Genomic DNA, 57,671 nt, shown 5'->3' with positions numbered 1-57,671 from the left:
TGACCGTAGTCGCGGGGCCACTCCGCTATGAGCTTGACCAAGGTCCGATGATGTACTATTTACTGAGTAGTAGCTATTAGATATAGATGGGGGCGGAGATGGACATTATTATCATGGTCCTCATCGCCGTGTTGGTGCTGACAATGATACTACGTGGTGTCAGGAAGTCGGTATTCATTGTTTCCGTCATGGTCATCGCAGCGCTTTGCGTGATTCTGTTGTCGCTGCATGCGACGAGTGATCTGGGGCTGTCATGGTAAGGAACGACGACATCGAAGTCGAAAGTCAAACGGTGTCAGATTCGGAACGAATCCCGACTGGAGCAGGGCGGGTGTTTCCTACCGTGGGCTTCTGGGGAGCGAACCTCTTCCTGCTGGCCTACATTGGGGTTCTAGCGGGTGGATTCATCGTGCAATTCGGGTTGCATGAATACCCATGTCCACTGTGCATGCTTCAGAGGTATTCGATGATGCTTGCTTCTTTGGGGCCTCTTTACATCATTGTACGCACTCGGCGCGGGTCCGTGATGATGGCTGATTTTTGCCTGGGCTATGGCGTATCGATCCTCTCGGCGGTCCTTGGCGCAGCGGAATCGGCACGTCACATCCTGTTGCATATTCAGCCTGGGGATCCCGGGTATGGTTCCAAAGCTTTCGGGTTGAGCACCTACACTTGGGCCTTCATCACCTTTGCCATCGTCATAACATTCTGTGGCGTCATGATGATCTTCGCTCCGTGGCTTACCCCTCGTGGTGTCAAGGCCCACGCCATATCCGCTGTCATCATATGGCTATTTGCCCTCATCGTCGTGGCGAACCTCGCCATGATCGTCTTTCTTGAGGGATTCCACTTCCTCCTGCCCGGTGATCCGGCCTGCTACGAGCTGGTGCAGAACTGTTCGCCGAGATGACGTCGCGGAACCGTACTTAGCAGACGTCGACTCGTGTGGTCGGATGGTGGGAGCTGGGGATAATGGGGGCATGATGTCATCGACCGGAAGTCCCGTCAGCACGTCAGGTCTTGTTCTCCCCTCCACGCCGCTCGCCGAGCCGGGCAAGGAAGTGCCACTCGTGGTGAATACCCCGAGTCGTGCGAAACCTCCTCTTCACTGGATCGATCTGAGCGTCGAGGAGAGGGTGCAGGCAGTCAAGGGTCTCGGTCTGCCGGCCTTCCGCGCGCGCCAGATTTCCACCCACGTCTTCGACCGTTGGGAGGTTGACCCCACCGAGTGGACCGACCTGCCCAAGTCAGCCCGTCAGGAAGTCGCCGACGCCTGGTTCCCGACCCTGTTGACCCAGGTCTCCCGGCAGTCCTGCGACCGTGGCATGACCGTGAAGACTCTGTGGCGGCTACATGGCGGGGCGCTGGTGGAGTCGGTTCTCATGCATTACCCAGCCACCCGTCATTCTGCGGCTCGCACCACCTTGTGCATCTCCTCCCAGGCCGGCTGCGGCATGGCCTGCCCGTTCTGTGCGACCGGGCAGGGCGGTATCCAGCGCAACATGTCCACCGCTGAGATCGTGAGCCAGGTGCTGGCGGCCAACCGTCTCATCGAGGCTGGAGAGGTTCCCGGGGCCAGCGGCCGGGTTCACAACATCGTCTTCATGGGTATGGGCGAGCCGATGGCCAATTACCGTTCGGTGCTCACTGCGATTCGCACCTTGACCGCTGAGGGGCCCGACGGGGTTGGCATGAGTGCCCGGGCCCTGACGATCTCTACCGTTGGTCTCGTGCCGCGTGTCAAGGCGCTGACTGAGGAGGGGATACCCGTCACCCTGGCCGTCTCCCTGCATGCCCCCGACGATGAGTTGCGTGATGAACTCATCCCGGTCAACCGTCGTTGGAAGGTCGACGAGCTCCTCGATGCAGCCTGGCAGTACGCCGAGAAGACCAAGCGTCGGGTCTCGATCGAGTACGCCCTCATGAAGGACATCAACGACCAGGCTGACCGGGCCGCCGTGCTGGCTCGCCAGATCCGTCGTCGTGGCGACTGGACCTGGGCTCACGTCAACCTCATCCCGCTCAACCCGACCCCGGGTTCGCGCTGGACGGCGTCACGCCCGGAGGATCAGGACGCCTTTGTCGAGACCCTGGAGCGCTGGAAGATTCCGGTCACGGTGCGCGACACCCGAGGTTCCGAAATTGATGGCGCATGTGGTCAGTTGGCTGCTGTGGGACGCTCGGAAGGTTTGGGCAACTAGTCCATTGGGCGAGCCAGGGGGATGGCTCGGGGCGATGTGGTGCGAAAATCATCCGAAGGACGTCTGCACATGAAGGAGGTCGCTGGATGGATAGCCAGCTTGAGGACGCCTACGAGGCGGTGCTGAAGCGCAATTCGGGAGAGGCCGAGTTCCACCAGGCCGTGCGGGAGATCTTCGAGTCCCTCGGCCCGGTGCTCGAGAAGAACCCGCAGTACGTCGAGGCAGCAGTCCTGTCGCGTATCTGCGAACCGGAGCGTCAGATCATCTTCCGGGTCCCGTGGGTCGATGACAAGGGCAAGGTGCGCATCAATCGTGGCTTCCGTGTCGAGTACTCGTCGGTACTGGGGCCGTACAAGGGCGGACTGCGATTCCACCCCTCGGTGTACCTGGGAACCATCAAGTTCCTCGGTTTCGAGCAGGTCTTCAAGAATGCGCTGACCGGTATGCCGATTGGTGGTGCCAAGGGCGGCTCGGACTTCGATCCGCACGACGCCTCCGAAGATGAGGTCATGAGGTTCTGCCAGTCGTTCATGACCGAGCTCTACCGCCATCTCGGTGAGCACACCGACGTCCCTGCCGGTGACATCGGCGTCGGTGGCCGTGAGATTGGTTTCCTCTTCGGCCAGTACAAGCGGATCACCAACCGTCACGAGTCCGGGGTTCTCACCGGAAAGGGACTCACCTGGGGTGGTTCCTTGGTGCGCACCGAGGCCACCGGCTACGGTGCGGTCTTCTTCGTCCAGCGCATGCTGGCGACCAATGGGAGGTCCTTGGACGGCCTGCGAGTCACCGTCTCCGGGTCGGGCAACGTCGCCATATACGCCATCGAGAAGGCCCAGGACCTCGGTGCGACCGTCGTCGCGTGCTCGGACTCCAACGGGTACGTCGTGGATGAGAAGGGGATTGACGTCGCCCTGCTCAAGCAGGTCAAGGAGGTCGAGCGGGCACGCATCAGCGAGTACGCCGCTCGCCGCGACTCGGCCACCTTCCGCACCGACGGCTCGATCTGGGACACCACGGTTGACGTAGCCCTGCCCTGCGCGACCCAGAACGAGCTCAACGGTCAGGCGGCCGCCACGCTCATCCGGAATGGTGTGGTTGCCGTGGCCGAAGGTGCCAACATGCCATGTACCCCCGAGGCTGTGCACGCCTTCCATGATGCCGGTGTCCTCTTCGCTCCCGGCAAGGCCTCCAACGCTGGTGGTGTGGCCACCTCGGCCCTGGAGATGCAGCAAAATGCCGCGCGCGACTCCTGGGACTTCGACGCCACCGAGGCCCGCCTGCAGCAGATCATGGCTGACATCCATGATCGCTGCATCGAGACCGCTGACGCCTATGGACACCCAGGCGACTACGTCATGGGTGCCAACATCGCCGGATTCACCAAAGTGGCGGACGCCGTCATCGCGATGGGTGTCGTCTGAGCTCCTCCATCCCACCTGGTCCGCCGCCGGTGGCAGCGAGATGATGGACGTCAGCAAGGGTGGCACACTCGGTCAGATCGGCCCCTTCACGAGTCCGGACGGATCCGGTGCTGTCTGCTCCGGCTGCTCGACCATCTCGATCTCGATGTGGGACGGGCTCATCGATGCGGCTCTGGGTGGACCAAACCAAACAGACCGCGGGGATCGAGGGGGACACAATCCCACTGGATCGTCGTGGAACCCGGCGACATCCGCACAGTCAGGCCGTGGGGACTGGAGATGACGTCAAGTTTCGCGATGAAGGTCTCGCCCTGCCAACCACCGCTTGCCGCGATGTCTATGGAACCCTCACCGACACGGCAGTGACACGTCAGCCACTCGTCATGGCCGACGACGAGGTCGAGAGCGGCGTCGAAGATGCCGAACTGGGGTTGGGCGCAGTGCCATGACATCGCCCAGCCGTCACCGTCACCGCGAGGGGACACGACAATGTGAGAACCATCGACGATTCCCTGCACCGAGCGCGCCGGGTCGAACTTCCCGGAGACCGTGGGCAGGGTGCGGACAATTTCCTCGGGCTTGGGATCGATCCCCTCCACCAGCGCCGGAACGAGATGATCCCAGACGATCTGCAGAATCGCCTGTTTGTCCCCGGGGCCCTCGCCGACCTCATTGGTCATGACGACGACAGCGTCGACCTCGGGGATGACGAGGGCGAACTGGCCGAAGGCGCCGTCAAGACGGTAGCCGTGGCTCGAGATCCAGGTCTGCCAGCCATAACCCAGTCCCCACTCGGGGCCGGTGAGGCCATCGGATCCGACATGCTTGACGCGGTGCTGCTCGATCCATTCCCGGGGGAGCAGACGCTTGCCGTCATGGATGCCGTCGTCGAGGAGGAGCTGGGCGAACCGACCCATGTCCTCGGCGTCGATGTGCAGGCCACTGAACCCCAACGGAATGCCATCCATGTCGCCGGCCCAGCTGTGTGGCCCACAACCCAGCGGTTCCAGTACCTCTCGGGTGATGATGGCGTCGACATCCACCCCGGTGTGTCGACGCACGATCCGAGAGAGCAGCCAGGTGCCGAGATTGTTGTAGGCGAAGTCGGCCCCGGGACGTCCGGCAGGTTCGGTCGCCAACCACAGCTGAGCGGTCTCGGTGCTGGGAATTCGCAGTACGCCCAGGGGAGGCTCGGTGAGTTGTTCGGGGGAGTGGCCACTCGCCATCGCCAGGACGTCACGGACCCTGATGGATCTGGCTATCGGGCCGGTCTCACCGGTGCAGGAGGTGGGCAACAGGTTGGCCAGGGTGTCGTCGTACCCGAAGGCGCCACGGTCCACTGCGATGCCGACGGCAGCAGAGGTGAAGGTCTTCGAGCAGGAATAGACGAGGCCGGGGACGTCGGGGCTCCAGGGTGCCCAGCGACGCCGCCCGACGACCTGTCCGTGCTGACGGACGATGAGTCGATGGGGGTGGGCCCCGGCTTCTTCGAGGGCATCCGCGGTGATGTCGAGGACACTGTCGATCATGAATCCACTGTAGGGCCGCTGACCAGGGCATTGAGACGACGATTGAACGGATTCTCCCTCGAATCGGCCCTTCGGAATGGTCGTGACAGACTGGCAGGGTGAAGAAGGTCATCATTCTCGGCTCCACTGGATCGATCGGAACGCAGACCCTGGAGGTCATTGCGTCACGCCGTGACCAATTCGAGGTCGCCGGCATATCGGCAGGTGGTTCAGACGTTGGCCTGCTGGCCCAGCAGGTACTCGACTTCTCCATTCCCGTGGTGGCGATCGCACGGGAGGACGCAGCCGAGGAACTCATGAGAGCACTGGCTGTCCAGGCCGGGTCCCGCGATGTCCCGGTGCCCGATCCTCAGATCCTGGCTGGTCCGGAGGCTTCGACTCAGCTGGCCGGGATGCCCGCTGACGTCGTCTGCAATGCCATCACCGGAGCTGCCGGTCTGCGCCCGACCCTGGCAACCCTTGCTGCCGGGACGACCCTGGCCCTGGCCAACAAGGAGTCCCTGGTCATCGGTGGCAGGCTCGTCACTCAGGCGGCCGCTCCCGGACAGATCGTCGCGGTCGACTCGGAGCACTCCGCCTTTGCCCAGTGTCTGCGCGGAGGTGGACGCAATGAGGTGCGCCGTCTCGTCCTGACGGCCTCCGGTGGTCCGTTCCGCGGCCGTGACAGGGAGTCCCTGGCTGACGTCACCGCCTCCGACGCCATGAAGCACCCCACCTGGAACATGGGCCGCGTCATCACGATCAACTCCTCGACCTTGGTCAACAAGGGCTTGGAACTGCTCGAGGCCGCCCTGCTCTATGACGTCGACCTCGACGACATCACCGTCGTCGTCCATCCCCAGTCCGTCGTCCACTCCATGGTGGAGTTCTGGGACGGCGCCACCATCGCCCAGGCATCTCCACCCGACATGAGGCTGCCGATCGCCCTGGGTCTGTCGTGGCCCGATCGCATCCCTGACACCGCGGCTGGTTGTGACTGGTCGACGGCCACCCAGTGGACCTTTGAGCCGCTGGACAACGAGACCTTCGGGGCTGTCGAACTGGCGCGTTGCTCGGGTAAGGCGTCCGGCACCGCTCCGGCCGTCTTCAATGCCGCCAACGAGTCCTGTGTCGACGCCTTCTGCGAGGGCCGCATCGGATTCCTCGACATCACTGACACCATCGCCACCGTCCTCGACGAGCATCTGTCCGGTGACGGCAATGGCGCGCCTGGCGCTCGTCACATCGGTGACGAAGCCCTCAGCCTCGACGCCGTGCTGGCGGCCGACTCGTGGGGCCGCCGCCGCGCCGCCGAGCTGTGCGCACGGGGACGCGGCCAGTGACCGTACTGGTCGAGGTGCTGGCGGGGATCCTCTTCTTCGCCCTCATCATCCTTTCGGTTCTGCTGCACGAGTGTGGCCACTTCATCCCGGCCAAGATCTTCGGGGTCAAGGTCACCGAGTTCTTCGCCGGATTCGGGCCCAAGATGTGGTCGGTCGAACGCGGCGAGACCGAGTACGGGTTCAAGTGGATACCGCTCGGCGGCTACGTGCGCCTGGTCGGGATGTATCCCGCCGAGGTGCATCACCGTCATGCCAACAAGCTGACGAAGCTGGCCGACGAGGCCAGGGCGGCCGAGGCCGAGGAGATCACTGACGCGGACCGCGGACGTCTCTTCAGCGACAAGCCCGTCTGGCAGCGTCTCATCATCATGAGTGGCGGAATCCTCACCAACCTGCTGCTGGCCTTCCTGTTGTTCTGGGGAGTGTTCGGCATCTACGGCCGGCCCGCCGAGACGACCACGGTGGCCGCGGTGACTCCGTGTGTCCAGATGGCCAGGACACAGGAGTGCTCGTCGGACGACCCGCCGGCCCCGGCAGCGAGAGCCGGGCTGCAGCCGGGGGACCGCATTGTCTCCTTCAACGGCGAACAGGTCGAGTCCTGGTCCCAGTTGCAAGAACTCATCCGTGACAACGGGGACGGGGGAGTCCGTCTGGAGGTGGAGCGGGACGGTCACCTGGTGGCTCTGAAACCGACTCGGACCATCCTCAATGAGATGCCAGACATCAACAACCCTGGCCGCAGCGTCAAGGTGGGATATCTGGGATTCAGCCCGACGATGGTGATCGTTCATTCCGGGCCGGGGGATACCGTCTCCCAGATGTGGGTGATGTCGCAGCAGTCGTTGAGCGCCCTGGCCAGACTCCCCGTGCTGACCTGGAATGTCGCCTCCGACATGGTCACCGGCAAGACTCGTGATGTCAACAGCCCGATGAGCATCGTGGGAGCGTCGCGAGTTGCCGGAGACATCGCAGGCAATGGGCAACTGACTTTCGGGGACAAGGTTGCCTCGGGAACGAGCTTGCTCGGTGGCCTCAATCTCTTCCTCTTCTGGTTCAACGTGGTGCCCCTGCCACCCATGGATGGCGGACATATCGCCGGAGCCATCTACGAGGCGTGCAAACGGCGGATCTTCCGGCTTGCGGGAAAGCCTGATCCGGGCCCGGCCGATACCGCGATGATGCTGCCCGTGGCATGGGTCATCGGCGTCCTCATGCTTGCCATGGGGCTCATCCTCGTCGTCGCTGACGTCGTTTCCCCAGTCAAGATCTTCTGACTCTCCGGCAATCCTGTGAATTAGCCGTGAGATGCCGGGTTGCCACGGAATGATGGGGGGAAAGTTCGGTGAATTGTCGGTGACAACCGTTTCTGCCGTCGTATCTACCGTGGCAAGGTGGCGCGCGAACGTTCCCTGCCACGAGATGGGATTTCTCATGACCACAATGTCCAGACGCGTCCTGGCAGGCCTCTCTGCATTGTCGTGCGGCGCCGCCACTGTCGTCGCGGTCCAGCCGGCCCATGCCGATCCGACAGCAGCCAGCCACGTCGTCATCAATGAGGTCTACGGAGGTGGCGGTAACTCCGGTGCCACCTGGACCCACGACTTCGTCGAATTGCTCAACCCCACCTCCACGGACGTCTCCGTCAAGGGGTGGAAGCTGGAATACCTCACTGGCAAGGGCAAGGTGGCCAACACCTGCAGCCTGACCGGCACCGTCAAGGCTGGTGGCCACTTCCTGGTCCAGGAGGCCAGGGGAGACGGCGGCAGCAAGGCCCTCCCGACTCCCGACGCCGAGTGCTCGGCATTCATGAGTGCCACCAAGGGTTCGGTACGTATTACTGACGCATCTGGGGCCACCGTTGACCTGGTTGGTTATGGTGCTGCATCGGTGGCTGAGAAGAAGGCAGCTCCCGCTCCGTCGAACACCACCTCGATCGAGCGTCGTCATGGTGCCGACACCGACGACAACTCGGTTGACTTCGAGGTCGGAGATCCTACTCCGACGAATTCTGGTTCGGCCCCGTCACCCACCCCGGCGCCGACGCCCACCCCGACTCCCGTCCCGGACCCGACCGAGACCCCGATTTCCAGGATCCAGGGCAATGGCCCGGCCAGCCCACTGGTCGACAAGACCGTCACCACGGTGGGCGTCGTCACCGCTGCCTATCCGACCGGCGGATTCAACGGCATCTACATCCAGACCCCGGGAACCGGTGGCACCCCGAAGAAGGCCACGGACGCCTCGGACGGTGTCTTCGTGTACTCGAAGTGGGCCGCCGCCAACGTCAAGGTCGGCGACTGCGTGACCGTCAAGGGCACCGTCATGGAGTACAACGACCTCACCGAGATCGGTGGCAGCACCCGAGTCGACCGCAAGTCCGGTTGCGCCCCCGTCAAGGCCACTGAGCTGACCTCCCTGCCGGCCACTGACGCTGACCGGGAAGCCTACGAGGGCATGCTCGTCAAGCCCACCAGCGGCTACACCGTCACCAACAATTACGGCCTCAATCAGTACGGCCAGATTGGCCTGGCCGATGGCGACAAGCCCCTCTACCAAGGCACCGAGATTGCCCTTCCGGGCAAGCATGCCGAGGCCGTCGAGGCTGCCAACAAGGACAAGTACATCAACCTTGACGACGGTTCGTCATGGAACTTCATGACGAACGCCGACGCCAAGAACTCCCCGCTGCCATACCTGTCCCAGGACACCCCGATACGCACCGGCACCCACGTCGACTTCACCTCGCCGGTCATCATGGACCAGCGGTTCGGCTGGAACTTCCAGCCCACCGGTCAGGTCGTCGGCGCGGACTCCAAGCTCTCCCCGATCAAGGTCGGCAACAACCGCCCGACCACCCCGCCGGCGGTCGGCGGCAACGTCAAGCTGGCCAGCTTCAACGTACTGAGCTACTTCACCGACCTGGGCCAGGACGAGCCGAACTGCAAGGCCTATGTTGATCGTGACGGCAACCCGGTCTCGGCAAACTACTGCCTGGTGCGTGGCGCCTACACCCCGAAGACCTTCGCCGACCAGCAGGCCAAGATTGTCACCGCGATCAACGGTCTGGGTGCCGATGTCGTCTCCCTCGAGGAGGTCGAGAACTCCGCTCAGATCACCTGGCATCCGGGACAGTCCCGCGACGCCTCCCTGGCCAATCTTGTTGCCGCCCTCAACAAGGCCGCCGGTGAGAAGGTGTGGGCCTTCGTGCCCAGCCCGACCGTCGTTCCGCCGAACGAGGACGTCATCCGCTCGGCCTTCATCTACAAGATCGGCAAAGTCTCCCCGGTTGGCGCCTCGCAGATCTTGACCGACCCGGCCTTCGCCAATGCCCGTCAGCCGCTGGCCCAGCGCTTCCAGCCGGAGGGTTCCAGGCGAACCTTCGTGGCGGTCGTCAACCACTTCAAGTCCAAGGGCTCGGGTGAGGACGACGGCACCGGCCAGGGCAAGTCGAACCCCAGCCGCGTCTCCCAGGCCAAGGCTCTGACAGAATGGGTGAACGCGACCTTCAAGGATGACCCGGTCTTCATGCTCGGTGATTTCAACGCCTACGCCATGGAAGATCCGATTCGCGCCATCAAGGACGCCGGATTCAGCGAGGTCGTCGAGGAACACGATCCGGGTGCTGCCAGCTACCAGTACTCCGGCCGTGTTGGTTCGCTCGACCACATCTTCACCAATGCCAAGGCCCATGAGCTGGTCTCCGGTGCCGGTATCTGGGACATCAATGGCTCCGAGTCGGTGGCCATGCAGTACTCGCGTCGTAACTACAACGTGACTGACTTCTACACCACCAGCCAGTTCGGTGCCTCGGACCATTCCCCGGCGCTGGTCGGCTTCTCGATGCAGGCTCCGTCCCCGACTCCGTCGATGACGCCGACGACTGCCCCTGTGACGACTGCCCCTGTGACGACTGTCCCGACGGCGACTCCGTCGGTGACCGTCCCGGCACCGACCACTGCCCCCAGCACGACGGTCGCCCCGGCTCCCGAGTATGTGCCGGGACCCCGCCCCGGTCTGCCTCACACCGGAGTCTGACGAACCCTCGCAGCACCCGCCCCGTCACCACGACGGGGCGGGTGCTCGCTGTCAGCGTCACCACACTGGTGGACGTAGGTGACACAATGGAAATGACAATCCACGATTTCAGGAGTGACACGTCAATGACCGTGAACCTGGGTATGCCCACCCCTCCCGTTCCGACCCTGGCGCCGCGTCGCAAGACGCACCAGATCAAGGTGGGAGATGTGCTGGTCGGTGGGGATGCACCCATTTCGGTGCAGTCCATGACGACAACCAAGACTCATGACATCGGTGCCACCCTGCAGCAGATCGCCGCCCTGACCGCGGCCGGCTGCGACATCGTCCGCGTCGCCTGCCCGACCGACAAGGACGCCGAGGCGCTGCCGATCATCGCCAAGCAATCCCAGATCCCGGTGATCGCCGACATCCACTTCCAGCCCAAGTACGTCTTCCAGGCGATTGAGGCCGGCTGCGGTGCGGTGCGCGTCAACCCGGGCAACATTCGCAAGTTCGACGACCAGATCGAGGCGATCTGCAAGTCTGCCACCGAGCACGGCACCAGCATCCGCATCGGCGTCAATGCTGGCTCCCTCGACAAGCGTCTGCTCGACAAGTACGGCGCCCCGACTGCCGAGGCCATGGTGGAATCGGCGCTGTGGGAGGCGAGCCTCTTCGAGCAGTACGGGTTCCGCGACTTCAAGATCTCGGTCAAGCACCACGACCCTGTCGTCATGATCCGCGCCTATGAACAGCTCGCCGAGAAGTGCGACTACCCGCTGCACCTGGGGGTCACCGAGGCCGGACCCGCCTTCCAGGGCACCATCAAGTCCGCGGTCGCCTTCGGGCACCTGCTCGCCGAGGGCATCGGTGACACCATCCGCGTCTCGCTGTCGGCCGACCCGGTCGAGGAGGTCAAGGTCGGCATCAAGATCCTGGAGTCCCTCAACCTGCGCCCCCGCGGCCTGGAGATCGTCTCCTGCCCCTCCTGCGGACGCTGCCAGGTCGACGTCCTGTCCCTGGCCAACGACGTCACTGACGCTCTCGAGGGAATCGACGCCCCGCTGCGCGTGGCCGTCATGGGATGTGTCGTCAACGGTCTGGGCGAGGGTCGTGAGGCCGACCTTGGTGTTGCTGCCGGCAATGGCAAGGGCAAGATCTTCAAGCACGGCGAGGTCATCCGTACCGTCCCCGAGAGCGAGATCGTCCAGACCCTCGTCGACGAGGCGAACCGGATGGCCGAGACCATGAACGAGACCGGGGAACCGGAAGTCGCGGTCTCCTGACGTGTTCACCAGGATCAGGGTCCTCGACGACACCGACGTTGGTCAGGTCACTGAATTCCTGCAGCAGGACCCGGTGGGAAATCTTTTCCTCTTATCGCGCATCCAGGCCAACGGCTTGGATCGCGGCAGGCTCGGGTGCCCTGTCGTCGGGGTGGTGCATTCCCGAGAATTGCAGGGGGTGCTCCATCTGGGCGCCAACGTCGTACCGGTGGCCTCCGACGAGTCAACGATCGAGGAGCTGTCCTCCAAAGTTGGTCCGTGGCGGACGTCCTCGTCCATGATGGGCCGTTCCGCTCCGGTGATGGCTCTGCAACGCATCCTGTCGCAGCGCTACCCGCGCGCTTGGGGGAGACCCCGCGAGGTCCGTGCCAGCCAGCCGTTGTTGGAGCTGCAGGAACCGTCCCGCGTCGCTCCAGATCCCCGTGTCACGGCTGCGACGATGGGTCATTTCCAGGCCTATTTCCAGGCTGCGGTGGCGATGTACACCGAGGAGGTCGGCGTCAGTCCGATCGAAAGCTCCGGCGGGTACATGCGACACATGCGCGCTCTCGTCCAGAAGGGACACTGCTTTGCCATTGTCGATGACGACGGAACCGTGCGATGGAAGTCGGACATCGGCGTTGGCTGGCGGTCGCACTGTCAGATTCAGGGAGTCTGGCTGGATCCGGCGTGGCGGGGCAAGGGCCTTGCGGATGCTGCCATGACTGCCGTGGCACACCTGTGCCAGCGACGCTACGAGTCGGTGTCCCTCTACGTCAATGACTTCAACATCCGAGCCCTGGCGATGTATGACACCGTCGGTTTCCGTCAGGTGGGAGAAATGGCCACCGTGCTTTACTGAGGGCCCGCTGCTACCAGGGTGTAAAAGCGGATGAACAGGGTCAGCGTTCATGTCAGTGACCGTGCCCCGCGTCGCAGACACCAAGTGAACGCTCTCAACAGCGGGGCCTTTCGACGCTGTCTCTGGAGATCGGTGTGTGACAATGCCATCGGTGGTGAGTAACCCGGGGCACATGGTCGCTTACCAAGGACGTACATGGGTGCTTCAGCCGGGCGATTTCCGCTGTCGGGAATTTTGTCACCTGAACCCATCGATCCCTCGTTTCGCTCAGAGATGCGCTGTCACGCGTGCCTTTGAGCCCGAGAAGGAGAAATGGATCCTTCCAATGGGTATGCACGCTCACGGTTCCAGTGGCGCCCCAGATCTTGAATCGTCGGCAGTGATGTGTTTTCCGGAGACCGTCGGCTCTGATTCCATGGAACTTCACGGTGCTCCAACAGACCAATCGGAGGTGCCCCCCTGCCCGTGGAATGATCGGCTCCACATGGTGAGCTGTGTACGGCAGGGGGCGGGATAGGGAGGAAACAGGACCGCCTCAGGCGACCCGGCGCCGCATCCCCCCGAGCAGCCCGCGCGGCGCGAGGACCCAGCACAGGAGGAACACCGCCGTCGCGACGAGGACGATCGTTCCGCCGGCCGGAAGGTCGATCGACCACGACAGGTACAGGCCTACCAGGGCACTGAGGCCGCCGATCACCGGCGCCAGGACCATCATTCGACCCAGCCGATCGGTGAGCAGGCGGGCGGTGGCGGCCGGGGTCACCAACAGGGCCAGGACGAGGACGTTGCCGATGACCTGCACAGAGATGACGACGGTCATCGTCACCAGCACGTAGAGCAGCAGGTCGAGGGCGAAGACCGGAAGGTTGGAGGCCCGCGCAGTCTCCCGGTCCAGGCCGACGGTCACCAGCTCCTTGTGGACGGCGCGTTCCAGGAGCAGCACGATGGCCCCGGCCACGCACACGACGACGATGTCGTCGTTGGTGATACCCGTGATGGATCCGAAGAGGAACTGTTGCAGGGAACCCGAGTACCCAGGAGCTCTGGAGATGATGACGATTCCCAACGCGAAGGCACCCGCAAAGAGGATCCCGATGACGGAGTCCTCCTTGAGGCGTCGGTTCTGGGAGACGATGGCCACCAGGACGGCAGTGACGAGACCGGCCACAGCACCACCGACGAGCAGCGATCCCTGGAGTAGGAAGGCCACCGCCAAACCGGGGAAGACCGAGTGGGCCACCGCGTCGCCGATGAAGGCCATGCCTCTCAGCACGACATGGGAACCGATGACGCCGGCAACCATCGAGCAGACCACGGCAACGAGCAGGGCCTTCGGTAGGAAGACCAGCAGGGGATTGGTGAGATCAGTGAAGAACTCCCATGGAGTGAGCATTGATGGTTCCTTGTCAGACGGGGGTGTGGACGGGTTCAGCAGCCCCGACCATGGTCAGCAGCGGGGAGTTCGCGGTGACCCCGAAGGCCTTCATCCACATCGCCGGATCACGCAGTTCCTCCGGGGTGGAGTCGGCGATGACGGTGCGGTTGATGAGGCACACCCGGTCAGCGGTGGCCATGGCCTGGGCGAGGTCGTGGGTCGTCATGACCAGTGTGGTGCCGTCGGCTGCCAAGCGGCAGAACAGCTCGGTGAGCATCTCTTGGGTCGGCATGTCGACCCCGGTGAACGGCTCGTCCAGAAGCAGCACGGAGGGACGCGTGGCCAGGGCTCGGGCAATGAGAACACGCTGACGCTGACCGCCGGAGAGTTCTCCCACGGTGCGATTTGCTAAGTCCGCCATGCCGGCGATCCGCAGGGCGTCGCGCACCGCGATGTGGTCATCCTTGCCAGGACGACGCAGCCACCCGATGTGGCGGGTTCGTCCGCTCATGACGACGTCGGCGACGCTGATGGGGAAGTCCCAGGCGAATTCGTGACGCTGGGGGACGTAACCGATGTGACGCCATCCCTTGCCGGGAGCGGACCCAGCGACCTCAACACTGCCCTTGGCCGGTTTCACCAAGCCGAGCATGCTGCGCAGAATGGTCGTCTTGCCGGCGCCGTTGGGGCCCAGAAGTGCCAGCAGGTCACCCCTGCTGGCTGACAGGTTGACGTCGTGGAGCACGCGGAGGCCGCCCAGGTTGACGGCCATGTCAGTGATCTTGATGGATCCGAGGTCACTCATGTGAACTCGTTCCGCTGTCGGAGGTCTTGGCCGATGTTGCGTCGGTACCCTCGTCCTTCCACACCTCGTCGTGCATCTTCCTGATCTTCGAGCGTCCCACCAGAGCAGCGATGATGAGGGCGATGATGACGACTCCGGCGATGATCGCGATGATCATTCCCCACGGGGTGCCATGGTCGGAATTATCAGTGGAGTTGGTGGTAGCTGTTGACGGGGATGCCTTCGCAGGGGCCGAGGCAGCGGCGGAGCCGTTCGTTGAGGCCATGCCGGACGCCGAGGGATCCGATGCCGTGGCAGCCTGGGAGGATGCCGAGGCAGAGGCCCCCATGGTTCGAGCCTCGTCGGCCGAGCCCTTGTCACCGACGACGAATCTCAGCTTGGTCGAGTAGGAGTGCTTGGCGCCCTTGGCGTCGGTGCCGCGGACATCGACGGAGATGGTCTGCGCTCCCGGATCGGAGAACACCCAGTTGGCGTGCACATGGGTGTTGGTCTCCATGTGCACTAACTGCTCACCGGACTTGGTGGAGTCATACAGCGGTGTCGGGGCGTCGAAACCGTTCTCGATGAACATGTGGGCCTGGCCTGGGCCCTCGTGCCCGGTGAAGACGAGTTCGGCGCCACGAGGGAAGTTCTTGACGATCTCCGGGGCCTGGGTGTTCCAACCGAGCCACACGACCTTCTGGTCCTGGGTCTGCGGAATGACATATGCCTTCTTGCCACGCATGTCGCCGAGGAAAGAGTAGGTCTCGTCGTTCGGCACATCGATACGGGACGCATCGACCACGCGTAGCACGGCGTCATCGGTGCTGCGCCACACCGGCGGGTTGGCGGTGTCGTCGCGGGCCATGAGGGTGAACTTGCCGTCAACGATGCGAGGGCCGACGTCGACGTGTCCTCGCCTGATCTCGGCGGGTTCCTTGGCCACCTTCTCGTTGTCGGTCACCGTCTGCTTGAGGGCAGGATCTGGTGGCGGGGTAGGGGAGGCATGAGCTGGCTGCGAGAGTGCGAAACCAGTACTGAGCGCGATGAACATGGCAGACAGAGATACCAACCGACGGTGTTTCGTAATCATGGATTCCTCCGCAGGAGCCTCATCCCAGGCACTTGGCCAGGGAGTCGGCGTCGAATTTCATGAGGTCGATGTAGTTCGTGACTCGGTCGTCGAAGGTGTCGCCGTAAATGGGGCACACCTGGACACCGTTCTCGGCGGCAATGGCCGCGAGCACTGAGGAGCCACGCAGCACATTGGGTTCCAGGAACACGGCCGGCACCTTGAGGTCGGCGATGGTCTGGTTGAGTTTGCGTCGTTGTGCCATGGACGGCTCGACACCGGGATTGGCGGTCACGAATCCGGCCACGTGCATGCCGTGGGCCTGAGCGAGGTAGCCGTAGGCGTCGTGGCTCGTGATGAGCTGACGCCGCCCCTTGGGAATGTTGGCGATCTTGCGATCGACGTAGTGCGAGGTCTCTTCCAGCCTCGCCAGGTATGTCTTGGCGTTCTCTCGGTAGGGCTGGGCGCCGTCGGGGTCGGCCTTGATGAGAGCGTCACGGATGACCTGCACGTAGGCCTTGGTGTTCTTGATGCTCATCCACAGATGGGGGTCGATCTCACCATGAACGTGCGCGCCGAGAACGGCCTGGGGCAGCTGGTGGATCGAGTCACCAGGGTGGCCCAGGAATCGAAACGCCGGAGTCGGTGGGATTTCGGTGAGTGCCTTCGGGGGCACCCACACCACGGACTTGTCGGGGCTCAGACGCTTCTGAGTGCGGACGCCACCGCCAGTCGGATCGGACAGGATGATCATCTTGCCCTCGTCGATGTCAGCGGAGAGGTCCGCGTGGCCCTTGTCGATGACCGTCCGATTGGCGAGTCCGGGGATCGTGCGTGGATCAGCTCCGACGACAATCGTCAGGGTCTGGGTGCCGATGGGGGTGTCTCCCTTGGCCGTGGACAGGGTGGCCGCGAAGGTCGCCTTGTAGATGCCAGGCTTGCTGAACGCCCACGACATGTGGGTGTGGGCGTCAGCGGGAAGCTCGACGTCATCACGCTCGTCGACGCCGTCAGTCGTCGAGTAGTAGATCTGCGGACGACCAAAGGTGCCGGTGATGTAGGCGGTGAGATCGCCAGGACCGTCGACGGATTTCGATTGGAGATGGACCGAGGACGAACGGTCGGCCCCTCGAGCAGTGCCCTTGCCGATGACCCGCAGGCCCAGCCAGACGGTGTCCAGGTTGGCATTCTCGACGAGCGGGATGACCTCAGCGCCATACTTCTGCGCCTCCTCAGCCAGAGAGACGTTGATCGATCCGGCAGGCAGGGAGGCGTCGATGGTCTTGATGACCGAATGGGGTTCGAGCATGAGGTAGTTCGACAGCGCGACCTTCGAGTACACGACGGTCCGGACATCACGCAGCGACGGCTCGTAGGTGTGGGGGTCTGCGCCGGAGGGCACCATCGAGGTGACGGTGGCACGATCGCCGGCGACGTTGCGCGTCAGGTCAGCGAGGATGGGCGTGGTCGTCACCACGGAAAGCTTGTCGTTCTGGGAAGCGGGCGCGTGGCCGCACCCAGCCAGAAGGCTGAGTGCGGCCACGACGCACACCAGGCGTTTTCTCACCCGCGTCGTCTCCTCGCCACGAGGAGAGCGCCGGTCAGACCGATAACCGCGAGGGCTCCGGCCACCAGACCCTGGTTGGTCTGGGAGGCGATACCGGAATCGCCGAAGGTGCCGTTCTCACCGGAGCGTGGCAGCCCGTTGAGATCGCAGGGCTTGCCATCGGGGGTGCGGCCCACGATGGTGTAACTCGGCTCGGTGTTCTGGTCGGCACCGGTGGAGGCCGACACCTTGCCGATGGAGGCGGCGACCGACTTGGCATCGATACCCACTGCGAAGTGGAGGGTGCCGGTGGCGCTGACCTTCTTGCCGGCCTTGGTGGTGGCCGTCTGGGTGACGGTCACGGCGTAGTGGCCGGGGGCGGTGAACACCCAGTTCGGGTGAGCATGGGTGTTGGCCGGGACGGTGTAGCTGGTGGGTCCGCCGACGTTGTCGAAGACCCGCTGGCCCACTCCACCACCGAAGGTGCCGGACATGAACACGGCCATTTTGCCGGGGCCGCTGACCTTGTCCAGGTGCATCTGGACCGGGCCGGTGGTGCCGTTGACGATGGACTCGTGCATGGTGTTGACGCCGAGCCACGGCACGCCGGGAACCTGGGTCGCACCGATGAGCCACACCTTGCTGCCGCCCTTGGCGATGAACTCCATGCCGGCGGGAGCGGTGGTGTTGGCCTTGTCACCGACAGCCATCACGATGCTCGACGGCGCAACCCACTTCGCTGGAGCGGAGCGGTCGTCCTTGAGAGCGGAGATGAGCTTGGCGGACTGCAGCTGGACGCCCCAGTCGAAGTGACCCTCGGTGGCGATGGACGCAGGATGGGTGGCAGGCTGAGCCGTCTTCTTCACGGCAGCGGCAGCCTTGTTGGGGATCTTCACCGGACGGCAGATCTCCTTCTGGGCCGAGGCGCCGCTGGTAGCAGTTCCCTCGGTCGATCCGTTCGAGTCGGAGTTTCCGCCAACCTCGTTGGTCGGCGTGGTGCCGACAATACCGAGATCATCGAAGGGCTTGTCGGAACCGCCCTTGGTGCTGTCATTGCCGGGAACCGGGGTGCCGCCCTTGCCGTCGTCACCGGTGGGGCAGGTGTTGGCAGCGGCGATGGCCTTGGAACCGACCACCCAGGTGTAGGTGTGGGCTCCGGTGCTGACGGTCTTGCCATTGCGAACGGCGGTGGCGTCAACAGTCATCTGGTAGCGGCCGGGCTTGGTGAACACCCAGTTGGCGTGCACGTGAGACGGCTGCTTGACGGTGATGGTGCCCGGGAGGGTCTTGGAGCCACCGTCGAGAAGGGCCTTGACTCCGCCGAAGGAGCTCTGCGAGAACAGGTGCACTTGGCCGGGGCCCTTGACGTTGCGGACGTTGATCTTGACCTCGTTGAAGCCATTGCGATTGACGTCGAAGGTCTCCCAGCCTGGCCACAGCAGATCCTGGTTCTGCGTGATGGGCAGCAGGTAACCCCTGGGGGCACCGGGGTACCCGCTCGGGATGGTGGTCAGGGCAGAGTCCTTGGCGGCAAGCAGGACGTTCTCCGGGGTGTGAAGCACGCCCTCGCCGGTCACGTCCTCCTTGATCTGCAGGTCAAGACCGTTCTTGGCGGCCGAGCCGACGCGGAAGACGTCGGAATGACCGTGGTCAAGAACGAGCTTCTTGTGGCAGGGCTCCTTGCCGTTGCTCGGTTTCGGGGCCGGGGTCACAGACGACTTCGGGGTGACCGAGGGCTTCAGCTTCGGGGTGGCCGAGTGCTTCGGCTTCGGGGTGACCGAGGGCTTCAGCTTCGGGGTGGCCGAGTGCTTCGGCTTCGGGGTGGCCGAGTGCTTCGGGGTCTGCGTCATGGACGGCTTCAGAGTGGGCTTCGGCGTCGGGGTGGCCGAGGGCTCCGGAGTCGGCGTCACGGACGGGGTAGGTGTCGGCGTGGGGGTCGGCTTGCCCCACGGGGCCGGAAGGGCCGTCTGGTCGCCAACCACCCAGGTATAGGTGTGTGGCTTGGTCTGGAAGGTCTTTCCGGACTTCTCGGCCAAGGCCTGGACGGTCATGGTGTAGAGACCTGGCTTGCTGAACACCCAGTTGGCATGCACGTGGGACGGATGATGAACCGTGATCGTGCCCGGCAGGGTGTTGGAGCCACCGTCGAGCAGTGCCTGAAGGTCTCCGAAGGACCCCTGCGAGAACAGGTTGACCTTGCCCGGTCCCTTGACGTTGCTGATGTTGATCTTGACGGCGCTGAAGTCATTGCGCTTGACGTCGAAGGTCTCCCAACCCGGCCACAGAACCTCCGGGTTCTGGGTGAGGGGGAGGACATATCCCCTGGGAGCTCCCGGCAGACCTGCCGGGATGTCCATGAGTGCAGCGTCCTTGATCTTGAGAAGCACGTTCTCCGGGGCGTGCAGGATGCCCTCTCCGGTCACGTCCTCTTTGAGCTTGAGGTCGAGTCCGCCATTGTCGGTCGATCCGACGCGGAAGATGTCAGTGTGACCATGGTCGAGGACCATAGGCTTGTCGCTACCCGGGTCGGCATCCGATCCAACTTGGGCGTAGACGTTGTTGGGATCCCTGAGGTCATCACTGCCCCAGAGACCCTTGATGATCGGCCTGTCGCTGCCCGTACCCCACTCGACGTGGGCGGTGTCGACAAGGCCGTTGTGCAGGAGCTCCCGGCTCGGCGCTGCTGCGTTCGCTGAGGATGGGTTGATCATCAGGAACGTCAGCAGGACGGCAAGGAGCGATGCGAACCGTTTCACGGTGGCCTCCATTGTCTTCCTGTGATTTCCGATTAACTGTATAATGAGAACAGTTATCACCGCTACCGGGGCCTGATATAGGTTCTCGATAGAGAACCGTGTTGCGACAGGCAATCCTCGGGTTGTCGACGTCAAGAATTCATCTTGCCGATGAGCCCTCCTTGGCTTCATGTGGCTGTGAAATGTGATGTTTAACACTCCCCACCGGGGTCGTGTTTGCTTGCTGGTGACCCTGGCCGCGGTATGGGTCATGGATCGACGGCGCGAATCGGGGCCATGGAGATCACACCTGGCTGCATTCTGAGGCCGCACGAGATTACTTGCGTAGAGGGATCGGTCGGAGTCGATACACGCGCTGCGCGTGACCTGTTGAGAGTCCGACGGACTGTCGAGGGTGAGCTGGCGAAGTCGGCCACCGTCCTCCCTGCCGCTAGGATTCGACGTGGTCGTGGCCGGTCACGTCGAAGGGCGGCGGAGGGTCGAGCGCGGCCGGGAAGGTACACGTCGTGTTGACGCGCATGTCACAGCTCTTCGTCCGAACCCTGCGAGAGGATCCGGCCGACGCCGAGGTCCCCAGCCATCGTTGGCTGGTGCGGGCCGGGTACATCCGTCGGGTTGCTCCCGGCATCTACTCATGGCTGCCACTGGGCCTCCGGGTGATGCGCAAGATCGAGGCCATCTGTCGCGAGGAGATGGCTGGAATTGGAGCTCAGGAGGTGTGCTTCCCCGCACTCCTCGCCTCCGATCCTTACAAGGAGACTGGTCGCTGGGTTGAGTACGGCGACAACCTCTTCCGTCTCAAGGATCGCAAGGGGGCGGAGATGTTGCTTGGCCCGACCCACGAGGAGATGTTCACCCTCATGGTCAAGGACCTGTACTCCTCGTACAAGGACCTGCCACTGTGTCTCTACCAGATCCAGAACAAGTACCGAGACGAGGCTCGTCCGCGCGCTGGCATCCTGCGTGGCCGCGAGTTCGTCATGATGGACGCTTACTCCTTTGACGTCGCCCCGGTGGGCCTCGACGAGGCCTACCAGGCCCAGCGCGACGCCTACATCCGCATCTTCAACCGTCTCGGTCTCGACTATGCCATCGTCAAGGCGATGTCCGGTCCGATGGGTGGTTCCCGCTCCGAGGAGTTCCTGGCCATTGCCGCCAATGGTGAGGACACCTTCGTGCGTTCTCCCGGTGGCTATGCGGCCAATGTCGAGGCGGTCCGGATGACTGCCCCGGACCCGCTGTCGATCGAGGGATTGCCGGATGCGGAGGTCGTCGACACCCCCGAGGTTCCCACCATCGAGTCCCTGGTCCGGATGGCCAACGAGGTGCGTCCTCGCGAGGATCGTCCTTGGACCGGGGCTGACACCCTCAAGAACATCGTCTTCATGGTGACCCATCCTGACGGCAAGCGTGAGCCACTGGCCATCGGTCTGCCAGGAGATCGCGAGGTCGACGAGAAGCGGCTCGAGGCCGCCCTCGAGCCGGCCGTGGCTGAGCCCTTCACGGAAGAGGACTTCGCTGCCAACCCACAGTTGGTCAAGGGGTACATCGGCCCGGGGTCCCTAGGCGAGGAGAACTCCTCAAAGGTGCGCTATCTCGTCGATCCCCGTGTCGTCACCGGCACGTCCTGGATCACCGGTGCCGACCAGACGGATCGTCACGTCTTCAACATGGTGGCAGGACGAGACTTCACCCCCGACGGAGTCATCGACGTCGCCGAGATCCGTGAGGGCGATCCCGCTCCCGACGGCAGTGGTGAGCTGCACCTGTCCCGCGGTATCGAGATTGGCCATATCTTCCAGCTCGGCAAGAAGTACGCCGACGCCCTGGGGCTCAAGGTGCTCGACCAGAATGGCAAGCTCGTGACCGTCACCATGGGTTCCTACGGTCTGGGTGTTTCGCGCGCGGTGGCCGCCATCGCCGAGAGTACCTGTGACGACAAGGGTCTGGCCTGGCCTCGCGAGGTCGCTCCCTTTGACGTCCAGGTGCTCGCCACCGGCAAGGGTGCTGAGGTTCTCGAGGAGGCGACCAGGATTGCCAGTGAGCTGGCCGAGGCCGGACTCGATGTGCTCCTGGACGACCGCAAGGCGTCCCCGGGCGTGAAATTCGCCGACAGTGAGATCCTCGGTATGCCGACCTCGGTGGTCGTCGGTCGGGGGCTCAAGGACGGGCTCGTTGAAGTTCGCGATCGTGCCACGGGTGAGAATCGTGAGGTCAGTGTGGCCGAGGCGGTATCCGCCGTCCTTGAGGAAGTGCGCGGCTGAGCGCTGATTCGGAGGTGATCGTTTAACCGGCCGACATCCGCACGTGGCTGTATCGTCGTCAACTGTTCTCGAAATCTGGCGCGCAAGTGACCCAATGCCCCTATGACAATGGGTTTCGTACGTCGGGCCGAATGGCCCTTCGACCTTGCGAAAGGTAAATTGATGCCAGAGGACGAAGACAAATTGACCAGAATTGACGACAACGTGGCCCGGAACACGCTGGGACGACGGAGCTTTCTCGGCGGTATGACCCTGGTTGCTGCGGCAGCGGTGACCGGCACGGCCCCGGCATTGGCTCATGCGTCGAAGCGTCTCCATTCTACGGCCGGAACCACCCTCGAGCAGGTGGGCCTGCGGGATCCGGGCAGCGGATACCGCAGACTCAAGGCACAGCGCGGGTACCCGCTCGTTGTGCGCGAGGAACTTGCCAGGGGCAAGAGCGGGCGTGACGACCGACGCCACGGCTTGGCGTCGGTCGTTCAGCTCACTGACCTGCACGTGACCGATGTGCAGTCGCCGATGCGGGTCGAGTTCCTGCACCTGCTAGCTGGCCCGGCCTTCCGCCCGCACGAGGCCTTGGGTCCACTTGCCACGGCCTCCTTGGTGCGTCGCGTCAATTCCCTCCGGGGCGGTCCGGCCACTGGACGGGCTTTCGACGCTCTCGTCAGCACGGGTGACAACACCGACAACCATGAGCACGTCGAACTCGACTGGTACCTCACCTTGTTGGCCGGGGGCACGATCGTCCCGAATACTGGTGCTCGTGATCGCTGGGAGAGTGTGCAAACCTTCGGGGATCCGCTGTTTTACAATCCTGAAGCGCATCACGACGACATGTACAAACGTGCCGGCTTTCCTCAGATCGACGGCTACTTCCGTCGCGTCATGGCTCCGGTGTCGTCCTCGGGTGTGAAGATCCCGTGGTATGCGGTGTTCGGAAACCACGACGACTCAGTCCAAGGCACGCTGCCTGCTGATTGGGAATTTCTGAAGGCGATGTACACCAGCGATCGAAAGATCACCGGTTTCGCCAGTGACAGGGACGCCAAGGCTTACGTCCAGGCAGCCCAAGGCGGCGGACCGGTCGCGCTGTCCAATGATGCCGTCTCGCTGACTCGGCGGGTCACTGCGGATGAGCGGCGCGTACCCTTCACTCCTTTTGAGTTCATCCAGGCTCACTTGCGTGAGGGTGCTGATGGTGCGGGTCCGCATGGTCACGGTTTCAGCGAAAATGACCTCAACGCGGTACGCGGTTACTACACCTTCCCGATCGCAGAAGGCGTGACCGGTATCAGCCTGGACTCCACCAACCGGGCCGGCTACACCAATGGTTCCATCGACGACCGTCAGTGGAAGTGGTTGAAGTCCGTGCTGCGCGCCGGTAGCAGTGTGTACTACGACGATCTGGGTGTGCGGCATCATCACGACGCCAGCGACACCATGTTCGTCCTTTTCAGCCACCATGACTCGAAGACGATGAACAACCCCGTCCTCCCCGGTGACGGCACCGGTATTCGTCATCTCGGCCCTGAACTGGTGTCCCTGCTCTCGCACTACCCGAATGTGGTCGCGTGGGTCAACGGCCATGTGCATGCCAACAACATCACCGCTCACCGGCACGCTCTCGACGCCCGCCGTAGCTGGTGGGAGATCAACACGGCGTCGCACGTCGACTTTCCCCAGATGGCCCGTGTCATCGAGCTTGCCGACAATCACGACGGTACCGTGAGCATCTTCACGACCTTGATCGAGTCCAATGCTCCTTATCAGGCCGACTACGACACCACAGACCCGGATGGTCTGGCCAGTCTGTACCGAGAGTTCGGGGCAAACGACATCCATACGATGGCACGTAGGCTTGGTACATCGGTCGATCACAACACGGAGTTGCTACTGGCGCATCCGTGGGCCTGAGGCACCTCCAGACCGAGAACGTGTCGGGCCCCGCCTTTTCAGGAGGTGGGGCCCCTAATTGTTGGTGTCATACGGAAGGTTGACACGTGACGTCGTGGGTCTTTGCTGGTCTTGTCCTCGCCGCCTTCATGGCAGGGTGGGTCAACGCCGTCGTGGGTGGGGGCGGACTCATCATGCTGCCGTCCTTGTTGGTTGGCTTGCCGACCGAGACGCCGGTGGCGACGATCGTCGGGACGAATAAGACAGCCCAGGTCGTCGGGAACCTCACCGCTGGAGTGGGGTACTTGCGCAAGCAGCGACCGGACTGGCGGATGTTTCTCTCAGCGGCCGGCATGGCCGTCATCGGCGCGGTGATCGGGGCTCGGATCGTCACTTACATGTCCCGAGCGGTCTACACGCCCATCCTGCTCATCGTCCTCGTGGTCATAGGGATTTACACCTGGAGACGACCAGCCCTGGGCGTGAGCTCGCACGGAGAGGGCGGGAAACACCCCCTTCTGGTTCCGATCATCGGCCTCTTCCTGGGGTGTTACGACGGGGCCATCGGACCGGGGGTCGGGACCTTCTGGGTACTCACCTATGTCGCCGTGGGCGGCTATTCCTTCCTCAAGGCCTCCGGGATGGCCAAGATCTGCAACACGGTGACGAACCTCGTCACGATCACGACGCTGGCCATTCACGGTCACGTCTGGTGGCACGTCGCCTGGCCGCTCGTCATCGCCAACGTCGTTGGTGGGTTCATCGGCGCTCGGACCGCCATGAAACATGGCAATGGTTTCGTCCGGACGATGTTCCTCATCATCACCAGCGTGCTGGCAGTACGGATGCTGGTTCAGCTGATCTGGGGAGTCTAAGTCGTGTTGCCGCCGGGGCGCGGCTTCCTGCTCACACCCAGCCGGGCCAGATCGTCACCCCAGTGCCCAGATGGGCAAGGACCTCAGTCTGGCTGGCCATAGCGGCGACGGCGTGCGGACGTGCTGGCGCCGGGCTCGCGGCTGTCACCCGGCCCCAGCCAGACAGCACGTTGTCTTCCAAGTCGGACCACAGTGAACGGGTCGCTGCCGCATTGGCAGGAGGTGTCGACATGGGGTAGCCAGGCAGATCAGGGGTCGGGGTGGCAGAGGCCTCGCGGATTCCCCGACGGACCTCGGCGCGCTGGGCGATGACCTGGTCGCGTCGCCGCCATCCCCAGGCGCGAAGCGGGTCTCCCTCGGCAAGGCGACCGATACCCCATTCCAGGCCTGCCACGAGGGCATTGAGATGGGTCAGGAGCGCCTGCTGGGCATTGACGAGAGGTTCCTGTCCGACGGAGACCGGGACAACCTTGGGCGTGGGACGTGGAGCGGGGGCGTCGGGGTCGAAAGCTGAGCAGAACACCGAGAGACTGGCCCACACCAGGGATTCCGAGGGGTCACCTGCGGCTCGGCAATTCGACAGATATTGGGTAGCGGCAGCCTTTTCGTGACGCTGCAGCAAGGCAACTGGCGATCCCTGTCCGGCGGTCAACGGTGAAGGTGAGACCGAGGGGGATGGAGAGCCTGTGTTTCCGGAGAAGGGGTCAGTCTGGCTCAGCACCTGACAATGCCGATGATGGGCAGCGGCGACGCGCTGGTACATCACCTTCCGGCTGCCACCGACGGTACTCGCGGCTTTCGTCGCCAACTGCGCCAGAAGGGCTTCCTGGGACACGGCATCGCGACGTTGTGGGGTTGCGCTGGCAATGGTTGAGCGCACCGGGATCGTCCTCTTGCCGGACTCATGATCGCAACCTGCCAGCCCGACGGCGACGAGACTGGCTCCACTGGCAAGAAGGGTTCTCCGAGCGATCATGTGCTCACCCTATCCATACTGAAGCTATACCTCCGACCTGACACCAGGGATCACCCAGGTGGGGAGGCGATGACATCCAGGTGACAGGACTGAGCGGCTAGACTCGGTGCGGACAATTTGCAACGACAACAGGATGAGACACAGATGAATGCAGAGAGGCTCACCAGCCTGCTGGAACCGGTCGTGTCCCAGCTCGGGCTCGAACTCGATCGCGTCGAGGCCGTGCCTGCCGGACGACGTCGCCTGGTACGAGTGACGGTCGACGGGGATGGCCCTGACGGCCACGGACCCAGCCTTGACGAGATCTCCGAGGCCACTGCCGAGATTTCCCGCTGCCTCGATGATGCCGATGCCATGGGGGAGTCGCCGTACACCCTCGAGGTGTCTTCGCGTGGTGTCTCCACTCCGTTGACCCAGCCACGTCACTACCGACGCAACGTCGGACGCTTGGTGCGGTTCGCCCTCAACCCAGCCGAGGGGCAGAAATCCGGGGAGACCTTCGATGGCCGCATCATCGCGGCCACGGAGGAGAAGGTCACCCTCGAGGTCGAGGCAGAGAACTCGAAGCCTCACAAGCCCGTGTGCACCACCCGCGAGGTCCAGCTGGCTGACGTGGCGAAGGCCATCGTGCAGGTGGAGCTCAATCGTCGCGACGCACAGGCGTCGGAGGAGGAGAACTGAGATGGACATCGACCTGTCGACCCTGCGCATGATCGAGCAGGACAAGGACATCCCGCTCGATTACCTGCTGACGACCTTGGAGGATGCTCTCCTCAATGCCTACGACAAGACGGATGCTCCTGCGAAGGGTGCCAAGGTCCAGCTCGACCGCAAGACCGGGAACGTCGCCGTCATGATCCCGGAGAAGGACGAGGAGGGGGAGATCGTCGGCTGGTACGACGGCACCCCCGATGACTTCGGGCGCGTGGCTGCCTCGACGGCTCGCCAGGTGATCTTCCAGCGTCTGCGCGAGGCCGAGGACGAGCAGAAGTACGGCCATTTTGCGGCGGTCGAGGGTGACGTCATCACTGGCGTGGTCCAGCAGTCCTACCGCGACACCCGCACGGTTCGCGTCGATCTGGGCGCCCTCGAGGGCATCATGCCCCCGGCTGAGCAGGTTCCCGGTGAGGACTACTCGCATGGCCGTCGTATTCGTGTCTACGTCGTGGCAGTGCGGAAGGAGGCCCGCGGCCCGCAGGTGATCGTCTCACGCACCCACCCGAACCTGGTGCGCAAGCTCTTCGCCATGGAGGTACCGGAGATCGAACAGGGTGTCGTCGAGATCAAGGCCCTGGCTCGTGAGGCCGGTCACCGCTCCAAGATCGCCGTCGTTTCCCACAATCCCGACGTCTCGGCCAAGGGCGCCTGCATCGGACCGATGGGTCAGCGAGTGCGCGCCGTCATGCATGAGTTGGGCGAGGAGAAGATCGACATCATCGACTGGTCGGAGGATCCCGGCGAGTTCGTGGGTGCGGCTCTCTCGCCTGCCAAGGTGGCGTCGGTGACGGTCATCGATCCCAAGGCCAAGGCTGCCAGGGCCGTTGTCCCGGACTACCAGCTCTCCCTGGCCATTGGACGTGAGGGCCAGAACGCCCGTCTGGCAGCTCGTCTCACCGGGTGGCGTATTGACATCCGTCCTGACAACCAGGTCTGAGACCGCTTGAGGTAGCCGACGACGTCCGACCTTCCCCGCGAAGGTCGGGCGTCGTGCCTTTGTCCCTCCCTCTGGCCTAGGGTTGTCGGGTGATCAGACGACCCCAACGCACCTGCGTCGGATGCCGACGCGTCGACGATCCAGCCCACATGAGGCGTTATGTGCTGATTGACGGGGTCGTCGTGGCAGACCTGACTGGCAGTGCAGCTGGAAGGGGAGCTCACGTCCATCTTGACGATGAGTGCTGGAAGCGCGCCGTGGCCGGGGGATTCGCGCGATCCTTTCGTCAGCGGGTGACCGTCGACCAGATTGGTGGGTGCAAGTGACCAACGCGGTGAATTGGGCTCAACAGGACAGTTTCGGTAAAGTTGTTCCTGCATGTCCGCCGGGAGGTCCGGCGGCCTCACCGAATCGTGTCCCTGGACGGTCGGTCATTCTGGCTCGAAGGGACTGAATAGGAAGTGGGCACAAGCTCATGAACACTCGATGAGTTCGCACCAATGAGGATTCACAACAACTAGGCCCAGGTCCACCGCGGCCGGGCCCGAAGGAGAGTAGTGGCCAAGGTCCGCGTCTATGAGCTCGCGAAGGAGCTCGGACTGTCAAGCAAGCAGCTTCTGGGGAAGCTCAACGACATGGGCGAGTTCGTCCGTTCGGCTTCCTCAACCATTGAGGCACCAGTTGTGCGGCGACTGCGTGACCAGATCGGTTCGGCTGAACCGACTGGCGACGCCAAGCCCGCGAAGCCTGCGGCTCGCAAGTCGCAGGCAGCATCCAAGGGAAAGTCCAAGGAGACCCCGTCGGCCAAGCCGATTCCCGGTCCCAAGCCGGGCCCCGCGCCGAAGCCGGCGCCTGGTCCCCGTCCCGGTTCCAGCGGAGGCCCGAAGCCTGGGCGCAGCTCTGCAGCTCGCACCAGTGCGACTCCGCGTCCGGGTCTCATGAAGTCTTCCGGTGGCTCCAAGAAGCAGGAGACCCCGGCACCGAAGAGCGACGCCAAGCCGGCTCCCAAGCCTGGTCAGAACGCCGCCAAGCCCCATGCACCGACCCCCGGCCCCAAGCCTGGTGGGTCGGCCAAGCCTGCCACCCCGAAGCCGGGTGCCCGTCCGGGCCCGCGCCCGGGGGGATCCGGCGGGCTGCCGTCGGGTGCTCGCCCCGGTCCGCGTCCGGGTGCTGGTCGTCGTACCGGAACCCCGCGTCCCGGGAACAACCCGTTCGCCTCCAGCCAGGGAATGGGCCAGTCCCGTCATCGCCCTGAGGGCGGGCGGCGCTCCGGTGGAGCTCCTCGTTCAGGTCAGGGCGAGCGTATGCCGCGTCCGGGCGGCAGCCAGGGATCGCGTGGCGGTTCCGGTATGCCTCGTCCGAACCCGGCCATGATGCCGAAGCACCAGTCCTCCCAGATTGGTCAGGCAAGTACTGGTCGTGGTGGACGCGGCGGTGGCCGTGGTCGCGGTGGATCCCGTGGTGGCGGTTTCGGCGGTGGCTTCGGCGGAGGACCTCGCGGTCCCGTCGGCGGTGGTCGCGGTGGTCGCGGTGGTCGCGGCACCCAGGGTGCCTTTGGCCGTGGTGGTTCCCGTCGTGGTCGCAAGTCCCGCAAGCAGCGCAGGCAAGAGTTCGACGAGATGCAGGCGCCGCTGGTCGGCGGTGTGCGCGTCCGCAAGGGCAATGGTGAGACCATCCGACTGCGTCGTGGTGCCTCGCTGACCGATCTCGCCGAGAAGGTCAATGCCGAGCCGGCGCAGCTCGTGCAGGTGCTGTTCAACCTTGGCGAGATGGTGACTGCCACCCAGTCGGTGTCCGACGACACCCTGGAGATCCTGGGCGGCGAGCTCAACTATGACATTCAGGTCGTGTCCCCGGAGGACGAGGATCGCGAGCTGCTGGAGTCCTTCGACCTTGAGTTCGGCGAGAACGAGGGCGATGAGGAGGATCTCGTCGCACGTCCACCGGTCGTCACCGTGATGGGCCACGTCGACCACGGCAAGACGAAGCTGCTGGACGCCCTGCGTCACACTCATGTGGTGGAGGGCGAGGCCGGTGGCATCACCCAGGCCATCGGTGCTTACCAGGTCGAGACCGAGGTCGACGACGTCGAGCGCGCCATCACCTTCATCGACACGCCGGGTCACGAGGCCTTCACGGCCATGCGTGCTCGTGGCGCCAAGTCCACCGACATCGCGGTGCTGGTTGTTGCTGCTGATGACGGCGTCATGCCGCAGACCGTTGAGGCGTTGAACCACGCCAAGGCTGCCGATGTGCCGATCGTCGTGGCCGTCAACAAGATCGACAAGCCGGAATCCGATCCGGACAAGGTGCGCGGACAGCTCACCGAGTACGGCTTGGTTCCTGAGGAGTACGGCGGTGACACGATGTTCGTCAACGTCTCCGCTCGTACCCACGAGGGTCTTGACGACCTCCTCGAGGCCATCGTCCTGACCGCTGACGCGGCGCTGGACCTGCGTGCCAACCCGGACATGGCTGCTCAGGGTGTTGCCATCGAGGCCCACCTTGACAAGGGTCGTGGCCCGGTGGCCACCGCCCTCATCCAGCGCGGAACCCTGCACATCGGTGATTCCATCGTTGCTGGGTCTGCCTACGGACGTGTGCGCGCCATGATCAACGATCAGGGCGAGAGCGTCGACGAGGCTGCGCCGGCCGCCCCGGTGCAGGTGCTCGGCCTCACCTCGGTGCCGGGCGCCGGCGACAACTTCCTGGTCGTCGACGATGACCGGATGGCTCGCCAGATCGCCGAGAAGCGTGAGGCTCGGATGCGTGCTGCCCAGCAGGCCAAGTCGTCGCGTCGCAAGACCCTCGACCAGCTGTTCGAGCAGCTCGAGAAGGGCGAGACCGAGGAGCTGCTGCTCATCCTCAAGGGTGACGGCGCCGGCTCGGTCGAGGCCTTGGAGGATGCCCTGGCCAAGATCGACGTGGGCGACGAGGTTGACCTGCGCGTCATCGACCGTGGTGTCGGTGCCATCACCGAGACCAACGTCTCGCTGGCTGCCGCCTCCAACGCCGTCATCGTGGGCTTCAACGTTCGCCCGACCGCTCATGCCCAGCGCATGGCCGACGAGGAGAACGTCGACATTCGGTACTACTCGGTCATCTACGACGCCATCGACGAGATCGAGGCCGCCTTGCGAGGCATGCTCAAGCCGATCTACGAGGAGAAGGCAATGGGCACCGCGGAGATCCGCCAGATCTTCCGCTCCTCGAAGGTTGGAACGATCGCGGGCTGCATGATCACCGACGGCACCATCCGTCGTCATGCCAAGGCCCGTCTCGTCCGCGACGGCGTGGTGATCCAGGAGACCGAGATCAACACGCTGCAGCGCGAGAAGGATGCCGTCACCGAGGTGCGTGAGGGTTACGAGTGTGGTCTGACCCTGACCAACTACTCCGACATCCGCGTCGGCGACGAGGTCCAGTGCTACGAGATGGTGGAGAAGCCTCGCGACTGAGCTTGGTCACTGTCCTGAACGGGGCGTCCACGTGGAAGCGTGGTCGCCCCGTTCGTGTGTTCCCGACTACTTGACCCATCGTCACCCGAATGATAAAATCCCCCTGCTCGGTCGGCAAAGAGGCTGGCCTTGCCCCCTTGCGTATTCTTTTGGATGGATGGTTGATGAATGTACAAAAGAGCCGAATTGTAGTTTTGTTGATATCTGCGGTGTCTATCCTTGGCTTGTTCTTTGCCCTACCGGGATTTGCAGACACCGCCAGGGCGACTCCTATGACAACGTGGAAGAACTTGTCTGTCAAGGGAGGATCGGCGACAGCATCAGGAAAAACCCGAGGATACAAGCGAGCCGTCATGTCATCGGATGGCGTCTGGCATTCGAAGGCTCAATGCATCTTCAGTGTCTCAGGGCACAAGAAGTCCGACAGGGGCGGTTACGGAAAGGTCGACGCATCCGTTCTTTATTACAAATGCCAGCCCATGCCGGGTGCGAACTGTATTCCAAAAGTTTTGAGAACGAGCGCATCAGGAACCACTGGTCGTTTGGTTAGTGGAAAATCGAAGGTATACACTGCGGGTGCTAAGATTCATGTTGGTCGCAATGAAAGAGGTGGCTGGCGGCGCTCGTCCAAGCTGTGCGTAGATCTTGTGCTTCGACATGACTCATGCAGTTCTGAGCTGAATTGGTGAATATGAGTGCAGTTGGCCTTGACGATGTGGTGGTCCGGTATCGCTCTGGCTGGCAACTCGGTCCGGTGTCGGTTTCCTTTCCTGTCGGAGTGAGTGCCCTCATAGGTCCCAATGGCGCAGGTAAGACGACCATGCTCGGGATACTTACTGGAACCACCACACCGAAATGCGGGACATTGCGTCGAAATGGCAGATTGATAGCGCGGCGCGGTGAGTATTCACGATATCGGTCGCATGTGGGTTATGTTCCGCAGGAATGCTCGTGGTCGCCGTCGTGGGCCGTCGAGGACTTTCTTGCATTCTGCGCACGTATGTATCGAGTATCCTCAGCTGATATTGAGCGGCGCTGTCAAGCCGTCATGTCCGAACTGAACATTGATCAATTTGCCCGCCAGTCCATCGGCACCCTGTCGGGTGGCCAGAGGCGTCGGGTCTTCCTCGCGGCGGCTCTGGTCCACGACCCCGAGATACTTATCCTTGACGAGCCCACCGTGGGCCTGGACCCAGGGGAGCGCATCTCATTTCGCCGTCACGTGGTCGAGCAAGCAGCTTCACGGGTCGTCGTCCTGTCCACTCATCTCATGGATGACGTCGCCCTGTCCGCAGACCGGGTGCATCTGGTCGATGCGGGGCGCATAACCTGGAGCGGTACGTTGCCCGAATTGATGGCCGCAGCAGGGGAGTCCGATTCACAGGACCATTTGACAGTGGCTGAGCGGGGCTATCTGTACCTGATGCAGGGTCGCGCAGAGTCCGGGCTCTCCGAGGAGGACCGATGAAAACCTGCTGTCGGCAGGCCGTCTGGTCCGGGCTGGGGCTTGCCGTGCTGTGGATCGCCACGAGCGTCGGACTGCTGCAGATGTATCACCATGCGTGGAAGTTCTTCGCCTTGACCACGGGGAGTTTCTCGGTGGACACGGTCATCCTGTCTCCGCTGTGCTGCGCAGCTGGGGCAGCCTACGGTGCCCGTCTTCGCCGCACCGGGGTTACGACTACGTCCCGAGCCTGGCCGCGCAGTGCCACCTCCGCCATCGTCACCATCTGGGTCGTGGGTGTCGGAGTCGTTCTGCTCCTGTCGGCAGGTGTGACGGTAGCTGTCCTGGCGTGGCTGGCCGCCGGTGACGCCGATCCGCGACTCGTGATGGGTCCGGTCCTCACAGCCATGGCCGCTACGGCGTTTTTGGCCCTTGGGGCCGTCCTTGGAGTGGTGGCTGGTTCCTATCTGCTCGCCGCAGTCGCTGCCATTGGAGTCTACTGTGTGACGTCGACCATTCCTGGGGCTGCGGATCTGCTCATTGGGTGGTCCGGTCCGGCGGCCATCGACGGCGCCCCCTCGCACCTCACCTGGCAGGCCATCGTGTTGTGGGCCGGACTCGATTGTGCCGTCATCGTCGTCTCGTTGCTGCTCGTGACCGTGGTCACGACGCCCGGTGGTGGGCATTGGTGGCGGTGGCTCGGTGCGGCGATTCTGGTGGCAGTGATTGCCGTTGGCGCTACAGCGACGATTCAGTTGGAGGATGTGTGGGAATCCACGGGTGATTGGCGGTGCCGTGAGGCCGGTAGGCACGGATCAATGGCATGCGTCTCCGGTGACATGTCCTGGCGGCTGGAGGAGTATGCGACGGCGATGGGTCGTGTGGATGACCTCCTGATGGCCAGCGGGGTCCAGAGACGCATTGTCTACGCCCCCGAGGGAGGGCCTGGCCGGTCCGGGTACCTGCCGGTGTGGACGCAGGTGTCGACCTCGTCCACGGCGAGCGAATGGGCTACGGATCTCACCGGGCCCCTGCTGGTCGACAATCTGTTGGGAGTCGAGGATTCCAGCTCCTCACAGTGTGACGGGGCGCTCGAGAACTTTGACGACGCGCTGGTGTCGGTCATGGACGGTCAACCCCTCGCTCCGGACTCGTTGCGATCCATGGTGTCACGGGTAAGGGCTTGCCAATGATGCGTCGGCTGCCCTCCTTTGGATGGTTCCTGCGCAGTCGCGGTCTGGTGGCCGTGGTGGTCTACCTGGCAGTGGGAGTGGTCTGTGCCCATCAGCTTGGTGGCGACCTCGTCAACGTTCCGTTTGCCGGCAGCAGGTCAGTTGATGTGGGGCTGGGGTCCTCGAGCCTGAGTGGCATCCTCGCCTCCGTGTTGTTCTCCTCCCCGGACCCGCAACGAGAACAGGCCTTCCCCGACCGCCCCATTCGCGCCATGAGGGTGGTGTGGGCCGTCATCGTTCTGGTGTGGCCAGTGGCATGGGTCGTGCTGTTCAATTGTGACCAGCCCGATTCTCAGTGGTGGGTGCTGTGGTTCGCGCGCAACCAGGCCCTGCTGGTGGGACTGGCGATGGTCGCTAGCGTTGTGCTGTCGGTGGCCTGGGCGTGGCTGCCGGGAACCATCTTCGTCCTGTCGTGCTGGGTCATCGGCACGAAGGATTCCGCGGCGACTCCCTACTGGTGGGCGCTGCTGAACCAGAGCCCTCTCGCCCCCCTGAGCCTGGCCGTTTCGGCCGCGTTGGTCGTCGTCGGGATGGTGCTGCAGTGGCGTACCCCCGGACCCCCGCGTTGACACTGGTTGCCGCGTGCGTCGGTGGGGACGGTGTGCAAAAATGGTTGATCCGCTCAGGACACCGATGGCGAGGAGAGATCATGAACACACCGAATCCGCGTGTCGCCAAGTTAGCCGATCAGATCCGAGTCGTGGTGGCCGAGACCCTTGAGCGCCGTGTCAAGGATCCCCGCCTGGGCTTCGTGACGATCACCGATGTGCGTCTGACCGGGGACTCCCGTGACGCCACTTTGTTCTGGACCGCGATGGGTACCGACAAGGAGATCGCCGGCACGGCTGCCGCTCTCGAGTCGGCCAAGGGCATGCTGCGCTCCACCGTCGGCAAGAGGCTCAAGTTGCGCTACGCCCCGACCCTGACCTTCGTGCGTGATGCCACTCCTGAGACCGCCAAGTCGATCGAGGACGCCCTGGCACGAGCTGCCGCTTCTGATGCCGAGATCGCTCGACGCTCCCAAGGTGCCATGCCTGCCGGTGAGGCTGACCCCTACCGTCACCGCGACGAGGACGAGGCCGAGTGACGACCGTGCTTTCGGCGCGTCTTGAGGTTGGCCGATGAAGGGAAATCCTGACGTTCCCTCTGGCGTCCTCGTCGTTGACAAACCCGCCGGCGTCACCTCGCACCAGGTCGTCGGACGGGTGCGTCGACTCATGGGCACCCGCAAGGTCGGGCATGCCGGAACCCTGGACCCCATGGCCACCGGGGTTCTCGTTGTCGGCGTCAATCGCGCCACCCGACTCCTCGGCCATCTGTCCCTGCAGGACAAGGACTACACCGCCACGATGAAGCTGGGGGTGAGTACCGTCACCGACGACGCCGAGGGGGATTCCACCGGCGCCATCGATGCATCCGGGATCGACGACGAGGCCATCATCGCCGCGATGGCACGCCAAACCGGTGAGATCCAGCAGGTTCCCACCGCCGTCAGCGCAATCAAGATCAACGGTCAGCGCGCTTACGCCAAGGTGCGTGCCGGGGAAGACGTCGTCCTGAAACCGCGTGCGGTGACCGTCTCCCGATTCGAGGCCACTGAGATACGACGCCATGGGGAGGTGATCGACGTCGACGTCGAGGTCACCTGTTCTTCCGGCACCTATGTGAGGGCCCTGGCCCGTGACGTGGGTGCCGATCTTGGAGTGGGGGGTCACCTCACTGCGTTGCGGCGAACCCGGATCGGACCTTTCGACCTCACCGCGGCTTGCCCTGACATCTTTGCCGATGATGCGGTCGCCCCGACCCCGATGACGATGGCTGAGGCTGCCGGGCTGAGCTTCCCCGTCGTCGAGGTCACCGATGACCAGGAAGCTGCCATTCGGGTCGGACGACGTCTGGACCTGACCGTCCCCGCTGACGTGACCGCGATGGTCGCCCGAACCGGAGAGATGTTGGCCCTTTATCGGCCAGATGGCGAGAAAAAGGAACGGAGTCGCGCAATCTGTGTGCTGGTTTGACCACAGTACAGTCACAGGTGCGTGTGAGCCTGTCAGGATGCGGTCAGACTGACACCATCATGTGGCGTGACATATCCCACATGGGTTTGAATTATTTGGTACTCATGCTGCTGAAGCAGGATATTACCAAGTATTCATTGAAATTAATTTAGTCACGGCGACAATTCCTTCTGGTTGCAGGTGTAAATATGACGTGATAGCTTCAAATAGCTATTTTGCGCTGGGGGAGACGTGATTTTTAGGCGGTTCACGGCACCGTGACGCGAGGTCGTGGTGCCCTCGTGATCCGCATGAGTTGTTTTCAACTACCCCCTTTTTGACTCCATCGCCCATGTGAAAGGTGCCGTACGACGTGGATTTGGTTCGAGCATCCCATCTGTACAAGGTTTTCGGTAAACACGAACGAGAAGTGATCGAAAGACTCAAAGCAGGGGAGTCTCGAGAAGATCTTGCCTCTCTCGGTACGGCGGCTGTCATCGATGTCAGCTTGGAGGTCGCCAAGGGAGAGACCTTCGTCGTCATGGGCCTCTCAGGGTCCGGAAAGTCCACCCTCATCCGGATGATCAACGGGTTGTGGGCGCCCTCCGAGGGCACCGTCGAGGTGGCCGGAAAAGTTGTCTCTGACATGAACGACTCCCAATTGCGGGAGCTTCGTCGCGACCATGTGTCGATGGTATTCCAGCATTTCGCCCTTCTTCCTCATCTGACTGTTCGCGAGAACGCGGCTTACGGGCTGAAGTTGCAGGGTAAGCTCAAGCCGAAGGACCGCCTCGAGAAGGCCGATGAGTGGCTGCGGACCGTGGGTCTCAACGGCTGGGGTGGCAAGTACCCCCGTCAGCTCTCAGGTGGTATGCAGCAGCGTGTCGGGTTGGCTCGTGCCCTCGCCGCGGAGACTGACATCCTTCTCATGGACGAGGCCTTCTCCGCTCTTGACCCGCTCATCCGTCGTGAGATGCAGGATCAGCTCCTCGAGCTGCAGGGCACCCTCAACAAGACGATCATCTTCATCACCCACGACCTCAACGAGGCCATGTACCTCGGCGATCACATCGCGGTCATGCGCAATGGTCGTGTTGCTCAGATCGGTACCTCTGACGAGATCCTCACCCAGCCGGCCGACGACTACGTCGCTGACTTCGTCCAGGATGTCGATCGCAGTCGGGTTCTGACGGCGTCGGCTGTCATGCGACCCACCGAGGCCGTCGTCTCCAGGTCGGCAGGTCCCCGCCGTGTCCAGCGCATCATGGATCAGCGTGATTGGGCTGGCGTCTTCGTCGTCGACGAGCACCGTCGTCTGCTCGGCATGGTTGGGGACCAGGAGGTCATCGAGGCTGTTCGCCGTGGCGACCGCAGCATCGCGGCAGTCGTCGAGACCAGCGGCATCCTCACTGTTCGCACTGACACCCCGCTGTCCGAGTTGTTCGCTCCGTCGAAGGATGCGCGAGTGCCTCTCGCCGTCGTCGACGAGGACTTCCACCTCATGGGCGTCATTTCCCGAGTCGCTCTGCTCGACTCCATGTCGAGGTCCCAGGACAAGGTGTCCGAAGGATCCGTGATGTCCCTGGAAGACACTGGGAAGTTGCCTGTCATCAAGGATGTCGGAGATCCCGTCGGTCTCCCGCCTGCTGACCAGACGACGACCGCGACGGTCGCATCCGCCCCGATCACCGAGAAGGAGGCCTGATCGAGATGAGCTTCAATTTCGCCAACCCCCGTATTCCGCTGGGAAGCTGGATCGAGACCTTCTTCGATTGGTTCCAGCACGCCTTTGACTGGCTCATCACCTTCACCAACGTCGTCATCGGCGGTATGTACGATGGGCTCAACCTCGTCCTGTCCAAGCCGCTGTACCTGGTCATGATGGTCGTCCTCGCCGCCATCGGCTGGGCCTGTGCCAACTGGAAGGTGGGCCTCTTCGCGCTCATCGGCTTCTACCTGGTCCGGGCCATGGATCAGTGGAACAACACCATGCAAACCTTGTCCCTGGTCGTGGTGGCCGTGATCCTGGCCCTCATCCTGGCGATTCCACTGGGGATCTGGGCTGCCAAGTCGAAGCGATTCTCGGCCATCATCAAGCCGATTCTCGACTTCATGCAGACGATGCCGTCGCTGGCGTACCTGGTCCCGGTCATCGTCCTCTTCGGTATCGGTCAGGTTCCTGGGGCCATCGCGACGATCATTTTTGCCCTGCCACCTGGCGTGCGGTTCACTGAATTGGGTATTCGTGGCGTCGACACCGAGACGGTCGAGGCCGGCGCAGCCTTCGGTGCCAGCCCGCGTCACATTCTATGGCGTATCCAGATGCCGTTGGCCATGCCGACGGTGATGGCCGGCGTCAACCAGGTCATCATGTTGGCTCTGTCCATGGTCGTGCTGTCGGGCATGGTCGGTGCCGGTGGTCTTGGCGGCGACGTCGTTGCGGCCCTGTCTCAGGTCGACATCGGTCTGGGTATGGAGGCTGGACTGGCAGTGGTGGTCGTGGCCGTTTACCTGGACCGCATCACCAACGGACTGGCCAATCGCACCCCGCTCGCCCGGGCACAGCGCGCCAACTGAGCGCAAAGGATAGCTGAACACAGCAGGGGCGACTGAGTCCCATGTAGAACATGAACGTACGTGAACACGAGGGAGTAACGATGAGCACAAGTATGGTTCGACGCAAGGCCATCGCCGCGGCCTCCACCCTGATGGTTGGGGCTTTGGCCCTGTCCGGATGCGGTGCCACCAACAGCGGAAACGGAGAGTCCGGCAGCTCCGACACGGGCTCCGACAACGTCAACACGAAGTGGGCCGACTGCACCCCGGGGGCCGGATCCAAGGACACCACGTCCATGAAGACTGATGATGACAACAAGATCACCATCGGTGCCTTCAACGGCTGGGATGAGTCCTTCGCCACCGCCGGAATCATCAAGAACGTCCTGGAGAAGGACGGTTACAAGGTGAAGATCAAAGGATTCGACGCCGGCCCGGGCTATGCCGGCCTCGTCGCCGGTGACATCGACCTCATCACTGACAGCTGGCTTCCCCTGACTCACGCCGACTACGTCAAGCGCTACGGCGACAAGATGGAGAACCTTGGCTGCTGGTATGACAACGCCAAACTCACCATCGCCGTCAACAAGGACTCCAAGGCGCGCACCATTGGCGACCTCAAGACCATGGGGGACGAGTACGACAACACCCTGTACGGCATTGAGGCGGGCGCCGGACTGACGAAGGCCACCAAGGATTCCGCCATTCCGAAGTACGGCTTGAAGAACATCAACTTCAAGATCTCGTCGACCCCGGCGATGCTGGCCCAGCTCAAGAAGTCCACCGACGCCGGCCAGGACATCGCGGTGACATTGTGGCGTCCGCACTGGGCCTACGGCGCGTTCCCGGTTCGCGACCTCAAGGATCCCAAGAAGGCCATGGGCGAGGCTGAGGTGCTCTACAGCTTCGGCAGGCCCGGGTTCGAGAAGGATCATCCCAAGGCCGCACAGCTGGTGCGCAACATGGTCTTCGACGACAACACCCTCTCGAGCCTCGAGAACACCATGTTCTCCGCGGAGAACTACGGAGGCAAGAACCAGGAGAAGGCCGTGGCGGAGTGGATCTCGCGCAACAAGGCGTGGGTCGACAAGCTCAAGTCCGGCGAACTCGCCGAGAGCTGATCGGCAGGACGGGCCGCCCAGGTGGGCGGCCCGGCTCGCGTCCTGACGCGGTGGGACGCCTGCCAATTCCGCGATGACGACGCCCAGTGATGATTTTCGGATTCGGGCCATGGGCGGTTGTCCCCATAGACTGCCGGGCGTGTCTGTTCCCGAGGAATCGTCAACCGTCGTCATCGGAAACTTCGATGGTGTGCACCGTGGCCACCAGGCCCTTGTCCAGCAGGCCAAGAGGCTTGACCCGGACGGTTACGTTGTCGTCGTCACCTTCTGGCCCCATCCGCTGACCGTCCTGGCCCCTGACCAGGCCCCGGCCCTGCTGTGCCCGCTGGAGCGACGCATTGACTGGTTGAAGGAGGCCGGTGCCAGCGAGGTGCGCGTGGTCAATTTCACTCCAGAGATCGCGAATTGGTCCCCGGCGGCCTTTGTCGAGCGAATGATCAGCCCTTTGCAACCCGAGCATGTCTTGGTGGGCCAGAACTTCCGCTTCGGACGTCACGCCGTGGGCACTCCGCAGGCCCTGTCGGAGATTGGCTGTGGCCGCTTTGAGGTTCATGCCATGGATCTCGTCGCCATTTCCGGTGTCACGGTGTCGTCGACCCGGGCTCGCGAGGTGGTGGCAGCCGGCGATGTCGCCGAGGCCGCCGAGTTGCTCGGACGCCCCTTCGAGGTCGGTGGGGTCGTCGTCATGGGGGACCAGCGCGGACGCGAGCTGGGATTCCCGACGGCGAACCTTGTTCTGCCCGAAGGTCGTGCTGTTCCTGCCGACGGTGTCTATGCCGGTTGGTTGGAGCCGAGCAGTGGTCCCGACGCTGGTCGCAGACTCCCCTCTGCAATTTCGGTTGGGACCAACCCGACCTTCGACGGGGTTGAGCGTCGAGTCGAGACCTACGTCATCGATCGCGATGATCTCGAGCTCTATGGAGTCGACGTCAAGGTCACCTTTGCCGAGCGACTGCGTGGGCAGATCAAGTTCGACGGTATCGAGCCGCTGATCTCGCAGATGACCGACGACGTCGACGCGGCCCGGAAGATCCTGGCCTGAGGCTGGCAATCACGTCCGGCAGTTCGGGGGCGGTACGGGTGTGAACGCCGTGGGAATACCCAGTAGGCCATGTTGCCGCTGACCATGTATCGAAAGGTCGTTCAGGCGTGGCCAGTTGCCGATCCCTGGTCGCGAGTCATCCCCGCGTCACCGCCGTCGTTGTTGCCGCTCTCGGTATCCTGTCCCTGTGCCTCGGTGGAGTTGTGACGGGCCACCTCGCCTCGTTCACTCCCCATGGCTGTCGGTGGGTACATCGTCATGACCATCGGTGCCGCGATCTTCGAGGAAGTGCTGTGCCGCGGAACCTTCGCCAGGTCGGATACGCCTTCTGCATGGGAATGCCCGGCTGCTGTCCGGCACATGCGAATTCGCACTCGACAGGGAAGAGCTGATACTCTCACCCAGTTGCCGTCAGATCGGCCGCGGCCTTGGAAGAGTCCCCTGCAGTAAGAGCGTCGGGGACGCCGCGCAGCGGACAGGAAGGAACCCACCGAGATGGATGCTGCCGAGAAGAAGAAGATCATCGAAGAGTACGCGACCCACCCCGGAGACACCGGTTCCCCGGACGTCCAGGTCGCCATCCTCACCAAGCGCATCGCCGAGCTCACTGATCACCTCAAGGCCCACAAGGGTGACCACCACTCTCGCCGTGGTCTGATGCTTATGGTCGGCCAGCGTCGTCGTCTTCTCAACTACATCGCGAAGAACGACATCGAGCACTACCGCGAGCTCATCGCTCGTCTCGGTCTGCGTCGCTGAGCGCCGCGGATCGCACGAATTGACGGGGTGTCCCTTCGGGGGTGCCCCGTTTTCATGTCCGGAGTCATGCGGTCATGCCGTGAAGCGGGTACCCACGTCCTGAACGCCTGGAAACCAGGATTCGTGGGATTGACCACAGATGACCTAAACTGAGAGCCACAATCAGAATTACTGTAACCGTCGACTGCCTCCCCATGACACATGGGTCCTCGGTAGTGGCCACCGGGGCACGGTCCCGGCGGCTTCGATCGAAGACCGGTGTGGTTCTACAAGAGGCGCCTTCTGGAGCGCCAGCGGGCGGCGGTCGGCCCTGCGAAAGGACATCCCTGTGGAGGGACCCGGACTCGAATTCACCGAGGCCATCATCGACAATGGAAAATTCGGCAAGCACGTCGTCCGCTTCGAGGCGGGACTGCTGGCTCAGCAGGCGGATGGATCCGCCGCCGTCTACCTCGATGGTGACACCATGCTGCTGTCGGCCACCACGGCTGCCAAGACTCCCCGCGATTCCATTGACTTCTTCCCGCTGACGGTTGACGTCGAGGAGCGCATGTACGCTGCCGGACGTATCCCAGGCTCTTTCTTCCGCCGTGAGGGACGCCCGTCTGAGGGCGCCATCCTCGCCTGCCGTCTCATCGACCGCCCGCTGCGCCCCTCCTTCGTCAAGGGTCTGCGCAATGAAGTCCAGGTCGTCGTGACCGTCATGGCCCTCAACCCGGCCGTTTACTACGACGTCGTCGCCATCAACGCCGCCTCGATGTCCACCCAGCTCGCTGGTCTGCCGTTCTCCGGCCCGATCGGTGGCGTCCGGATGGCTCTCATCGACGACCAGTGGGTGTGCTTCCCATCCGTCGAGCAGCGCAAGGAGTCGACCTTCGACATGGTCGTCGCCGGCCGAGTGCTCGCCGACGGTGACGTCGCCATCATGATGGTCGAGGCTGAGTCCACCCCGGCCACCTGGGACCTCGTCCGTGGCGGACGCACGGCTCCGACCGAGGAGGTCGTCGCCACCGGTCTGGAGGCCGCCAAGCCCTTCATCAAGGTGCTGTGCGACGCCCAGGTCGCCCTGGCCACCAAGCTGCCCAAGGAAACCTACGACTTCCCGGTCTTCAAGGACTACGAGGATGACGTCTACGCCGCCGTCGAGGAGAAGGCTGCCGACGAGCTCTCCCGCATCGAGCAGATCGCTGCCAAGCTGGAGCGTCAGGAGGCTGAGTCCGAGCTCAAGGCTCGTATCAAGGCTGAGCTCGCCGAGACCTTCCCGGAGCGTGAGGCTGAGATCTCTGGCGCCTTTAAGGCCGTCATGAAGAAGATCGTGCGTAAGCGCGTCCTCGATGAAGGTGTGCGTATCGACGGTCGCGGACCTCGCGATATCCGCGCCCTTTCAGCTGAGGTCGGCATCATTCCTCGCGTTCACGGATCCGCCCTCTTCCAGCGCGGCGAGACGCAGATCCTGGGTGTGTCGACTCTCAACATGCTCGACATGGAGCAGAAGCTCGACACCCTGTCCCCGGAGACCACGCGGCGCTATATGCACAACTACAACATGCCGCCGTACTCCACCGGTGAGACTGGCCGTGTTGGCTCCCCGAAGCGCCGTGAAATCGGTCACGGCAACCTCGCTGAGCGTGCCCTCATCCCAGTGCTGCCGACCCGCGAGGAGTTCCCCTACGCCATCCGTGAGGTTTCTGAGGCCATCGGCTCCAACGGTTCCACCTCGATGGGTTCGGTCTGCGCCTCGACCCTGGCCCTGCTCAATGCAGGTGTGCCGCTGCGTGCCTCGGTCGCTGGCATCGCGATGGGCCTCATGAGCGAGACCAACGAGGACGGCGAGACCAAGTACCTTGCGCTGACCGACATCCTGGGAGCCGAGGACGCCCTCGGCGACATGGACTTCAAGGTCGCTGGTACCAGTGAGTTCGTGACCGCCCTGCAGCTCGATACCAAACTCGACGGAATCCCTGCCGATGTGCTGGCGGGTGCCCTCAAGCAGGCCAAGGAGGCTCGTACCACGATCCTCGAGGTCATGAATGACGCCATCGACTCTCCCGATGAGATGGCTCCTACTGCTCCGCGCATCATTACCGTGCACATCCCGGTAGACAAGATTGGTGAGGTCATTGGCCCCAAGGGCAAGATGATCAACCAGATCCAAGACGACACCGGCGCCAATATCTCTATTGAGGATGACGGCACGATCTTTATCGGAGCCGACAACGGCGATTCCGCTGAGGCTGCTCGTACGATGATCAATGCGATCGCTAACCCGCAGATGCCTGAGGTGGGGGAGCGTTACCTAGGCACCGTCGTTAAGACGACGAGTTTTGGTGCCTTCGTCTCCCTGCTGCCTGGCAAGGACGGCCTGCTGCACATCTCCAAGATGCGTGACCTCAACGAGGGCAAGCGCGTCGAGGCCGTCGAGGACGTGCTGTCGGTCGGTCAGAAGATCGAGGTTGAGATCGCTGAGGTCGACGACCGGGGCAAGTTCTCCCTGGTCCTGGCCTCCCACGAGGAGGACGACGACACCGAGGAGTGAGTCATCAATCCTGGAGTCGTTGATCCTGTGAGGGACTGACATCAACGGGATGTCCTGGCACTTTCGCCAGGGCATCCCGTTCGTTGTGCGCGGATGGACCATTCCTCGGGAACGTCAGAGCATCTGGGTAGTCTGGACGCGGCGCCGGGCAGGTGCCGTCGTCAGGAAGGAAGGTCCAGATGATCAAGGTTGCCGTATTCGGAGCCAAGGGACGTATGGGAGCTTCGGTGTGCCAGGCCGTCGAGGAAGCCGAGGACACCGAGCTCGTGGCCGCCATCGACAGTGGCGATGATCGTTCAGCCGCTGAGGGAGCCGATGTCGTCGTCGATTTCACCACCCCCGACGCCGTCATGGACAACCTCGCCTGGGCCATCGACCACGAGATCAACACCGTCGTCGGCACCACGGGTTTTGACGAAGACCGCTACCAGACCTTGCGCGACCAGCTCGCCGACCATCCCAACACCGGCTGCCTGGTCGCCCCGAATTTCTCCATTGGCGCCGTGCTCATGATGCACTTCGCCGAGGAGGCTGCGAAGTTCTACGAGTCGGTCGAGGTCATCGAGCTGCACCATCCCAACAAGGTCGATGCCCCCTCAGGCACCGCCCGCACGACCGCTGGCAAGATCGCGGCTGCCCGGCAGAAGGTCGGCATGGGAGAGGTCCCGGATGCCACCCAGAGCCAGCTCGACGGGGCTCGCGGAGCCGTCGTTGACGGGGTCCACGTCCACGGTGTCCGCCTGCGCGGCCTCGTCGCCCACCAGGAAGTGCTCTTCGGAGCCGAGGGGGAGACCCTCACCATCCGCCATGACTCGATGGACCGCGTCTCCTTCATGTCGGGCGTTCTCACCGGCGTGCGCGGTGTCCTTGACCGTCCGGGTCTGACCATCGGCATCGAAGGGTTGCTCGGACTTGAATGAGCGTCCTGATTTCTCGATGACGCCGTCTGAGCCGACTCAGGTGCTGCCGCCCAGGCCTCAGATTGATACCGGGGCGGTGGTGACGGTCGGACGTGATCGTCGTCACCACCGCCTCATCAAGTGGCTCGTCATCATCGTCGTCATCGCCTTGGTCGCGGTTGCGGCAGTGATCACCGATCAGACCTTCCGGGCGAGAAGTGAGAAGGCCATCGCGGCCAATATTGCGAAGTCATTCGGGGCCGACGAGTCAAGCGTCGGTGTCGCGATCCGCAATCGCCCCTTCCTCGGGGTCTTGCTGACCGACGAGCTCCAGGGACTTGACGCGACCATACCGACGGCGACCGTCGCTCGAGACGAGACGACGGTGACCTTCCATGACGTGAACATCCACGCCAATGGGATCCGTCATGCCCGTGAGGAATCCCGGACGGTCGCCGAGACGATGTCTGCAACTGGCCGGGTCGACTGGCCCGAGCTGTCTCGGCTGGCAGGCGGCAAGATTACGTACAACGATGACGCCGGTGAGAACGGCAAGGTGACCATTGTGCGCGACATGTCGGTTCTGGGAGCTCGAGTGGGTGTCAGTATCTCAGCCGTTCCTGGCGTCGAGACCACATCGCGGCGGGTGACGTTGACGAGCCCATCGGCGAGCTTGGACGGTATTCCGATTCCGGACATCCTGCTCAACTCCGTTCTGGAAGGCATCACAGATCGATTCACCCTCCCCGATCTGGGTAATCTGCATTACGAATCCCTCAAGGCGACGCCGAAGGGATTGGAGTTTTCCCTTGTCGGGACCGAGGTGAAATTGTCCGACCTCACCGGAAAGTGATCAGCTTGGCGCGAATGATGAGGTGAGGCTAGGCCAAGAAGTCGTATGCTGATGAGCGGCCCCTTGGCCGCTCATCAGATGTCGTCAGTTCCGTGGAGGTCCCTTTCATGAATGTTGCCGAACAGCTCGTCCAACAGCTCCTCGATGCGGGGGTGCGACGGATCTACGGCATCGTCGGTGACTCCCTGAACCCCGTCGTTGATGCAGTTCGCAGGACCGGCGGTTCTGTCAAGGGCGGTATCGACTGGGTCCACGTTCGTCATGAGGAGGCTGCGGCCTTCGCCGCTGCTGCCGAGGCAACTCTGACCGGCGAGCTGGCTGTCTGCGCAGGCTCCTGTGGTCCGGGCAACCTGCATCTCATCAATGGTCTGTTCGACGCATACCGCTCCCAGGTCCCGGTTCTGGCCATCGCCTCCCACATCCCCAGCGTCCAGATTGGCATGAGCTACTTCCAGGAGACCCACCCGGATCGCCTCTTCGTGGAATGCTCTGACTACTGCGAGCTGGTCTCGACCCCTGAGCAGGCACCTCGCGTCGTCAACTCGGCCATTCGCCATGCTGTCGCGGGCAGCACCGTCTCGGTCGTGACCCTCCCGGGCGACATCACCGACAAGAAGGCTGCCGCTCCGTCGCCGGTCTTCGTCCCGAGCCGTCGTCCCTCCACCGAGCCGAACCCGGAGGACGTCCGTCAGCTCGTTAAGCTTCTCAATGACGTCAAGAAGGTTGCCATTTTCGCCGGTGCCGGCGTCGAGGGTGCCCATGACGAGGTCTTGGCCCTGGCCGACAAGCTTAAGGCCCCGATCGGTCACTCCCTGCGCGGCAAGGACTTCATCCAGTACGACAACCCCTTCGACGTCGGCATGACCGGTCTGCTGGGTTACGGTGCCGCAGCCGAGGGCATGAATGATGCCGACGTACTGATCCTGTTGGGAACCGATTTCCCCTACAACCAGTTCCTGCCTGGCACCCTCACGGTTCAGGTTGAGAATCGCCCGGAGAAGTTGGGTCGTCGTACCGACGTCTCCTTCCCGATCCACGCCGACGTCAAGGCCCTGTGCAACGCTGTCACCCCGCTGCTCAAGCAGCATGATGACAAGTTCCTCAAGGCCACCATCAAGCGTCACGCCAAGATCATGAAGGCTCCGGTCGGCTCGTACACCCGCAATGTCGAGCACATGAAGCCGATCCACCCTGAGTACGTCGCTCACCTGCTCAACGAGCTGGCCGACCGCGACGCGATCTTCACTGCTGACACCGGCATGTGCAATGTGTGGACCGCTCGTTACATCGATCCGCTGGGTACCCGTCGTCTCATCGGATCCTTCCTGCACGGATCGATGGCCAATGCCTTGCCGCATGCCATCGGTGCCCAGGCATCTCACCCTGGCCGACAGGTCATTTCGGTGTCCGGCGACGGCGGCCTCTCGATGCTCCTTGGCGAGCTCGTCACGGCCCGTATGCTCAACTTGCCGATCAAGGTGGTTGTCTTCAACAACTCCACCCTCGGCATGGTCAAGCTGGAGATGCTGGTCAATGGGTTGCCTGATTTCGGGACTGACGTCCATGACGTGAACTATGCCGGGGTTGCCAAGGCGATCGGGTATCACTCCGAGCGGGTTGATGATCCGCGCAATATTCGTCGTGCTCTTCGTGATGCCCTCGACTTCGACGGACCGGCCCTCGTCGAGGTGCTCACTGATCCCAACGCCCTGTCCCTGCCTCCTGAGATCAAGGGTGAGCAGATGATTGGGTTCGCCACCGCCATGAGCAAGATCGTGCTCAACCGTGGTGCCGGTGAGGCCGTCTCGATGGCCACCTCGAACATGCGTAACATCCCAAGATTCTGAGAGATCACGTTTTGGGGTCCGTCCGACGAGGACGGGCCCCACAGGCATTTTCGGACCAGGATCACGGGACCGAGGTTGGATGGCGTCAATGCAGGCAATGAACAGCGGTGGTGCTGCCGCATGAGGATCCTTCTTGTGGTCGACGCCCTCCAACCAGGAAATGGGACGACGGCCTCGACCCTTCGTTTTTCCCACGCATTGCGTGACCAGGGTCACGAGGTGCGTTTACTCAGCGTCGGGTCGACCCCGGTGCCCAGCACTCGCGGGATTCCCGTGGTCAGTGTGCCCGTCCTCTACCTGCCGCTCATCACCCACCTGGCTGACCTTCAGAACGTCGATCTTGCGCGCCCAGTCAGGGCCATTGTCTCCTCAGCGGTAGCCGAGGCTGACCTCGTGCATGTCGTCATGCCGTCGCCATTGGGGGCTTGTGCCAAACACGTGGCGCAGCATGCCGGTGTTCCCGTCACCTCGGGTTTCCACATCCAGCCTGAGAACATCACCTACAACGTGCACCTGGCCAACGCTCGATGTCTTGCCGACCGCATTTATCGCATGTTGTGGCGGGCGTTCTACCACGATGTGTCCCACCTCCATGCCCCCAGTGAATTCATCGCCGAGCAGTTGCGCAGACACGGTTACGACCAGCACCTTCACGTCATCTCGAATGGGGTGCCGCCAGAGTTTCGGCCCGGCCCGCCACGAGAGACGTGGGCTCTGGACAGCTCTGGCCCTGCCACCGTCATGACTGTCGGCAGGCTCTCACCGGAGAAGAGGATCGAGGTCCTCGTCGACGCCATTGCCCGGTCTCGACATCGCGATCGGATCCGTCTGGTGGTCGCCGGTCGAGGGCCGCAGCGAGAATGGTTGCAGAGGCGAGCTGAGCGCGCTGGGGTTGACGCCTGCTTCGTCAGCCACGACCGTCCGGAGGACCTCATCGCTGAACTGCGAGCCGCCGACCTTTACGTTCACCCCGCAGACGTCGAGATCGAGTCCTTGGCTGCCCTGGAGGCGTCCTCGGTCGGGTTGCCCTGCCTTATCGTCGACAGCCCGCTGTCGGCCACCAGCCAGTTCTGTCGTGTTCCCGAGCACGGTCTGTGCCCGCCGCGCGATCCGGAGAGGATGGCGGCTGACATCGATTGGTGGCTGGAGCACCCGAAGGAGCGTGAGACCGCGGGCAAGGCTCAGGCACGCTGTGGCCAGGAGTACGCCCTGGACAGGTCGGCTCGGTTGCTGGTCGAGATGTTTGACGCTGCCATTTCGGGGCCGACCGGATGAAGAAGGTCCAGCGACTGGCCTATCTGACGATTGTCGGCCCAGCTGCGGTGATTCTCACCGGGGTGACCTTCGCTTTTCGTCGGCGAGGACACCACCATCTGGAGCCAGGGACGATCGTCGTCAGCAACCACGTCCACGATTTCGACTGTCTGGCCCTAGTGCGGGTGTTCTGGCCGACCGGTCTGAGGTTCAACTCGCAACTTTCCAACTTCGACATCCCGGTGGCAGGGCTCATCCTGCGAGCCTTCGGAACGATTCCGGTTGACGTTTCTGATGTACGAGGTTTCTTCTCGGCCAATGCGCAGGCGCTGGCTGACGGTGACTGCGTCGTCATTTATCCAGAGGGAGACATCACCTGTTACGAGACCTCCGCAGGGACCTTCCGTCCAGGGGCCTTTGTCCTGGCGGTGCGCACCGGTGCCCCGGTGGTGCCAGTGGCACTGGTGCGGTCTGGGCGGAAGCTCGGAGTCAAGTGGTGTCGTCCGCAGCTGGAGGCCAAGGTGGGGCCGCCGATGTATGCCGATGAGACCCTGCCACGATGCCAGGCCAGGGAGGAATTGCGCCAGCGAGCTGAGAACTTCGTCTCCCAGGCCCTTGATGAAGCGGTCAGGACACATCGGGGCGAAGCTGTCGGAGTTTCCCGATAGGCTTCACGCCGTGGCTAATACTGGATTGACGACACCCCCGGATCTGAAACCGGATGTTCTGCGCATCATCCCCCTCGGCGGCTTGGGGGATGTCGGACGCAACATGTCGTGCTACGAGATCAATGGGGAGATGCTCCTCATTGACTGCGGGGTGCTCTTCCCGGAGGATGACCACCCCGGCGTCGACCTGCTGCTGCCAGGACTGGACTACCTCGACGATGAGAAGCTGGCCAAGGTGAAGGCGCTGGTGCTCACCCACGGCCATGAGGACCACATCGGGGCCGTGCCCTACCTGCTCAAACGTCGCCCCGACATCCCGATCTACGGGTCCAAGCTGACCTTGGCGCTGGTTGAGGCCAAACTGCGTGAGCATCGCATCAGGGGATACAAGCTCAATGTCGTTCACGAGGGAGACGTCGCCGAGGTCGGCGAACAGTTCGACCTTGAGTTCATTGCCGTCAACCACTCCATCCCTGACGCTCTGGCAGTGTGCGTGCGCACCGACGCGGGAACCCTCATCAATACCGGCGACTTCAAGATGGACCAGCTTCCGTTGGACGGTCGCATCACCGACCTGCGTGCCTTCGCACGTCTCGGCGAAGAAGGCGTAGACCTGTTCATGGTCGATTCCACCAATGCCGAGGTGCCGGGCTTCGTGAAGTCCGAGACCGAGATCGAGCCGGCCATCGAGAGGGTTTTCGAGAAGGCGAACAAGAAGCTCATCGTCGCCTGTTTCGCCTCTCACGTGCATCGTGTCCAGCAGGTGCTCAACATGGCGGTCCGCCACAACCGTAAGGTCTGCTACGTCGGTCGATCCATGGTCCGAAACATGGCGGTGGCTCAGGAACTGGGTTACCTCCACGTGCCGGACAACACCGTCATCGAGCTGCGTGAGCTTGATCATTACCGTGACAACGAGGTGGTCATCGTCTCGACCGGGTCCCAGGGGGAGCCACTGTCAGCCCTGGCCCGAATCGCCAACCGTGAGCACCGCGACATCGAGGTGGGGGAGGGCGACACCGTCTTGTTGGCCTCCTCCCTCATCCCTGGCAATGAGAACGCCGTCTACCGTGTCATCAACGGTCTGACGAAGCTCGGTGCGACCGTCGTCCACAAGGGCAATGCCTTGGTCCACGTCTCCGGCCACGCCGCGGCCGGTGAGCTGCTGTACGCCTACAACATCGTGCGTCCGCGCGCGGTCATGCCGATTCACGGTGAGGTGCGTCATCTGGTCGCCAACGCCGACCTGGCCAAGGCCACCGGAGTCGATGAGAAGAACGTCGTCCTCGTTGAAGACGGCGGGGTTATTGACCTCGTCGACGGCGTACCGCGTGTGGTGGGCAAGATCGACGCCTCCTACATCCTCGTCGATGGATCCGGGGTGGGTGAACTCACCGAGGACACCCTCACCGACCGTCGCATCCTCGGGGAGGAGGGATTCTTGTCAGTCGTCACCGCGGTCGACACCCGCTCGGCCACTGTGGTGTCCCGTCCGGCGATTCAGGCTCGCGGTTTCGCTGAGGACGACTCAGTTTTCGCGGAGATCACCGACCAGATCGTCACCGAGCTTGAGAACGCCATGAAGGGTGGCATGGACGACACCCACCGGTTGCAGCAGGTGGTGCGTCGGACCATTGGCCGGTGGGTCGCACGGTCATTGCGGCGTCGACCGATGATTGTGCCGGTTGTCGTCAAGATCTGAGCCTGGTTGACCCGTCGTGGTGTGTCGTCATCGTCGATGAGCCGATAGAGCTTCGGTTTATCTGAGGACGAGTTGGTGAGTGCGGACCAAATTCGTCAGCGCGGCTTGGGCTTGTGGCGAGTAAATGAGATTCCTATAACGTCGACCGTCCTTGTCTTCGCCCTCGTACAGTGCGATGCCCATCATCGCGCCATGTACTGTCGGCATCCACTCATTGATGGCGTAAGTAATCAGGCCGGCCTTAGACAGAGCTTGATTCAATTGAGTAGCACGCACTGGCTGACCTTCGGGTAGCACACCTTCCTTTTTCCACGCGTCGAGGAGTTCCCTGGCAATGCAGTATCCGGGGGTTCTGCGATCGACGAACTTGATATCGCCGGATTCCGGAGTCGACGATTTCTGCGTTGGAGTAAAATACTCGTAGCTCTTGGCTTGAGGTGTGGCAGTGGGAGGTAGAACCGGCTCGAAATCAGGTACTACTGGCTGCACTGGAGTGCTGTTTTCTGCTGGTGGCACAGGAGCGTTGTTCCTTGATCCAGCAAAGTTGCAGTCGCTCAATGTCGCATGCTTGCGTATTAGTCTAAACACCGGCCCAGTGCCGTTCCACCGCTGGTCGCTACCAAAGACAATGAATAGGTCTTTCGCGCGAGACACGGCAACGTTCATAAGTTCTAGGGTCTTGTCAATGAAGACCGCTTGGTCTGAATTGTTTCCGTAGACGGCGGAGAATAAGACGATTTCTCTCTCTGCTCCTTGTAGCTTATGTGCAGTGCCAACTGTAATTATTTTGCTAAACCTAGGGTCTAGGGCGTTCTTGATTAAGTGTTCTTGGGCTGCAAATGGTGTGACAACCCCGATGATCTCCGCGTCCTTTGCTGGATCGCCATTGGGATTGTAGATAGCTCTAAAGTAATCGAAGTTGGACGCGATCCAGGTCGCAATCTCCTGGGCCTCGTGGCAGTTTATTCGACTCGATCCCTTCCGTTGATCTTCTGAGTTGGCTATCTTCTTGAATAGAAATGGGTGTTCGACTATGTCTTTGAGCTTGTAGGAACCAAGGGGGCGGGACGGCTTGAGAAGGCCCTTGTATAGGAGGTCGTTGCAGAATTGAATAATGTCGTGATGGCAACGAAAGTGTTCAGCCAAGAAGAGTCCAGGCTTGGCATCTTGGCTGTACCGCCAACGGCTCGCCGTCGTCGCCGCGGACATCACCGATGAGGGCTGAGACGACGTCATACCGCGACTGATCATGTCATCCCACTGGCCGGCGAGGTTGAAAACTGACGTCATCTCCTTGTCGCTCTCAGGGTCGATGCTCCATATAGGGGACAGCTGCAAGACGTCACCGACGACAAGCGCCCGTTTCGGGATCGCAAACACAGCCGCGCCAATAGACATATCGACTTGACCGGCTTCGTCCACAATCATCAGATCAGGCCGTCCCAAATCGTATTCAGATTTTTCTCCTGGTTTTGTCCATAGTCTGAAATACTTTGGGAGTTGATACGCCGTCATCACAAAGCATGGTGTCAGTGAGGCTACCTGGGTCCAAAACCTTTCCATGTACTCTGGTGACGTGCGGTTACGTTCCCGCTCTGGGATGAGGTCGTCCCCATCCGCGGCAAGCAGCCATTCCGCTTCATAAATATGAACAGCGAGCCAGAACTCGACATATCTGACGGTGGTATCTAATACCTGATCAAGATTTAACAGATCGGAGGCGTCAGTGAGTTTCTGGAGTTGCTTCTCCGGCAGCGATCCGAAGACCTTAAGCTCAGTTAAGCACCTATGAATCTTCTTTTTATATCTCTTTTGAGCTTTCGCTGCGGCAGTTTCAGATTTTCTGATCCTCCGTTCTATTCGCTTCAGGAGCTTCCGAGATGAGGCGATGCTTGACTGGTAAAAACGAACGAATTCGCCAAGAGTTCTGAGATGAGGGGCAGGTTCGCCTTCTTTGTAGTTCATGTCGATCACAAGCGCTTCCTCTGCAGGGTCGACGCTTGTGGATCGTTGTCTGAGTCCGGTGAGAATCCGCGTCCATGAATTCAGGTGATGCCGGTAAACTTTGAGCTCTCTGGAGAGGGTGTCTTTCTTCTCCCTGAATTCGGTCAGCTTTGTGACGGCATGACTATCAGCCCGAGCGCGTTCTTTGATAAGTTCTCGGCGCGCTGTCTCATATTTAACGAGAACATTTCGTAATATTTCTAATGCATCTTTGATGGTGGGTGGCGGTGACGCAATGAAAGCTTGACTGTACTCGGTAAAGCGTTGTACGAAATATGATGCCGCGCTGGCTATGTACTGGGGTGATGAGTAATAGGTGTAGACACCGCTCTTATGCAAGTTTTCTGTGAGGTAGCCGTGGCGTTGTGCTTCATTCATCCTGGACTGGGACGGGCAATATGTGGCCAAGCTGTGTAACGCATCTGGGGTCGCACCATCTTCTGTAGCCACAGGCAACCACCGTTGGTCAAGGACGCCCGGTTGCTTCTTGGTGACCTTACTAAAAGAATCAATGATATTTATGACGGCTTGATTATTTGTCGACGTACCAACGATTAAAGGAGCCGGCTTGTCTTCAAGGGCATGGGTGACGATCATGCTCGCGATGACAGATTGCAGTAGGGTTGTCTTTCCGGTGCCAGGAGCGCCGCTGACTGCAGTAATAGATGCTGGCTCGTCGGATGTATCACAGAGAAAAGCGTGCACAGCTCGACGCTGGGATTCCGTGAGGGGATATTCATCACTCATGCTACCCGTTGACAGTATTGCTGACTTTTTCAAGGTATCGACATTGGCATCGAGATAGTCAGAATCCAGGCGCTGCTGTGGATTGCGCGATAATAGGTTCGCGTATACTGGAGCAGCGGAATATGCTCCGTTCTCCAGATATTTGTAAAGATCAAGAATCGCGCGGTTGGACGTAATCACCTCACCTGGAGTGATGTAACACGTGCTGGTGATGATCTGGGTATCATCGACCTTGCCGAGATTCTTGAAATTGTTGGAAACCTCGGAAAAGAGATTGAAACAGAGGTCCAGGGTGTCTTGCCAGGTTTCGGCGTTGGAGGCAAGCTCAGCGCCCTTGCCGCGACGCCATTTCCACAATGATGAGAGGTCTCCGACCATCACCTCACGGTCGGTCATGCCAGGCGTTCTCAGCCGGGATACTGGGATCCACGGCTCGTCGTTTTGTGGGTCGGCAGTGAGCGTGCCGTCGGGTGTCAATGACGCAGGGAGAAGGAGGAGCCCAGAGCTTGATCGCCTTTGCCTCAACGTGATGAGAGAAATGATGAGCTTGATCGGGTGGGCGTCCTGGCGGGGGCAAACTGGCTCGCGGCGCTGGCCACTCTTGCGCGGTTGGCGCCGGGAATGTGAGTTCGCAAGGGTGAATAATTGGGCTACGGATCGTTCATCAAGGGTACCTTCCCGCACCTGAGTCAGATCGACGGTGATATGTGGCTTCTGGGCGGTAAAAACCTGGTCCACTAAATTAGATCGCCGCTGGATTTCAGAGTAGTACTTCGTGAGTTCCAAAACTCGAGATGACATGACACTCCAAACCATGAGGGAGGTTACGTACTCTGAGAGTATCGGAGTCACCTCCTACTCAGAATGACAAAACTCTAGAAGCCACGTAATTGTTGTTGTGCGGTAACTGGGCAGGTGATGGGGGATTGGTGCGTGTCGTGCCCCAAACAGGGCAGCGGACGCATGCGGGGACTGGCCCATTGGTCGTGTCGATGGGGCCTATGATCGTGCCTGTCATGGTCAAGATCTCAGGTCTTCGACGCTGGAGCCGACTGTACAAGGAGAATCGGGTGGCTACTCGAACTACTGTCCATCATGTTATTGAGCAGTTCCGGCAAGAGCCTTCGGCGGCGCGGCGGGGGCGCGCTTTGAGGACCTCATGGTGTCTTACTTCCAGACGGACCCGACGCTGTCATCCGAATATGACGAGGTACGCACCTGGCCCCAATGGGTCCACAACGAGAACACCCACGACTCTGGTATCGACTTAGTGGCCCGTAATCGCTCCACTGGTGAGTGGACGGCGATCCAGTGTAAGTTCTACGACCCTGGCCACGCTTTACAGAAGCAAGACATTGACTCGTTCTTCACGGCGTCGGGTAAGGCGTGGGGCCACGTGTGGTTCACCAACCGCATCATTATCTCAACCACGGATCGGTGGTCGACACACGCAGAGAAAGCGCTCGAGGATCAGTCCATCCCCGTCCAGCGCATCGGCCTGACCGAGATCGCCGAGTCACCCATCGACTGGATGCAGCAGTCCCGCGACAGTCTGAACTTCGAGCCACGACGAGCTGTGCGTTACGGGCTGCGTCCCCACCAGAAGGAGGCCCTCGCCAAGATCCACGAGGGATTCCAGACCCACGACCGAGGCAAGTGGATCAGCGCCTGCGGTACGGGCAAGACGTTCACCTCACTGAAGCTCGCAGAACAGCTGTGCGCCGAGAATGGCGGTCGGCTCAAGGTACTCTTCCTGGCCCCCTCCATCGCCCTGGTTTCTCAGACCCTGCAGGAATGGATGGCCCAGTCCCAGACGACTATCCGGCCCATGGTGGTTTGCTCCGACACCCGGGCTTCCAGGAAGGCCGAGGACATCACCACCCACGACATCCCCATCCCCACCACGGACGCGGCCTGGCTTGCCGAACAGATGGCGGTCGGTGGTCGCCGGGGCAAGCAGATGATTGTGGTGTTCTCCACCTATCAGTCCATCGATGTCGTCGCCCAGGCCCAGCGCACCTCGGGCGAGCAATTCGACCTCATCTTGTGTGACGAGGCCCATCGCACCACCGGTGCCTCCCTTGTCGGCGGCCAGGACGAGTCCGCTTTCGTCAAGGTGCACGACAACACCTATCTGACAGCCGCCAAGCGGCTGTACATGACGGCCACTCCTCGCATCTATGGTCAGGAGGCAAAGAAGAAGGCCGAGGAAAACTCCGTCGTGCTGGCGTCGATGGATGACGAGTCCCTCTACGGCCCCGAATTCCACCGCTTGGGTTTCGGGGAGGCCGTAGAGCGTAATCTGCTTGCCGACTACAAGGTCATGATCCTGCGCGTAGAGAACGCGGCAATTGCCGACACCTTCCAGTCCCAGATTGCTGATGAGACCGGCGAGATCGGTTTGGACGATGCCGCCCGGATCATCGGTTGCTGGAACGGTCTAGCCAAGCGCACAACCGATATGGACTTCGGGCCCCACCCGGTGCCGATGCAGCGTGCAGTCGCATTTGCCCAAAACATCATGGCATCCAAGGCCTTCGCCGCCACGTTCCCGCAGGTCACGGAGGCCCTCTCGGCTGATGGCGGCCTCGACACCCCTGCACTGGAGGTGGCGTCGCACCACGTTGACGGCACGATGAACGCCCTCGATCGTGGTGACGAAATCGCCTGGCTCAAGGCACCCATCCCGGAAGGAGAGTGCCGCATCCTGTCCAACGCCCGCTGCCTGTCGGAGGGCGTCGACGTGCCTGCCCTGGACGCCGTATTGTTCCTGTCACCGCGCAACAGCCTGGTAGACGTCGTGCAGTCGGTGGGCCGCGTCATGCGCAAGGCCCCCGGCAAGGACTACGGCTACGTCATCCTCCCAGTTGCGATCGATTCCAGCGAATCACCTGAGAAAGCCCTGAGCAACAACAAACGATTCAAAGTGGTCTGGGACGTCCTTAATGCCCTACGCGCCCATGACGACCGGTTCAACGCGATGATCAACTCCATCGACCTGGACAAGGACACCAAGGGCAAAATCGGCATCAGTGTCTTCGGCGGCACCGCTCCCGAGACCGGTCACGACACCAACGGCTCGCGGGCTGCCATCCAGCCGATGCTGTTCCAAAACCAGATGCGTGACGCGATCCTCGCGCGGATCGTCAAGAAGGTCGGCGAGCGCGACTACTGGGATTCCTGGGCCGACGATGTCGTTCACATCCATTCCAACCAGGTCACCCGCATCACGAGTATTTTGGCGCAGGCCCGCGCCACCGATGCTCCGTTGGCTGGCGAGTTCGACACCTTCCTCGCCGGGTTGCAGGCCACTATTAACGACTCCATCACCGTCGACGGTGCGATCGACATGCTGTCCCAGCACCTCATCACCCAACCGGTGTTCGACGCGCTATTTCCCACCGGCAGCTTTGCGCACACCAACCCGGTATCGGTGAGTATGCAACGCATGATCACTGCCCTGGAGGGGCAGGGGCTGCAGGCCGAGACTGACGCGCTGGCCGGTTTCTACGCCTCGGTGCGTCGCTCTGCATCAACGGTCGAGAGCCCGGCGGGTCGGCAGACGGTCATCCACCGGCTCTACGAGGATTTCTTCAAGAAGTCCTTCCCCGCTCAGGCCGCCAGCCTCGGAGTCGTCTACACCCCGGTCGAGGTGGTCGACTTCATTTTGCGTGCCGCCGATCAGGCATGTCGTGAGCAGTTCGGCTTCGGCCTTACTGACAAGGGGGTCCACGTCC

Annotated in this window: 43 protein-coding genes (1 of these 43 only partly in view); 34 read left to right on the top strand and 9 right to left on the bottom strand. The window is 62.4% G+C overall.

The genetic code is table 11. The annotated features are described in order from the left end of the window. The 4 genes from HMPREF9153_RS00675 to gdhA all read left to right on the top strand — a co-directional run. Positions 1 to 3, top strand: partial view of a phosphatidate cytidylyltransferase gene (locus HMPREF9153_RS00675; RefSeq protein ID WP_004808707.1) — the end only. 861 nt of this gene lie to the left of the window's left edge; 3 of the gene's 864 nt are visible here — the last part of the coding sequence; its start codon lies beyond the left edge, outside the window; the stop codon is at positions 1 to 3. A gap of 250 nt (positions 4 to 253) precedes the next feature. Further along, positions 254 to 910, top strand: coding sequence for a disulfide bond formation protein B (locus tag HMPREF9153_RS00665; RefSeq protein ID WP_004808705.1), 657 nt, complete (start codon positions 254 to 256; stop codon positions 908 to 910). 73 nt (positions 911 to 983) lie between these two features. Then, complete coding sequence (rlmN, locus tag HMPREF9153_RS00660) at positions 984 to 2,201, top strand: dual-specificity RNA methyltransferase RlmN (protein WP_036901915.1); 1,218 nt, start codon at positions 984 to 986, stop codon at positions 2,199 to 2,201. 86 nt (positions 2,202 to 2,287) lie between these two features. Beyond that, entirely contained in the window at positions 2,288 to 3,625 is a 1,338-nt protein-coding gene (gene gdhA / locus HMPREF9153_RS00655; RefSeq protein WP_004808703.1) for an NADP-specific glutamate dehydrogenase, read from the top strand. Positions 3,626 to 3,783: 158 nt separating this feature from the next. On the opposite strand, the gene HMPREF9153_RS00650 is transcribed toward gdhA, so the two are convergent. Then, positions 3,784 to 5,154: a serine hydrolase domain-containing protein gene (locus HMPREF9153_RS00650; RefSeq protein WP_004808702.1), complete on the bottom strand. Its 1,371-nt coding sequence runs from the start codon at positions 5,152 to 5,154 to the stop codon at positions 3,784 to 3,786. Positions 5,155 to 5,252: 98 nt separating this feature from the next. On the opposite strand from HMPREF9153_RS00650, the gene dxr reads away from it, so the two are divergent. The 5 genes from dxr to HMPREF9153_RS00625 all read left to right on the top strand — a co-directional run bounded on the left by dxr (position 5,253) and on the right by HMPREF9153_RS00625 (position 12,620). After that, complete coding sequence (gene dxr, locus HMPREF9153_RS00645) at positions 5,253 to 6,476, top strand: 1-deoxy-D-xylulose-5-phosphate reductoisomerase (protein WP_004808701.1); 1,224 nt, start codon at positions 5,253 to 5,255, stop codon at positions 6,474 to 6,476. Continuing rightward, positions 6,473 to 7,750 carry a M50 family metallopeptidase gene (locus tag HMPREF9153_RS00640; RefSeq protein ID WP_023031682.1) on the top strand — a complete coding sequence of 426 codons (1,278 nt, stop codon included), beginning with the start codon at positions 6,473 to 6,475 and terminating at the stop codon, positions 7,748 to 7,750. The genes dxr and HMPREF9153_RS00640 overlap by 4 nt, the downstream gene beginning before the upstream one ends. A 157-nt stretch (positions 7,751 to 7,907) precedes the next feature. Further along, positions 7,908 to 10,511 (top strand): ExeM/NucH family extracellular endonuclease, encoded by a 2,604-nt coding sequence (locus tag HMPREF9153_RS00635; RefSeq protein WP_036979886.1) that lies wholly within the window; start codon positions 7,908 to 7,910, stop codon positions 10,509 to 10,511. 86 nt (positions 10,512 to 10,597) lie between these two features. Further along, positions 10,598 to 11,779 (top strand): flavodoxin-dependent (E)-4-hydroxy-3-methylbut-2-enyl-diphosphate synthase, encoded by a 1,182-nt coding sequence (gene ispG, locus HMPREF9153_RS00630; protein ID WP_036901914.1) that lies wholly within the window; start codon positions 10,598 to 10,600, stop codon positions 11,777 to 11,779. Position 11,780: 1 nt separating this feature from the next. After that, positions 11,781 to 12,620: a GNAT family N-acetyltransferase gene (locus HMPREF9153_RS00625; RefSeq protein ID WP_004808697.1), complete on the top strand. Its 840-nt coding sequence runs from the start codon at positions 11,781 to 11,783 to the stop codon at positions 12,618 to 12,620. 535 nt (positions 12,621 to 13,155) lie between these two features. Here HMPREF9153_RS00625 and HMPREF9153_RS00620 read toward each other — a convergent pair. From HMPREF9153_RS00620 to HMPREF9153_RS00600, 5 genes are read right to left on the bottom strand one after another with little or no spacing between them, the layout of a single operon-like run. Beyond that, entirely contained in the window at positions 13,156 to 14,013 is an 858-nt protein-coding gene (locus HMPREF9153_RS00620) for an anchored repeat-type ABC transporter permease subunit (protein WP_004808696.1), read from the bottom strand. Between the two features lie 13 nt (positions 14,014 to 14,026). After that, on the bottom strand, positions 14,027 to 14,800 hold the full coding sequence (locus HMPREF9153_RS00615) for an anchored repeat-type ABC transporter ATP-binding subunit (protein ID WP_004808695.1): 774 nt from the start codon (positions 14,798 to 14,800) through the stop codon (positions 14,027 to 14,029). Beyond that, positions 14,793 to 15,872 (bottom strand): choice-of-anchor M domain-containing protein, encoded by a 1,080-nt coding sequence (locus tag HMPREF9153_RS00610; RefSeq protein WP_004808694.1) that lies wholly within the window; start codon positions 15,870 to 15,872, stop codon positions 14,793 to 14,795. The genes HMPREF9153_RS00615 and HMPREF9153_RS00610 overlap by 8 nt, the downstream gene beginning before the upstream one ends. A 19-nt stretch (positions 15,873 to 15,891) precedes the next feature. Next, complete coding sequence (locus HMPREF9153_RS00605; protein WP_004808693.1) at positions 15,892 to 17,418, bottom strand: anchored repeat ABC transporter, substrate-binding protein; 1,527 nt, start codon at positions 17,416 to 17,418, stop codon at positions 15,892 to 15,894. Beyond that, complete coding sequence (locus HMPREF9153_RS00600) at positions 17,415 to 20,165, bottom strand: TIGR03773 family transporter-associated surface protein (RefSeq protein WP_036979494.1); 2,751 nt, start codon at positions 20,163 to 20,165, stop codon at positions 17,415 to 17,417. Before HMPREF9153_RS00600 ends, HMPREF9153_RS00605 begins: the two co-directional genes overlap by 4 nt. 506 nt (positions 20,166 to 20,671) lie before the next feature. Between HMPREF9153_RS00600 and HMPREF9153_RS00595 the strand changes: the two genes are divergently transcribed. The 3 genes from HMPREF9153_RS00595 (at position 20,672) to HMPREF9153_RS00585 (ending at position 25,185) form a co-directional block, all read left to right on the top strand. Continuing rightward, a complete protein-coding gene (locus HMPREF9153_RS00595) occupies positions 20,672 to 22,417 on the top strand; it encodes a proline--tRNA ligase (protein ID WP_036901335.1) in 1,746 nt (581 codons plus the stop codon). Between the two features lie 159 nt (positions 22,418 to 22,576). Next, entirely contained in the window at positions 22,577 to 24,331 is a 1,755-nt protein-coding gene (locus tag HMPREF9153_RS00590; RefSeq protein WP_174266647.1) for a TIGR03767 family metallophosphoesterase, read from the top strand. Positions 24,332 to 24,417: 86 nt separating this feature from the next. Next, positions 24,418 to 25,185 carry a sulfite exporter TauE/SafE family protein gene (locus HMPREF9153_RS00585; RefSeq protein ID WP_004808689.1) on the top strand — a complete coding sequence of 256 codons (768 nt, stop codon included), beginning with the start codon at positions 24,418 to 24,420 and terminating at the stop codon, positions 25,183 to 25,185. 31 nt (positions 25,186 to 25,216) lie between these two features. On the opposite strand, the gene HMPREF9153_RS00580 is transcribed toward HMPREF9153_RS00585, so the two are convergent. Further along, positions 25,217 to 26,161 (bottom strand): DUF4439 domain-containing protein, encoded by a 945-nt coding sequence (locus tag HMPREF9153_RS00580; protein ID WP_004808688.1) that lies wholly within the window; start codon positions 26,159 to 26,161, stop codon positions 25,217 to 25,219. A 144-nt stretch (positions 26,162 to 26,305) separates the two neighbouring features. Here HMPREF9153_RS00580 and rimP point away from each other — a divergent pair, with 144 nt between their 5' ends. From rimP to HMPREF9153_RS00515, 13 genes are all read left to right on the top strand, one after another. Further along, positions 26,306 to 26,842: a ribosome maturation factor RimP gene (rimP, locus tag HMPREF9153_RS00575; RefSeq protein ID WP_004808687.1), complete on the top strand. Its 537-nt coding sequence runs from the start codon at positions 26,306 to 26,308 to the stop codon at positions 26,840 to 26,842. 1 nt (position 26,843) lies between these two features. Next, entirely contained in the window at positions 26,844 to 27,815 is a 972-nt protein-coding gene (nusA, locus tag HMPREF9153_RS00570) for a transcription termination factor NusA (RefSeq protein WP_004808686.1), read from the top strand. 89 nt (positions 27,816 to 27,904) lie between these two features. Further along, positions 27,905 to 28,141 (top strand): YlxR family protein, encoded by a 237-nt coding sequence (locus tag HMPREF9153_RS00565; protein WP_036901333.1) that lies wholly within the window; start codon positions 27,905 to 27,907, stop codon positions 28,139 to 28,141. A gap of 231 nt (positions 28,142 to 28,372) precedes the next feature. Next, the gene (infB, locus tag HMPREF9153_RS00560) at positions 28,373 to 31,273 is read left to right on the top strand and encodes a translation initiation factor IF-2 (protein WP_004808684.1); all 2,901 of its coding nucleotides are present in this window, start codon (positions 28,373 to 28,375) and stop codon (positions 31,271 to 31,273) included. A gap of 691 nt (positions 31,274 to 31,964) precedes the next feature. Continuing rightward, complete coding sequence (locus HMPREF9153_RS00555; RefSeq protein ID WP_080564843.1) at positions 31,965 to 32,741, top strand: ATP-binding cassette domain-containing protein; 777 nt, start codon at positions 31,965 to 31,967, stop codon at positions 32,739 to 32,741. Beyond that, entirely contained in the window at positions 32,738 to 33,910 is a 1,173-nt protein-coding gene (locus tag HMPREF9153_RS00550) for a hypothetical protein (protein ID WP_004808682.1), read from the top strand. Before HMPREF9153_RS00555 ends, HMPREF9153_RS00550 begins: the two co-directional genes overlap by 4 nt. After that, positions 33,907 to 34,518, top strand: coding sequence for a hypothetical protein (locus HMPREF9153_RS00545; protein WP_004808681.1), 612 nt, complete (start codon positions 33,907 to 33,909; stop codon positions 34,516 to 34,518). The genes HMPREF9153_RS00550 and HMPREF9153_RS00545 overlap by 4 nt, the downstream gene beginning before the upstream one ends. 80 nt (positions 34,519 to 34,598) lie before the next feature. Further along, a complete protein-coding gene (rbfA, locus tag HMPREF9153_RS00540) occupies positions 34,599 to 35,036 on the top strand; it encodes a 30S ribosome-binding factor RbfA (RefSeq protein WP_004808680.1) in 438 nt (145 codons plus the stop codon). 34 nt (positions 35,037 to 35,070) lie between these two features. Next, complete coding sequence (gene truB, locus HMPREF9153_RS00535) at positions 35,071 to 35,967, top strand: tRNA pseudouridine(55) synthase TruB (RefSeq protein WP_004808679.1); 897 nt, start codon at positions 35,071 to 35,073, stop codon at positions 35,965 to 35,967. A gap of 340 nt (positions 35,968 to 36,307) precedes the next feature. Further along, positions 36,308 to 37,651, top strand: a complete 1,344-nt coding sequence (locus HMPREF9153_RS00530) for a quaternary amine ABC transporter ATP-binding protein (RefSeq protein ID WP_004808678.1) — start codon at positions 36,308 to 36,310, stop codon at positions 37,649 to 37,651. A 5-nt stretch (positions 37,652 to 37,656) separates the two neighbouring features. After that, a complete protein-coding gene (locus tag HMPREF9153_RS00525) occupies positions 37,657 to 38,523 on the top strand; it encodes an ABC transporter permease (RefSeq protein WP_004808677.1) in 867 nt (288 codons plus the stop codon). A 92-nt stretch (positions 38,524 to 38,615) separates the two neighbouring features. After that, complete coding sequence (locus HMPREF9153_RS00520) at positions 38,616 to 39,623, top strand: glycine betaine ABC transporter substrate-binding protein (protein WP_004808676.1); 1,008 nt, start codon at positions 38,616 to 38,618, stop codon at positions 39,621 to 39,623. A gap of 73 nt (positions 39,624 to 39,696) precedes the next feature. Continuing rightward, positions 39,697 to 40,665 (top strand): bifunctional riboflavin kinase/FAD synthetase, encoded by a 969-nt coding sequence (locus HMPREF9153_RS00515; RefSeq protein ID WP_004808675.1) that lies wholly within the window; start codon positions 39,697 to 39,699, stop codon positions 40,663 to 40,665. A gap of 101 nt (positions 40,666 to 40,766) precedes the next feature. On the opposite strand, the gene HMPREF9153_RS12515 is transcribed toward HMPREF9153_RS00515, so the two are convergent. Continuing rightward, positions 40,767 to 40,901 (bottom strand): hypothetical protein, encoded by a 135-nt coding sequence (locus tag HMPREF9153_RS12515; protein WP_256998259.1) that lies wholly within the window; start codon positions 40,899 to 40,901, stop codon positions 40,767 to 40,769. A gap of 259 nt (positions 40,902 to 41,160) precedes the next feature. On the opposite strand from HMPREF9153_RS12515, the gene rpsO reads away from it, so the two are divergent. From rpsO to HMPREF9153_RS00475, 8 genes are all read left to right on the top strand, one after another. Continuing rightward, positions 41,161 to 41,424 (top strand): 30S ribosomal protein S15, encoded by a 264-nt coding sequence (gene rpsO / locus HMPREF9153_RS00510; protein WP_004808673.1) that lies wholly within the window; start codon positions 41,161 to 41,163, stop codon positions 41,422 to 41,424. Between the two features lie 328 nt (positions 41,425 to 41,752). Further along, positions 41,753 to 43,960 (top strand): polyribonucleotide nucleotidyltransferase, encoded by a 2,208-nt coding sequence (locus tag HMPREF9153_RS00505; protein WP_004808671.1) that lies wholly within the window; start codon positions 41,753 to 41,755, stop codon positions 43,958 to 43,960. Positions 43,961 to 44,139: 179 nt separating this feature from the next. Further along, positions 44,140 to 44,880 carry a 4-hydroxy-tetrahydrodipicolinate reductase gene (dapB, locus tag HMPREF9153_RS00500; RefSeq protein ID WP_004808670.1) on the top strand — a complete coding sequence of 247 codons (741 nt, stop codon included), beginning with the start codon at positions 44,140 to 44,142 and terminating at the stop codon, positions 44,878 to 44,880. A gap of 16 nt (positions 44,881 to 44,896) precedes the next feature. Next, a complete protein-coding gene (locus tag HMPREF9153_RS00495; protein WP_023032937.1) occupies positions 44,897 to 45,712 on the top strand; it encodes a DUF2993 domain-containing protein in 816 nt (271 codons plus the stop codon). A 107-nt stretch (positions 45,713 to 45,819) separates the two neighbouring features. Beyond that, positions 45,820 to 47,559 carry a pyruvate dehydrogenase gene (locus tag HMPREF9153_RS00490; RefSeq protein ID WP_004808668.1) on the top strand — a complete coding sequence of 580 codons (1,740 nt, stop codon included), beginning with the start codon at positions 45,820 to 45,822 and terminating at the stop codon, positions 47,557 to 47,559. A 120-nt stretch (positions 47,560 to 47,679) separates the two neighbouring features. After that, on the top strand, positions 47,680 to 48,834 hold the full coding sequence (locus HMPREF9153_RS00485) for a glycosyltransferase (RefSeq protein ID WP_004808667.1): 1,155 nt from the start codon (positions 47,680 to 47,682) through the stop codon (positions 48,832 to 48,834). After that, positions 48,831 to 49,481: a lysophospholipid acyltransferase family protein gene (locus tag HMPREF9153_RS00480; RefSeq protein WP_004808666.1), complete on the top strand. Its 651-nt coding sequence runs from the start codon at positions 48,831 to 48,833 to the stop codon at positions 49,479 to 49,481. The genes HMPREF9153_RS00485 and HMPREF9153_RS00480 overlap by 4 nt, the downstream gene beginning before the upstream one ends. A gap of 10 nt (positions 49,482 to 49,491) precedes the next feature. Next, complete coding sequence (locus HMPREF9153_RS00475) at positions 49,492 to 51,183, top strand: ribonuclease J (RefSeq protein ID WP_036901328.1); 1,692 nt, start codon at positions 49,492 to 49,494, stop codon at positions 51,181 to 51,183. Positions 51,184 to 51,240: 57 nt separating this feature from the next. Here the strand turns inward: HMPREF9153_RS00475 and HMPREF9153_RS11500 are convergent, their stop codons facing one another. Next, entirely contained in the window at positions 51,241 to 54,330 is a 3,090-nt protein-coding gene (locus tag HMPREF9153_RS11500) for a DEAD/DEAH box helicase (protein ID WP_169311826.1), read from the bottom strand. 763 nt (positions 54,331 to 55,093) lie between these two features. On the opposite strand from HMPREF9153_RS11500, the gene HMPREF9153_RS00460 reads away from it, so the two are divergent. Further along, the coding region (locus HMPREF9153_RS00460) for a restriction endonuclease (RefSeq protein WP_004808661.1) at positions 55,094 to 57,671 on the top strand (2,578 nt) is incomplete at its 3' end.

It is taken from the genome of Cutibacterium avidum ATCC 25577 (genome assembly GCF_000227295.1).
Lineage (GTDB): Bacteria > Actinomycetota > Actinomycetes > Propionibacteriales > Propionibacteriaceae > Cutibacterium > Cutibacterium avidum.
Note: the sequence above shows the minus strand (reverse complement) of the source record. Positions and strands in the feature narration are given on the sequence as shown.

Excerpts from the sequence above, each read along its gene's own strand:
- HMPREF9153_RS00665 (WP_004808705.1), top strand. The coding sequence starts at position 254 with ATGGTAAGGAACGACGACATCGAAGTCGAAAGTCAAACGGTGTCAGAT.
- rlmN (WP_036901915.1), top strand. The coding sequence starts at position 984 with ATGTCATCGACCGGAAGTCCCGTCAGCACGTCAGGTCTTGTTCTCCCC.
- gdhA (WP_004808703.1), top strand. The coding sequence starts at position 2,288 with ATGGATAGCCAGCTTGAGGACGCCTACGAGGCGGTGCTGAAGCGCAAT.
- HMPREF9153_RS00650 (WP_004808702.1), bottom strand. The coding sequence starts at position 5,154 with ATGATCGACAGTGTCCTCGACATCACCGCGGATGCCCTCGAAGAAGCC.
- HMPREF9153_RS00635 (WP_036979886.1), top strand. The coding sequence starts at position 7,908 with ATGACCACAATGTCCAGACGCGTCCTGGCAGGCCTCTCTGCATTGTCG.
- ispG (WP_036901914.1), top strand. The coding sequence starts at position 10,598 with ATGGAAATGACAATCCACGATTTCAGGAGTGACACGTCAATGACCGTG.
- HMPREF9153_RS00620 (WP_004808696.1), bottom strand. The coding sequence starts at position 14,013 with ATGCTCACTCCATGGGAGTTCTTCACTGATCTCACCAATCCCCTGCTG.
- HMPREF9153_RS00615 (WP_004808695.1), bottom strand. The coding sequence starts at position 14,800 with ATGAGTGACCTCGGATCCATCAAGATCACTGACATGGCCGTCAACCTG.
- HMPREF9153_RS00610 (WP_004808694.1), bottom strand. The coding sequence starts at position 15,872 with ATGATTACGAAACACCGTCGGTTGGTATCTCTGTCTGCCATGTTCATC.
- HMPREF9153_RS00600 (WP_036979494.1), bottom strand. The coding sequence starts at position 20,165 with ATGGAGGCCACCGTGAAACGGTTCGCATCGCTCCTTGCCGTCCTGCTG.
- HMPREF9153_RS00595 (WP_036901335.1), top strand. The coding sequence starts at position 20,672 with ATGTCACAGCTCTTCGTCCGAACCCTGCGAGAGGATCCGGCCGACGCC.
- HMPREF9153_RS00580 (WP_004808688.1), bottom strand. The coding sequence starts at position 26,161 with ATGATCGCTCGGAGAACCCTTCTTGCCAGTGGAGCCAGTCTCGTCGCC.
- rimP (WP_004808687.1), top strand. The coding sequence starts at position 26,306 with ATGAATGCAGAGAGGCTCACCAGCCTGCTGGAACCGGTCGTGTCCCAG.
- nusA (WP_004808686.1), top strand. The coding sequence starts at position 26,844 with ATGGACATCGACCTGTCGACCCTGCGCATGATCGAGCAGGACAAGGAC.
- HMPREF9153_RS00555 (WP_080564843.1), top strand. The coding sequence starts at position 31,965 with ATGAGTGCAGTTGGCCTTGACGATGTGGTGGTCCGGTATCGCTCTGGC.
- HMPREF9153_RS00550 (WP_004808682.1), top strand. The coding sequence starts at position 32,738 with ATGAAAACCTGCTGTCGGCAGGCCGTCTGGTCCGGGCTGGGGCTTGCC.
- HMPREF9153_RS00545 (WP_004808681.1), top strand. The coding sequence starts at position 33,907 with ATGATGCGTCGGCTGCCCTCCTTTGGATGGTTCCTGCGCAGTCGCGGT.
- rbfA (WP_004808680.1), top strand. The coding sequence starts at position 34,599 with ATGAACACACCGAATCCGCGTGTCGCCAAGTTAGCCGATCAGATCCGA.
- truB (WP_004808679.1), top strand. The coding sequence starts at position 35,071 with ATGAAGGGAAATCCTGACGTTCCCTCTGGCGTCCTCGTCGTTGACAAA.
- HMPREF9153_RS00525 (WP_004808677.1), top strand. The coding sequence starts at position 37,657 with ATGAGCTTCAATTTCGCCAACCCCCGTATTCCGCTGGGAAGCTGGATC.
- HMPREF9153_RS00520 (WP_004808676.1), top strand. The coding sequence starts at position 38,616 with ATGGTTCGACGCAAGGCCATCGCCGCGGCCTCCACCCTGATGGTTGGG.
- HMPREF9153_RS00515 (WP_004808675.1), top strand. The coding sequence starts at position 39,697 with ATGACGACGCCCAGTGATGATTTTCGGATTCGGGCCATGGGCGGTTGT.
- HMPREF9153_RS12515 (WP_256998259.1), bottom strand. The coding sequence starts at position 40,901 with ATGGGGAGTGAACGAGGCGAGGTGGCCCGTCACAACTCCACCGAGGCA.
- rpsO (WP_004808673.1), top strand. The coding sequence starts at position 41,161 with ATGGATGCTGCCGAGAAGAAGAAGATCATCGAAGAGTACGCGACCCAC.
- dapB (WP_004808670.1), top strand. The coding sequence starts at position 44,140 with ATGATCAAGGTTGCCGTATTCGGAGCCAAGGGACGTATGGGAGCTTCG.
- HMPREF9153_RS00495 (WP_023032937.1), top strand. The coding sequence starts at position 44,897 with ATGACGCCGTCTGAGCCGACTCAGGTGCTGCCGCCCAGGCCTCAGATT.
- HMPREF9153_RS00490 (WP_004808668.1), top strand. The coding sequence starts at position 45,820 with ATGAATGTTGCCGAACAGCTCGTCCAACAGCTCCTCGATGCGGGGGTG.
- HMPREF9153_RS00485 (WP_004808667.1), top strand. The coding sequence starts at position 47,680 with ATGAGGATCCTTCTTGTGGTCGACGCCCTCCAACCAGGAAATGGGACG.
- HMPREF9153_RS00480 (WP_004808666.1), top strand. The coding sequence starts at position 48,831 with ATGAAGAAGGTCCAGCGACTGGCCTATCTGACGATTGTCGGCCCAGCT.
- HMPREF9153_RS11500 (WP_169311826.1), bottom strand. The coding sequence starts at position 54,330 with ATGACCGACCGTGAGGTGATGGTCGGAGACCTCTCATCATTGTGGAAA.